45 protein-coding genes (2 of these 45 running past the window's edge) are annotated in these 57671 nt (G+C 72.9%); 25 read left to right on the top strand and 20 right to left on the bottom strand.

What is annotated here, in order from left to right; all coding sequences use genetic code 11:
• On the top strand, window positions 1-1391 hold the 3' end of the coding sequence (locus ACF1A1_RS32440; RefSeq protein ID WP_392004608.1) for an amino acid adenylation domain-containing protein. The gene continues 12868 nt to the left of window position 1, outside the view; the window shows 1391 of its 14259 coding nt (coding positions 12869-14259); the start codon falls outside the window, past its left edge; it ends in the stop codon at window positions 1389-1391.
• Window positions 1388-1597: an MbtH family protein gene (locus ACF1A1_RS32435; RefSeq protein WP_392004606.1), complete on the top strand. Its 210-nt coding sequence runs from the start codon at window positions 1388-1390 to the stop codon at window positions 1595-1597. The genes ACF1A1_RS32440 and ACF1A1_RS32435 overlap by 4 nt, the downstream gene beginning before the upstream one ends.
• A gap of 67 nt (window positions 1598-1664) precedes the next feature.
• Here the strand turns inward: ACF1A1_RS32435 and ACF1A1_RS32430 are convergent, their stop codons facing one another.
• On the bottom strand, window positions 1665-2939 hold the full coding sequence (locus ACF1A1_RS32430; protein WP_392004604.1) for a cytochrome P450: 1275 nt from the start codon (window positions 2937-2939) through the stop codon (window positions 1665-1667).
• A gap of 383 nt (window positions 2940-3322) precedes the next feature.
• On the opposite strand from ACF1A1_RS32430, the gene ACF1A1_RS32425 reads away from it, so the two are divergent.
• The 13 genes from ACF1A1_RS32425 (at window position 3323) to ACF1A1_RS32365 (ending at window position 19644) form a co-directional block, all read left to right on the top strand.
• Window positions 3323-4000, top strand: a complete 678-nt coding sequence (locus tag ACF1A1_RS32425) for an ArsR/SmtB family transcription factor (RefSeq protein WP_392004602.1) — start codon at window positions 3323-3325, stop codon at window positions 3998-4000.
• A complete protein-coding gene (locus ACF1A1_RS32420; RefSeq protein WP_392004599.1) occupies window positions 3997-4350 on the top strand; it encodes a hypothetical protein in 354 nt (117 codons plus the stop codon). The genes ACF1A1_RS32425 and ACF1A1_RS32420 overlap by 4 nt, the downstream gene beginning before the upstream one ends.
• Complete coding sequence (locus ACF1A1_RS32415) at window positions 4347-5624, top strand: MFS transporter (RefSeq protein ID WP_392004597.1); 1278 nt, start codon at window positions 4347-4349, stop codon at window positions 5622-5624. The genes ACF1A1_RS32420 and ACF1A1_RS32415 overlap by 4 nt, the downstream gene beginning before the upstream one ends.
• Window positions 5621-5959: a sulfurtransferase TusA family protein gene (locus tag ACF1A1_RS32410; protein WP_392004595.1), complete on the top strand. Its 339-nt coding sequence runs from the start codon at window positions 5621-5623 to the stop codon at window positions 5957-5959. Before ACF1A1_RS32415 ends, ACF1A1_RS32410 begins: the two co-directional genes overlap by 4 nt.
• Window positions 5960-6477: 518 nt before the next feature.
• The gene (locus ACF1A1_RS32405; RefSeq protein WP_392004593.1) at window positions 6478-7677 is read left to right on the top strand and encodes a glutamate--cysteine ligase; all 1200 of its coding nucleotides are present in this window, start codon (window positions 6478-6480) and stop codon (window positions 7675-7677) included.
• Window positions 7678-7936: 259 nt separating this feature from the next.
• Complete coding sequence (locus tag ACF1A1_RS32400) at window positions 7937-9718, top strand: N-acetylglutaminylglutamine amidotransferase (RefSeq protein ID WP_392004591.1); 1782 nt, start codon at window positions 7937-7939, stop codon at window positions 9716-9718.
• Complete coding sequence (locus ACF1A1_RS32395; RefSeq protein ID WP_392004589.1) at window positions 9715-11952, top strand: S9 family peptidase; 2238 nt, start codon at window positions 9715-9717, stop codon at window positions 11950-11952. Before ACF1A1_RS32400 ends, ACF1A1_RS32395 begins: the two co-directional genes overlap by 4 nt.
• A gap of 221 nt (window positions 11953-12173) precedes the next feature.
• Entirely contained in the window at window positions 12174-13877 is a 1704-nt protein-coding gene (locus tag ACF1A1_RS32390) for a RecQ family ATP-dependent DNA helicase (RefSeq protein WP_392004587.1), read from the top strand.
• Window positions 13878-13947: 70 nt separating this feature from the next.
• Complete coding sequence (locus ACF1A1_RS32385; RefSeq protein WP_392004585.1) at window positions 13948-14190, top strand: hypothetical protein; 243 nt, start codon at window positions 13948-13950, stop codon at window positions 14188-14190.
• Window positions 14191-14360: 170 nt separating this feature from the next.
• Window positions 14361-15071: a hypothetical protein gene (locus ACF1A1_RS32380; protein ID WP_392004583.1), complete on the top strand. Its 711-nt coding sequence runs from the start codon at window positions 14361-14363 to the stop codon at window positions 15069-15071.
• Between the two features lie 3 nt (window positions 15072-15074).
• The gene (locus tag ACF1A1_RS32375) at window positions 15075-15491 is read left to right on the top strand and encodes a phage holin family protein (RefSeq protein ID WP_392004581.1); all 417 of its coding nucleotides are present in this window, start codon (window positions 15075-15077) and stop codon (window positions 15489-15491) included.
• Entirely contained in the window at window positions 15467-16177 is a 711-nt protein-coding gene (locus tag ACF1A1_RS32370) for a DUF3618 domain-containing protein (protein WP_392004579.1), read from the top strand. Before ACF1A1_RS32375 ends, ACF1A1_RS32370 begins: the two co-directional genes overlap by 25 nt.
• A 638-nt stretch (window positions 16178-16815) precedes the next feature.
• Window positions 16816-19644 carry a BTAD domain-containing putative transcriptional regulator gene (locus ACF1A1_RS32365; protein ID WP_392004577.1) on the top strand — a complete coding sequence of 943 codons (2829 nt, stop codon included), beginning with the start codon at window positions 16816-16818 and terminating at the stop codon, window positions 19642-19644.
• A gap of 202 nt (window positions 19645-19846) precedes the next feature.
• Here the strand turns inward: ACF1A1_RS32365 and ACF1A1_RS32360 are convergent, their stop codons facing one another.
• The 3 genes from ACF1A1_RS32360 to ACF1A1_RS32350 form a co-directional block, all read right to left on the bottom strand.
• Window positions 19847-21121, bottom strand: coding sequence for a PP2C family protein-serine/threonine phosphatase (locus ACF1A1_RS32360; RefSeq protein WP_392004575.1), 1275 nt, complete (start codon window positions 21119-21121; stop codon window positions 19847-19849).
• A 99-nt stretch (window positions 21122-21220) separates the two neighbouring features.
• On the bottom strand, window positions 21221-21982 hold the full coding sequence (locus ACF1A1_RS32355; protein ID WP_392004573.1) for an IclR family transcriptional regulator: 762 nt from the start codon (window positions 21980-21982) through the stop codon (window positions 21221-21223).
• A 60-nt stretch (window positions 21983-22042) separates the two neighbouring features.
• Window positions 22043-24118 (bottom strand): SpoIIE family protein phosphatase, encoded by a 2076-nt coding sequence (locus ACF1A1_RS32350; protein WP_392004571.1) that lies wholly within the window; start codon window positions 24116-24118, stop codon window positions 22043-22045.
• A gap of 213 nt (window positions 24119-24331) precedes the next feature.
• Between ACF1A1_RS32350 and ACF1A1_RS32345 the strand changes: the two genes are divergently transcribed.
• Window positions 24332-26794, top strand: a complete 2463-nt coding sequence (locus ACF1A1_RS32345; RefSeq protein ID WP_392004570.1) for a SpoIIE family protein phosphatase — start codon at window positions 24332-24334, stop codon at window positions 26792-26794.
• Between the two features lie 61 nt (window positions 26795-26855).
• Here the strand turns inward: ACF1A1_RS32345 and ACF1A1_RS32340 are convergent, their stop codons facing one another.
• On the bottom strand, window positions 26856-27341 hold the full coding sequence (locus tag ACF1A1_RS32340) for an SRPBCC domain-containing protein (RefSeq protein WP_392004568.1): 486 nt from the start codon (window positions 27339-27341) through the stop codon (window positions 26856-26858).
• Complete coding sequence (locus ACF1A1_RS32335; RefSeq protein ID WP_392004566.1) at window positions 27338-27712, bottom strand: ArsR/SmtB family transcription factor; 375 nt, start codon at window positions 27710-27712, stop codon at window positions 27338-27340. Before ACF1A1_RS32335 ends, ACF1A1_RS32340 begins: the two co-directional genes overlap by 4 nt.
• A 167-nt stretch (window positions 27713-27879) precedes the next feature.
• Between ACF1A1_RS32335 and ACF1A1_RS32330 the strand changes: the two genes are divergently transcribed.
• The 3 genes from ACF1A1_RS32330 (at window position 27880) to ACF1A1_RS32320 (ending at window position 28935) form a co-directional block, all read left to right on the top strand.
• Window positions 27880-28323, top strand: coding sequence for an SPW repeat protein (locus tag ACF1A1_RS32330; RefSeq protein ID WP_392004738.1), 444 nt, complete (start codon window positions 27880-27882; stop codon window positions 28321-28323).
• Window positions 28324-28494: 171 nt separating this feature from the next.
• Entirely contained in the window at window positions 28495-28743 is a 249-nt protein-coding gene (locus tag ACF1A1_RS32325) for a hypothetical protein (RefSeq protein WP_392004564.1), read from the top strand.
• A gap of 30 nt (window positions 28744-28773) precedes the next feature.
• The gene (locus tag ACF1A1_RS32320) at window positions 28774-28935 is read left to right on the top strand and encodes a hypothetical protein (RefSeq protein ID WP_392004562.1); all 162 of its coding nucleotides are present in this window, start codon (window positions 28774-28776) and stop codon (window positions 28933-28935) included.
• Window positions 28936-29107: 172 nt separating this feature from the next.
• Here ACF1A1_RS32320 and ACF1A1_RS32315 read toward each other — a convergent pair whose 3' ends face one another.
• The 7 genes from ACF1A1_RS32315 to ACF1A1_RS32285 all read right to left on the bottom strand — a co-directional run bounded on the left by ACF1A1_RS32315 (window position 29108) and on the right by ACF1A1_RS32285 (window position 35765).
• A complete protein-coding gene (locus ACF1A1_RS32315) occupies window positions 29108-29482 on the bottom strand; it encodes a hypothetical protein (protein ID WP_392004560.1) in 375 nt (124 codons plus the stop codon).
• The gene (gene ctaD / locus ACF1A1_RS32310; RefSeq protein WP_392004558.1) at window positions 29479-31191 is read right to left on the bottom strand and encodes a cytochrome c oxidase subunit I; all 1713 of its coding nucleotides are present in this window, start codon (window positions 31189-31191) and stop codon (window positions 29479-29481) included. Before ctaD ends, ACF1A1_RS32315 begins: the two co-directional genes overlap by 4 nt.
• Window positions 31192-31447: 256 nt before the next feature.
• A complete protein-coding gene (locus ACF1A1_RS32305; RefSeq protein ID WP_392004557.1) occupies window positions 31448-32251 on the bottom strand; it encodes a phosphodiesterase in 804 nt (267 codons plus the stop codon).
• Between the two features lie 15 nt (window positions 32252-32266).
• Window positions 32267-32677, bottom strand: coding sequence for a hypothetical protein (locus ACF1A1_RS32300; RefSeq protein ID WP_392004555.1), 411 nt, complete (start codon window positions 32675-32677; stop codon window positions 32267-32269).
• 151 nt (window positions 32678-32828) lie between these two features.
• Window positions 32829-34307 (bottom strand): glutamate--cysteine ligase, encoded by a 1479-nt coding sequence (locus ACF1A1_RS32295; protein ID WP_392004553.1) that lies wholly within the window; start codon window positions 34305-34307, stop codon window positions 32829-32831.
• Window positions 34308-34442: 135 nt separating this feature from the next.
• The gene (locus ACF1A1_RS32290) at window positions 34443-34697 is read right to left on the bottom strand and encodes an EF-hand domain-containing protein (RefSeq protein WP_392004551.1); all 255 of its coding nucleotides are present in this window, start codon (window positions 34695-34697) and stop codon (window positions 34443-34445) included.
• Between the two features lie 252 nt (window positions 34698-34949).
• The gene (locus ACF1A1_RS32285) at window positions 34950-35765 is read right to left on the bottom strand and encodes an SAM-dependent methyltransferase (RefSeq protein WP_392004549.1); all 816 of its coding nucleotides are present in this window, start codon (window positions 35763-35765) and stop codon (window positions 34950-34952) included.
• 224 nt (window positions 35766-35989) lie between these two features.
• Here ACF1A1_RS32285 and ACF1A1_RS32280 point away from each other — a divergent pair, with 224 nt between their 5' ends.
• A complete protein-coding gene (locus tag ACF1A1_RS32280; protein ID WP_392004547.1) occupies window positions 35990-36349 on the top strand; it encodes an SCO4225 family membrane protein in 360 nt (119 codons plus the stop codon).
• Window positions 36350-36379: 30 nt separating this feature from the next.
• Here the strand turns inward: ACF1A1_RS32280 and ACF1A1_RS32275 are convergent, their stop codons facing one another.
• From ACF1A1_RS32275 to ACF1A1_RS32255, 5 genes are all read right to left on the bottom strand, one after another.
• Window positions 36380-37267 (bottom strand): oxygenase MpaB family protein, encoded by an 888-nt coding sequence (locus tag ACF1A1_RS32275; RefSeq protein ID WP_392004545.1) that lies wholly within the window; start codon window positions 37265-37267, stop codon window positions 36380-36382.
• A 98-nt stretch (window positions 37268-37365) separates the two neighbouring features.
• Complete coding sequence (locus tag ACF1A1_RS32270) at window positions 37366-39015, bottom strand: NAD-dependent malic enzyme (RefSeq protein ID WP_392004544.1); 1650 nt, start codon at window positions 39013-39015, stop codon at window positions 37366-37368.
• 136 nt (window positions 39016-39151) lie between these two features.
• Window positions 39152-40648: a family 43 glycosylhydrolase gene (locus ACF1A1_RS32265; protein WP_392004543.1), complete on the bottom strand. Its 1497-nt coding sequence runs from the start codon at window positions 40646-40648 to the stop codon at window positions 39152-39154.
• A 25-nt stretch (window positions 40649-40673) separates the two neighbouring features.
• Window positions 40674-43964, bottom strand: coding sequence for a discoidin domain-containing protein (locus tag ACF1A1_RS32260; protein ID WP_392004542.1), 3291 nt, complete (start codon window positions 43962-43964; stop codon window positions 40674-40676).
• Window positions 43965-44126: 162 nt separating this feature from the next.
• Entirely contained in the window at window positions 44127-45155 is a 1029-nt protein-coding gene (locus tag ACF1A1_RS32255) for a LacI family DNA-binding transcriptional regulator (protein ID WP_392004541.1), read from the bottom strand.
• Window positions 45156-45404: 249 nt separating this feature from the next.
• On the opposite strand from ACF1A1_RS32255, the gene ACF1A1_RS32250 reads away from it, so the two are divergent.
• From ACF1A1_RS32250 to ACF1A1_RS32230, 5 genes are all read left to right on the top strand, one after another.
• Entirely contained in the window at window positions 45405-46718 is a 1314-nt protein-coding gene (locus ACF1A1_RS32250) for an ABC transporter substrate-binding protein (protein ID WP_392004540.1), read from the top strand.
• A 45-nt stretch (window positions 46719-46763) separates the two neighbouring features.
• Window positions 46764-47726, top strand: a complete 963-nt coding sequence (locus ACF1A1_RS32245) for a carbohydrate ABC transporter permease (protein WP_392004539.1) — start codon at window positions 46764-46766, stop codon at window positions 47724-47726.
• A gap of 29 nt (window positions 47727-47755) precedes the next feature.
• A complete protein-coding gene (locus ACF1A1_RS32240) occupies window positions 47756-48577 on the top strand; it encodes a carbohydrate ABC transporter permease (protein WP_392004736.1) in 822 nt (273 codons plus the stop codon).
• A 58-nt stretch (window positions 48578-48635) separates the two neighbouring features.
• Window positions 48636-50600, top strand: a complete 1965-nt coding sequence (locus tag ACF1A1_RS32235) for a glycoside hydrolase family 127 protein (protein ID WP_392004538.1) — start codon at window positions 48636-48638, stop codon at window positions 50598-50600.
• 322 nt (window positions 50601-50922) lie between these two features.
• A complete protein-coding gene (locus ACF1A1_RS32230) occupies window positions 50923-53067 on the top strand; it encodes a glycoside hydrolase family 127 protein (RefSeq protein WP_392004537.1) in 2145 nt (714 codons plus the stop codon).
• A gap of 60 nt (window positions 53068-53127) precedes the next feature.
• On the opposite strand, the gene ACF1A1_RS32225 is transcribed toward ACF1A1_RS32230, so the two are convergent.
• Entirely contained in the window at window positions 53128-56328 is a 3201-nt protein-coding gene (locus ACF1A1_RS32225) for a glycoside hydrolase (RefSeq protein ID WP_392004536.1), read from the bottom strand.
• A gap of 555 nt (window positions 56329-56883) precedes the next feature.
• Window positions 56884-57671 carry the 3' portion of a Tat pathway signal sequence domain protein gene (locus ACF1A1_RS32220; protein ID WP_392004535.1) on the bottom strand. It continues 604 nt past the right edge of the window, so 788 of the gene's 1392 nt are visible here — the last part of the coding sequence; the start codon falls outside the window, past its right edge — the gene reads right to left on this strand; its stop codon occupies window positions 56884-56886.

Here is a 57671-nt window from a genome sequence, read left to right as displayed (position 1 = left end):
CGGCCGCCCGGCCCGCGCTGCGCCCGGCCGGCGGAGACGGCGCGGAGGACGCCCCGCGGCACCTCGCACCGGTCCAGCGGTGGCAGTGGGACGCGTACCGGCGCGGCCCCGGTTTCGACCACGCGTTGGCGCTGCGGTCGCCGGGCGGGCTGGACGCCGACGCGCTCGCGCTCGCCCTGGCCGATGTGGCGGCCCGGCACGAGCCGCTGCGCACGGCGTTCACCGAGCGGGACGGCACGGTGTACCGGCGGGTCGCCGAGCCCCCGGCCCTGGCCGTGGAGCGGTGCGCGGACCTGGACGCCCGGCTGGCCGAACTCGCGGCCCAGGCACCGGACGCGGCGCAGGAACCGCCGGTGCGGGCCCGGCTGCTCACCGGCCCGGACGGCAGCCAGGCGGTCCTGCTGACCCTGCACTACCTCACGGTGGACGAATGGTCGGTGGTGCCCCTGTTCCGCGACCTCACCACCGCGTACGCGGCCCGTACGCGGGGCCGGGCACCGGTGTGGGAGCCGCTGCCGGTGACGTACACCGACTACGCGCACTGGGCCCGTGAGGTGCTCGGCGACCTGTCCGACCCGGACAGCCGGGGCGGACAGCAGCTCGCCCACTGGCGGCGGACGCTCGAGGGCGTCCCTCGGGAGCTGGCGCTGCCCGCGGACCGGCCGCGCTCCGCCACGCCCGGCGGGCCGGGCCCGGCCGCCGGCCACGTCGGCTTCGTGCTCGACGAGGACCTGCACGCGGCCGTGGACCGGCTCGCCCGTGACACCGGCACCAGCATGTTCATGGTGCTGCACTCCGCCCTGGCGGCCCTGCTCACCGCCCACGGCGCGGGCACCGACCTGCCCATCGGCACGATGGTCGCCGGCCGCACCGACGACCAGCTCGCCGACCTGGTCGGCTGCTTCTTCAACACCGTCGTGCTCCGCACCGACACGACCGGCGACCCCACCTTCACGGAACTCCTGACCCGCGTACGGGAGACGACGCTCAGCGCCCTGGACCGGCAGGACGTCCCGTTCGACGAGGTCGTCCGCGTGACCGGTCTGCCCCCGCGGGGACCGCAGGTCATGGTGATCCACCACGAGCAGGCGGACCTCGAACGGCTGGAGGGCGGCATGGGCTCGCTCCAGGCCGTGCCGACCGGCACGACCCGCGCGGAGCTGACCCTGAGCTTCCACGAGCCGCGTGGCGACGGCCCGGTGCACTGCGCGCTGATCCACTCGACCGGCCTGCTCGGCACCGCCAAGGCACGGCGGCTCGCCGAGGAACTCGTGACGCTGCTGCGCCACGCGGCGGCGGATCCGGAGCAGCCGCTCTCGGAGTTGTCCACCGCCACGTCCACCGCAACGTCCACCACGTCCACCACGTCCACCAGGAGGGACAACGCATGACGACCAACCCGTTCGAGGACCCGCAGGGCCGCTTCCTGGTGCTGGTCAACGACGAGAACCAGCACTCCCTCTGGCCGTCCTTCGCCGAGGTTCCGGCCGGGTGGCGGACCGTCTTCGGCGAGGACACCCGCGAAGCCTGCCTCGACTACGTGGAGTCCCACTGGACCGACCTGCGCCCGGCCGGGCTCCTCGCGGAGCGGGGCTGACCGGGCGCCGGGGCGGTCACCCCGTACCCGACGTCCCCGGGTCTCCTCGGGGCCGCCGCCGCGGTCGTCAGGTCCGGGGCCCCCAGGGCTGCTCCACCGCCACCTGGAGGGGTGCCCGGAAGGACAGCAGACCGAGCATCGGCGCGTCCCCCGCCGTGGCCGACGGCCGGATCGCGGGCAGGTGGCGGGCCGCCGCCCTCAGGGCCACGGCCGCCTCCGTACGGGCCAGGGACGCGCCGGGGCAGCGGTGCCGGCCCGCGCCGAAGGCCAGGTGCCGGCGGACGTTGGCCCGGTGCGGGCACATGTCCTGCGGCGCGGTGAAGACCTCGGGGTCCGACCCGCTGCCCATCAGCATCAGGAGCAGCTGCGCGCCCCGGGGCAGGTCCACCCCGCCCAGTTCGACCGGGCGTGCGGTGACCCTGCGCCAGGTGGTCACCGGCGGCTCGCGCCGCAGGACCTCCTCCACCCATGCCTCGGCCGTCCCCGGCTCGTCCGCGACGCGGGTCCACAGGCCGGGCTCGGCCAGGGCCCGGCGCAGCACCGTGGCGATGAGCTGCCCGGTGGTGGACTGTCCGGCGATGAGGACGAAGAAGCACGCGCCGACCGCGGTCTCCACGTCGAGCGGCTCGCCGTCGGGCCGGCGGTGCGCGGCCAGCGCCGCGACGAAGGAACCGGGGGGCGCCGCGCCGTCGGTCACGGTGTGGGTCAGCCACTGGTGGAACTCGGCCACGAGCGTGGCCAGTTCGAGCTGGCGCTCCGGGGTGGGCCGGCCCCAGAACAGCTCCAGCGAGGCGTCGCTCCAGCGGATCAGTGTGGCGGGGGAGACGCCGTCGACGCCCAGGAGCTCCATCAGCACCCGGCAGGGCAGTATCTGGGCGAAGGACGAGTAGAGGTCGCAGTCACCCGAGGCGTCGAGCCGTTCCCGTGCCGCGGCGAGCAGTTCACCGGCGACGCGCTCGATCACCGGTACGGCGGCCGCGACGCGCTGTGCGTGGAAGAACCGGGTGACCACGCGGCGCAGTCCGGGGTGACCGGCGGTGGCGTTGTTGGCCAGCGCGGGTGCGAGTCTGAAGCCCGCCCGGGCGAGCACCCGCAGCGCGGAGACCGGCAGCGGGGTGACGGCGTGCTGGGCGTTGTCGGGACGGAAGGCGTCCGGGTCGAGCAGCACCCGGCTCACGTCCCGGTGGCGGCTGACCAGCCAGAGCCCGGTGCCGGGATCGTGACGCACCGGCGCCTGTGCGCGCAGCGCGTCCAGCCAGGGGTACGGGTCGCGGACGAAGCCGTCGCCGAACAGGTCGAGCAGCCCGAGCGGTGGGGATGCGTCCAGAGCCGGGGAAGTCACGGCCGGACGCTAACACGCGGTCCGTACGGCCCCCGCCCGCATGTGCGCGGCATCACTCGCTCACGCGACGGCGGCCCGGCGCTGCGCTGCTGAAGAGGGAGGTGTGCCCCTCGAGGGATCGACCTCGCCCGTCCTCCAGGCGTGGGATGTTCCCTGATCCAGCGGGCCACGAGAGCCCGCAGGCGGCGGTGGCCGCGGCCGGTGTCCACGGCCGTCGCCCGGGTCGGCACTGTCGCCCGGCCCCCCCCGTCGACCGGCGCGATCGGACGGTCGCCGACGAAGCCCACGGCAGCCCTCCGGGATCCGGTACGAGCGCGGCGGGGGGCGTGTGGTCCTGAGAACCCCCTTCCTCTACGATATTCCATGGAATTATGGAGGATGGCATGCAGGAGACCCCCGCCCCACGGTCGAAGACGCGGCTGTACGACGCGTTCGCCGCCAGCGGCAAGGCGCTGGCCAGCGGAAAGCGTCTGGAACTGCTGGACCTGCTCGCCCAGGGCGAGCGGACCGTCGACGCCCTGGCCAAGGCTGCCGGGCTGAACCTGACCACCGCGTCGGCGCATCTGCAGACGCTCAAGCAGGCCGGATTCGTCGCCACCCGCCGTGAGGGTGTGCGCATCCACTACCGGCTCGCCGGTGACGACGTCGCCCAGCTGTTCGCGCTGCTGCGCAAGGTCGCCGAGAACCACCAGGCGGCCGTGCCCGCCGCCCGCGACGCCCACCTCGGCGAGGACGGTGGGGCGGAAGTCACCCGCGAGGAACTGCGGGCCCGGATCGAGGCCGGCGACGTCGTCGTGCTCGATGTGCGGCCGGTGGAGGAGTACCTCGCCGGTCACATCCCGGGCGCGAGGTCCATCCCCGTCGAGGAACTGACCGACCGGATCAGCGAGCTGCCCCCGGACGCCGAGATCGTCGTGTATTGCCGGGGTGAGTACTGCGTCCTGGCCTATGACGCGGTACGCCTGCTCACCGACCGCGGACGGCGCGCGATCCGGCTGAACGACGGCATGCTCGAGTGGCGCCTGTCGCAGCTGCCCGTCGACGCGGCGGAGCCGGCGTGACCGGCCCGACCGGCGCGCCCCGGGCCGGCCGGCGGGCCGACGCACTCCCGCCGCACCCCGGGTGGGCGGACGAGCCGGACCACCGGGACCGCGACGCCGCCACCTCCGTCGACCCGCGGGCCGGCGACGCGATGGCGTCGTGTCCGGCCGGCCTCTCCGGGAGCCCCGCCGGCAACCGCCCCCACGGCGCCGGACCCCGCCCGTCCGTCGGTCCCGCGAAGGCCGACGACCCCGTCGCCGGCCTCACCCCGGCCCTCGACGTCGCCCGCCCCTGCCCCACTCGACGGCCCGAGCCGGCCCGAGCCACGCCCCGGCCACCCGGCCGCCTGACGCGAGAGAGCACATCGTGACGAGCACCGCCCCGGCAGAGACCGCCGGCACCTCCCCCGCGCCCGAGGTTCAGCGACGCACCCTCCGCGTCCTGGTCACCTCCCAGGTCCTCAGCGGCGCCGGGCTCGCCGCCGGCATCACCGTCGGCGCGCTGCTCGCCCAGGACATGCTCGGCTCGACCGACCTCGCGGGCCTTCCCACCGCCCTGTTCACCGCCGGATCGGCACTCGCCGCCGTCGCCGTCGGCCGCCTCTCCCAGGCCCGAGGCCGCCGCCCCGGCCTCGCCGCCGGATACCTCGCCGGCGCCGTCGGCAGCGCCGGTGTCATCGCCGCCGCGGTCGCCGACCACCCCGTCCTGCTCTTCATCGCCCTGTTCGTCTACGGCGCCGGCACCGCCACCAACCTCCAGGCCCGGTACGCCGGGGCCGACCTCGCCGCCCCCGCCCACCGCGCCCGCGCCGTCTCGACCGTGCTGGTCGCCACCACCCTCGGCGGCGTCGTCGGCCCCAACCTCGCCGCCCCCACCGGCACCCTCGCCGAGAGCCTCGGCATCCCGGGCCTGGCCGGACCCTTCCTCCTCGCCGGCGCCGCCTACGCGCTCGCCGCGCTCGTCCTGACCGTCTGGCTGCGCCCCGACCCCCTGCTGCTCGCCCGCGACATCGACCTCCAGCAGCGGCAGTCGGCCGCCGCCGCGGCCAAGACCGCGGGCGGCGCCGCCCCCGCCCCGGCCCCCGCCGGTCGGCGCGGTACCGGACTGATACCGGGCGCCCTCACCATGATCCTCAGCCAGCTCGTCATGGTCGCCGTCATGACCATGACCCCGGTGCACATGCACGACCACGGCCACGGCACCGCCGCATCCGGCCTCGTCATCGCGCTCCACGTCGGCGCCATGTACCTGCCCTCGCCGCTGACGGGCCGGCTCGTCGACCGCCATGGTGGCACCCGCGTCGCCGCCGCCTCCGGCGTCACCCTCCTGGCCGCCGGGATCGTCGCCGCCGTCGCGCCCGGTGACTCCGTCGCCGTACTCGCCCTCGCGCTCGTCCTGCTCGGACTGGGGTGGAACTTCGGCCTCGTGTCCGGTACCGCGATGATCACCGACGCCGTGCCCCTGGCCACCCGGGCCAGGACCCAGGGGATGGTCGATGTCTCGATCGCCGTCGCCGGTGCCACCGGTGGCCTGGCCTCCGGGATGGTGGTGGCCGCCGCGAGCTACCCGGTCCTCGCCCTGGCGGGCGGCATCCTCTCCCTGGCCGTCCTTCCCGCCATCGCCGCCACCGCGAGCCGGCGGTGAACAGCGAGCCGGCGGTGAACAGCGAGCCGGCGGTGAACCGCGACGCCGCCGCCGCGGAAGCCGACCTCACCGTCGACGGAACCGGCCTTCTCTGCGTCGCCCTCCTCCTGCGCCTGCGCGCGGAGACCGACGGCAGCGAGCCGGGCACCGTCGTCCACGTCATCGCCACCGATCCTGCCGCCCCGCTCGACCTGCCCGCCTGGTGTCACCTGACCGGACACACGTACCTCGGCCGCCTCCCCGGTGACGACGAGCGGCCGGTGTACGCCCTGCGCCTGACGGCCGACGCCCGCCCCACCCGGGCCGACGCGCCCTGGCACAGGGCGCGGCGATGACCGATCCGCGGCAGGCGGCCGGGTTCCTGGCCGCGGACGGGCGTGGACGCGCTCGCCGTCGCCCTCGGCAGCCTCCACGGCCTCACCGGGCGGGCTGCCTGCTGGAGGTCGTCATGGCCCGGTGGGAGACTCCGGCGGAGCCGGAAGCGTCCTCGAACCCGCTCCTCCTCGACACGGAACGGTCGGCCGCCTTCCCCGAGGCCGTACCGGTCCGGCGCGTCCCGCACCGCGCCGGCGTCGTGGAGAGCACCGGCCCGCCCGCATTGCTGCCGGTTGGTGCACGGAGCTGCCGACGCGGGCCCTGACCGGCCTGGCGGGCGGCTCGCCGTCGCCTCCGGCCGGATACGGACCGTCATCGCCGCTCACTTGAGGCGTCCACTCCTCGGAAGAGCGCCACGTGCTTATTCGTGGGTCATCTGGGAACTCCGAGGAGGACAGCCAGCCGCCCTCTGCCTCCGGCGGGGTCGGGTTCCGGATCGGGGCAGCGAAGCGTCCGCCCGTCACCTCTAGGAGTGGTCGTGACCGTTCGTATCGGAGTGGAGGAAGAGTTCCACCTCGTGGAGGTGGAGACCGGCTTGCTGGTGCCACGCGCCGACACGGTGCTGCGGGGGCTGCCCGGACGGACCTTCACGACCGAGTTGCAGCAGGCGACCGTGGAGTCGAACAGCGGCGTGCACGCGTCACTGGACGGCCTGTACAGAGATCTGATCGGCACCAGGCGGCAACTGGACACCGCCGCCTCCGCACACGGGCTGGCAGTCGTCGCCGCGGGCACGGTGCCGCTGGCCCGCACGGAGGCCATCCATCCCACCGACGGTCTCCGCTACCGCCACATGGTCGACGAGTACCGGATGGTCGCCGACGAGCAGCTCATCTGCGGAGCCCACGTCCACGTGGACATCCCCGACCGCGACACGGCCGTACGGATCATGTGCGAGGTGTCGCCCTGGCTGCACGCCCTTCTCGCCCTGTCGGCGAGTTCCCCGTTCTGGCTGGGCACCGACACCGGCTACGCGAGCTGGCGGACCATGGTGTGGCAGCGCTGGCCCACCGCCGGGCCGGTCGGCTGCTTCGCCGACGCCGCCGAGTACGACGCGGCCGTGCAGGGCCTCATCGACTCGGGCGTCATCAGCGACGCCGGGATGATCTACTACGACATCCGGCCCTCGGCGCACCAGCAGACCCTCGAGCTGCGCATCTGCGACTCCTGCCCGCGCGCGGAAACGGTGGTGCTCATCGCGGGACTCTTCCGCGCCCTTGTGACCGACGCCCGCCGACGGCTGGAAGGCCCCGGGCTTCCCGTCTGCGAGGGACGGCACGAGTGGCTGCGCGCCGCCGCCTGGCGGGCCGCCAGGTCAGGCCTCGAAGGAGCCCTGGTCGACCCGGACACCCGCCGTGAGGCGTCCGCGGCACACGTCGTCCGCGCCCTGCTGGACCGGGTGCGCCCGGTGCTCGAGGACTACGGAGACTGGCAGACCGTCCAGGCGCTCGCCGAGAAGGCCCTCGCCGACGGCAGTGCCGCCCACCGGATGCGCCGCACGGCCGAGGCCGAGGACCTGCTGGCCTGCACCGATCTGGTGATCGCCGAGACGCGCGGCGACAGCGGCAGACGGCGCCGGCCCCATCCGGCCCCGGCCACGCCCGTCCCCTCCGGCGAGCTGGGCCTGAAGGACCCCGACCCCTTCAGTGCCCGGCCGGCGAGGATCCCCGGCCGTTGAGGCGGACGCGCACCATGCACGACTCCGGCCGGGCGCACCACGCCCGCTTCCCCGTCCCCGAGGGGACGCGCCCCGGCGCACCCCGCGGCCGGCGACCCTCGGCGCCCTTCCTGTCACCCGACGAGCCACTCCCGTGCTCGCCCCTGCATCCAAGGAGACGTACCACCATGTCGACCAGGTCCGACCAGGCTCCGACGGGAAGCTCCGCGCACTGCGGACCTCCCCGGACCGCTGACGTGCACCGGGGAGGTGGTGCGTGATGTGCGGCCTGAGCGGGGAGATGCGCTTCGACGGCGGGCGGCCCGATCTCGCGGCCGTGGAGCGCATGAGTGACCGGCTCGCCGCCCGCGGCCCCGACGGCGAGGGGACCTGGTCCCAGGGTGCTGTGGCGCTGGGGCACCGACGACTGAAGATCATCGACCTGTCCGAGTCCGGGGCACAGCCGATGACCGATGCCCGGCAGGGGATCACCGGTGTCTTCAACGGTTGCGTCTACAACTACAAGGAGCTCCGTGAGGAGCTGCGGGCCCTGGGCCACCGCTTCGAGTCGACCTCCGACACCGAGGTCATCCTCAAGGCGTACCAGCAGTGGGGCACCGCCTGCGTCGATCACTTCTACGGCATGTTCGCCTTCGCCCTCGTCGAGCACCGGACCGGCCGTCTGGTCCTGGGCCGCGACCGGCTCGGCATCAAGCCGCTGTACCTGGCGCAGACCCCCGGGCGACTGCGGTTCGCCTCCTCGCTGCCGGCCCTGCTGGCGGGCGGCGACATCGACACCTCGCTCGATCCGGCCGCCGTCCACCAGTACCTCAGCTGGCACGCGACCGTGGCGGCACCCCGCACCGTCCTGTCCGGGGTGCGCAAACTCCCGCCGGCCACCGTGCGGGTCGTCGAACCGGACGGCAGCCATCGGGAGCACCGCTACTGGCAGCCGTCCTACACGCGACGCCCCGAGTACGCGGGCATGGGGCCGAGCGAATGGCGTGACGCGGTGCTCGAGGCGCTGCGCACCGCCGTACGCCGGCGGATGGTCGCCGATGTGCCCGTCGGCGTCCTGCTCTCCGGCGGCCTGGACTCCAGCCTGATCGTGGCGCTGCTGGCCGACGAGGGACAGCGGGACCTGGCGACGTTCAGCGTGGGCTTCACGGCGGAAGGCGGCGACAAGGGAGACGAGTTCGCCTACTCCGACCTGATAGCCAGGGAGTTCGCCACCGACCACCACCAGCTGATGGTTCCCTCCGAGCGGGTGTCGACGGCGTTGGACGGAGCCGTCGCGGCGATGAGCGAGCCGATGATCAGCCATGACGTGGTCGCGTTCCACCTGCTGGCCGAGCAGGTGGCGAAGGAGGTGAAGGTCGTCCAGAGCGGGCAGGGCGCCGACGAGGTCTTCGCCGGCTACCACTGGTATCCGCGACTCGCCTCGGTCAGCCGTGCGGAGGCACCCGGCAGGTACGCCGAGACGTACTTCGACCGGCCGCACGCCGACCTCGCCGACATGGTGCAGCCGCACATGCTGCCGCCGGACGACGTCTCCGGCCGCTTCGTCCGGGAGCACATGGCGGTGCCGGGGGCCGAGACCGCCCTCGACGCGGCCCTGCGTCTGGACACGCACGTCATGCTCGTCGACGATCCGGTGAAACGGGTCGACAACATGACCATGGACTGGGGCCTGGAGGCCCGCGTGCCCTTCCTGGACCACGAGCTGGTGGAGCTGGCGGCCGCCTGTCCGCCGGACCTGAAGCTGGCCGACGGGGGCAAGGGCGTCCTGAAGGAGGCGGGCCGCAAACTGCTGCCCCCCGAGGTGGTCGACCGTCCCAAGGGTTACTTCCCGGTCCCGGCGATCACCCACATGGCCGGGCCCGTCCTGGAACGGGTGCGCGAAGCACTCCATGCCCCCGAGGCGAGGCGGCGCGGCCTCTTCAAGGACTCGTACCTGGCCGAGCTGCTGGCGGCCCCCGACGAACACCGCACCAAGCGCGGCGCGAACGCGCTGTGGCAGGCGGCATTGCTGGAGATATGGCTTCAGACACACGGAATATGACCGACGAGCGCGCCCCGTACGGCACGGACGCGGACGGCATGCGCGCGGCCGCTCTCGACCGGCCCTCCGTTCCCCACCCGGCGCGGAGCCCGAGCCAGGCTCCACCGGGCCCGGACGGCCGGACCACCGCCTTCGCCGCCCCTGCCCGGGTCCCGCTGCCGGACGCCTCCGCACCACGCGACGTCCCGACGCGCCTCACCGCCCACGGGTGCTGGTATCCGTCGGCCGACCCCGCCGGAGCGCAGGTGGCCTTCATCTGCGACCGCGGCGGCGTGCCCCAGTTGTGGACGGGGCCCGTCGACGGCGGCGAGGTACGTCTGCTCGACTCGGAACCGGACCCCGTCCGCGAGGTGTCCTGGTCGCCCGACGGCCGCTGGATCGCCTACACCACGGCTCCCGGCGGCGGCGAGCACACACGGGTGCTGTGCGTACGCCCCGACGGCAGCGACCGCCACATCCTGGCCGGAGCCGAGCCGGACACCTCGGCCTACCTGGGCTGCTGGGCGCACGACGGAACGGCCGTCGCGGTCACCGTCGCCGTCCCGACCGCCCACCCCGCGCCCCCGGACGCCGCGGCCGACGTCCCGGCCGAACCCGGCGGGTACGTCGGCCACCTGCCGGCCGGCTGGTCCGGCCGCGACGGCGATGCCGTACTCCTCGGCGCGACACCGCTCGCCGGCACCGGAGCCGGGACGCCGTCTCCCCCGGTGACCGCCGACGCCACCGGCGCCCCCGGCCTCCGGGACGAGCGGACCGGCCCGGCGGCCGGCTTCGGCGACGGACTGTCCGCCTACCTGATCGACCCCGACGGCGTGGCCGCCCCCGTCCTCCTCGCCACCGAGACGGACGCCGCGACGCTGCGCGTGTGCGACCTCAGCCGCGACGGCGGCCTGGCGCTCCTGCGCCGTGGACCCCGCGGCCGGCGCGAGGCGGTGGTGATCCGCACCACCGACCTCGCCACGACCCAGGTGGTGGCGGTGGCGGACGGCGACCCGTGGATCGGCAGGTTCTCGCCCCGGGCGGACACCCTCTGGCTGCGCAGCGACCTCGGCCGGGAGTTCGCGGCGCTGCTCGCCGCCGACCTCGACCCCGAGGGGCGGCCCCGCGGCTGGTCCGTCGCGGCGGAGCGGGAGGGCAGCGGCCTGGAACTGCTGACATTCGCCCTCGACGGCCGTGCCGCCGTCCTGGCCTGGAACGTCCGGGGCGCGAGCGAGCTGGAAGTCGTCGACACGTTCCCGCCCGGCCGGGCCGGGCCGCTCACCGGGCCGCCACGGCCCGTGCCCCTGCCCCACGAAGTGGTCAGCCGGATCGTGCCGGCGGGTACCGGGCGGCTTGCCCTGGCCCTGTCCGGTTCGCAGCGCCGCCCCGGCGTGTGGTGGCTCCCCGGGGGCGTGTCCCTGCTCCGCACCCCGTGGTCCTCCCGGGACGAGGACGCCGTTCCCCCGGGCCGCCCGCCCGTACGGCCGTTCCCGCTGAGCCCGACCGCACGGGACGGACTGCCCCTGCACGGCTGGTACTACCGCGCGCCGGGGAGGGGAGCGGGTGAACCGGCGCCCTGCGTGATCCATCTGCACGGTGGCCCCGAGGAACAGGAACGCCCGGTCTTCAGCCCGCTCTACCACGAGATCCTGGGGCGAGGACTGGACGTCTTCGCCCCCGACGTCCGTGGTTCCTCCGGCCACGGACGGTCGTTCGTCGACGCCGACCTGGGCACGGGCCGGTTCGCCGCCCTCGACGACGTGGCCGACTGCGCCGCCCACGCGGTGGTGGCCGGTCCGGCCGATCCGTCACGGCTCGCCGTCATGGGCCGCTCGTACGGCGGCTACCTCACGTTCGCCTCCCTGGTCTGGCATCCCGATCTGTTCCGCACCGGGGTGGCGGTCTGCGGCATGTCCGACTTCGCGACGTTCTTCGAGGGCACCGAACCGTGGATCGCGCAGTCGGCGGCCCACAAGTACGGCCATCCGGAACGCGACCGCGAACTGCTGCACTCCCTGTCGCCCATGAGCCGTGTCGACGCGCTGCGCGTCCCGGTCCTCGCCGTCCACGGGGAACACGACACCAACGTCCCGCCGCGGGAGTCGGAACAGTTCGTACGGGCGGCACGCGAACGCGGCGGCGTCGCCGAACTGCTCACGCTGCACAACGAGGGACACGACTTCCTGCGCGCCGACAACCGGCGCCTGTTCCGCCGCGCCGCCGCGGACTGGCTGCAACGGCATCTGACCGGCTGACCGGCTGAGCGACTGACCGAGTGACCGGCGGAGCGACTCGCCGGCTGAGCGACCGACCGAGTGACCGGCCGACCGGTCATCGGCTCGGAGGCCGCGACCCGCCCCCTTCGTGAGATTCGCAAGGATGTGACCGTCCGGTACGCGTCCGGCCGCGCGGGTACCCAGGTGGTGCCGAGGTGCGACTCCCGATCGTGTCCGGACACAGCAGCGAGGAGCCGGCCATGGGACGGAAGGGGCCGCGGACGGAGCGGGACCGGGCCAGTCGCCTGCGCGAGATCGCCGCCGAGGTGTTCGGCTGGGAGACCCTCCTGCCCGAGCAGCTCACCGCCATGGAATGGGTGCTGGACGGCGAGGACGCCCTCGTCGTCATGCCGACCGGGTCCGGCAAGTCCGCCGTCTACCAGGTCCCCGCACTGATGCTGCCCGGACCGGGCGTGGTCGTGTCGCCGCTGCTGGCCCTTCAGCGGGACCAGATCGCCGGCCTGCCGGACGGGGACCGCGCCGTCAGCGCCGTCGCCGTCAACTCCGACCTCAACGCGGCGCAGACGAAGGCCGCCTGGGAGGCGGTGCGCCGCGGCGAGGCCCGCCTGCTGTACCTGTCGCCGGAGCAACTCGCCAAGGACGACGTGGTGGAGCGGCTGGCCGAGGTGCGTCCGGCCCTCTTCGTGGTGGACGAGGCCCAGTGCGTGTCCTCCTGGGGCCACGACTTCCGCCCCGACTACCTGCGCCTGGAACACGCGGTACGTCACGTGGGCAGACCCCCGGTCCTGGCCCTGACCGCGACCGCCGCTCCGCCGGTGCGCCGAGAGATCGCCGAGCGGCTGGGCATGAGCCGGCCGCGGCTGATGGTCACCGGATTCGACCGGCCGAACATCAGGCTGGAGGCCCGCCGCTTCCTGGACGAGGACGACCGGCGTCGAGCCGTGGTCGAGAGGGCCGCCGCCGAGCCCAAGCCCGGCATCGTCTACGCCGCGACGCGCAAGGACAGCGAGTACTACGCCGGTGAGCTGGCCTCCCTGGGACTGTCGGCCGAGGGCTACCACGCCGGACTGCGCGCCGCCGAACGGGCCCGGATCCACGACGCCTTCCTCTCGGGCGCGGCGGACGTCGTGGTGGCGACCTCGGCGTTCGGCATGGGCATCGACAAGGAGGACGTACGGTTCGTCCTGCACGCGTCGCTGCCGGGTTCCCTGGACGCCTACTACCAGGAGATCGGCCGTTGCGGCAGGGACGGACGCCCCGCCCTCGCCGTACTGCACCACCGGTCCGAGGACACGGGGATGCAGACCTACTTCGCCGGCCGCACCCCGAGTCGCGAGGTCCTCTCGGACGTGGCCGACGCCGTCCATGATCACCGCGAGGACCCCGCCGACCTGGACGGACTGCGCCAGGACACGGGCCTGTCCAGGAACCGGGTCACCGCCGCGGTGAACCTGCTGGAGGAAGCCGACGCGGTCGGCACGGGGGAGGAGGGCGAGGTACGGCCCGCCCCCGGCGTGTCCGCCGACGCGGCGGCCGAGCGGGCCGCCGAGGTCGCGCAGGCGCATCGCCGGACCGAGCGGTCGCGGGTCGGGATGGCCCGGGCGTATGCCGAGGCGACCGGCTGCCGGCGCCGTTTCCTGCTCGGCTACTTCGGTGAGGACTACGAGGCGCCGTGCGGGAACTGCGACGGCTGCGCCGAGGAGGGCGCCGGGAACGGGCGGGGGGAGCGGCCCGCCCACCCCGCGGCGGCCTCCTACCCCGTCGGAACCGAGGTCCGGCACGAGCGGTGGGGCGAGGGCACGGTGCTGAGCGAGGACCAGGACCGCATCACCGTGCTGTTCGACCGGGCCGGCTACCGCACGCTGGCGCTGGAGGCGGTGGCCGGGCGCGACGACCTGCTCACGGTGGTGCGCGGGCCGGGCGACGACCGGTCGGCCCCGTGAGGCGCGACCGTTTCCGGGCTCAGCCGTGAGGGAACCCGGCGAAGCCCCGATACCGACGGGAGGCGCGGACATGACCGGCCAGAAGGACCACCGCGGGGACCGCTACGACCGGGCACGCAGCCCCGACGAGCCCGGAGCGCACTCGGGCGCGGAGAGCCGGGCTCGCAAGCGGTCCGTACCGGGTACGGCGAGCGCCGAGGAGGGCTACCAGCCCGAGCGCGGCACGAGGGCGGGCAAGCCCCTGGAGGGTGTCGAGACCGAGGACGCCCGGCAGGAGCCGGAGGGCGAGGGCGGGCAATCCACCGGCCACTAGGCCGAGTTCCGCCTGATCGGCCCGCCCGCCGCCCTTTCCTCTTCCTCGCGTCCCGGGTGTCACGAGCCTGCGAAGATTTCGTACCGTTCATGTGTGAATGCCGACAAAACAGACACTCGGCACAAGACGGACTAGTAAGTGCATGGCCGTCTGCCAAGGAGGAGTGGCTGATGAGTGAGGCAGTTCAGGGCAACACGACGAGGTTGCAGCAGACCGGCGAGGCGGCCAGGACCGAGGCGTCGGCCACGGCCGATCAGGCCCGGCAGGCCGCGGGCCAGGTGGCTGGTACCGCCGCGGATCAGGCGAAGGCCGTCGCCGGCGAGGTACGGCAGCAGGCCGGGGCGGTCGCCCACGACCTGCGGAGCCGCGCGAGGAACGAGGTCGAGGAGCAGGCCAGACGGGCCGCCGGAGCGCTGCACCACTGGGCCGACGACCTGGCCGGGATGGCGGAGAACGCCCAGAGCGACTCTCCCGCCCGCAGCCTCGCGGGACAGGCGGCCCACGGCGGGCACCGGGCGGCCGACTACCTGGAGAAGCACGGAGTCGGGGGCGTCCTCTCCGATGTCCAGGACTTCGCCCGCCGTCGCCCCGGAATGTTCCTCGGCGGCGCGATGGTGGCCGGGCTGGCCGTCGGTCGCCTGGTGAAGGTGGCGGCCAAGGCCGACGGGTCTTCCGCGGGAGGACCGCAGCAGATACCCACCGGAGCGCAGGCGGCGCTGGACGAGCGGGAGACCCCGGCGACCCTCCCGTCCGGTCCTCCGCCGGGCGTCGTGCGGGAGCCGCCACCGCCACCGGCGGTGCCCCCCGCCCCGCCGGAGGTTCCGCCCACCGCCGGCATGCCGCCGGGCGGTGCCCCGGGTCGTCCGTACCCGGAGGTGTGAGAGATGACCTCGGTCCCGTCGAACCCGGTGGGGTCGCGCGGTGGGGACAGCTCGGTGGGCGAACTGCTGTCCGCCGTCACCTCGGACGTCCAGACCCTGTTCCGTCAGGAGGTCGAACTGGCCAAGACGGAGGTCAGGCAGGAGGCGACCAAGGCGGGCAAGGCAGCCGGCATGTACGGAGGCGCGGGGTTCGCCGGCTACATGGTGCTCCTCTTCCTGTCGCTGGCCGCCGTGCTGGGCCTGTCCAACGTGATGGACGGGGGCTGGGCGGCCCTGATCGTCTCCGCCGTGTGGGCCGTGGTGGCAGCCGTGCTGTACCAGCGGGGCCGCACCCGGATGCGCACCGTGGCACCGAAGCCCGAGCACACAGTCGAAACCATGAAGGAGAATGCGCAATGGGCACGTCACCCGACCAGATGAGGGCGGAGATCGGCGCCACTCGGGACCGGCTGTCCGTGGACGTGGACCGGCTCGTGGACCGGGCCAGCCCCAGACGTGTGGTGCGCCGCCGCACCCGGCGGATGCGCGGCGCCGTCTCGGGCATGCGTGAGCGGGTCATGGGTTCCGCCTCGCAGACCGCCCACGGGGCCAGGAGCACTGCCCAGTCGGCGGCCGGGTCGCTTCAGGAGGGCACCCAGCAGGCCGCCGACACGGCGCGCGAGGTGGCCGGCCAGGCCGCCGACACGGCGCGCGAAGTGGCCGGCCAGGCCGGGGAAGCGGTGCGGCAGGCGCCCGACCAGGCGATGCGTCAGGCACAGGGCAGTCCGCTGGCCGCCGGGCTGGTCGCCTTCGGCGTCGGCGTGCTGGTCTCCTCGATGCTGCCCACGTCCGAGGTCGAGCAGGAGAAGGCCACCGACCTGATGGAACGCGGCGGCGAGGCGCTGGAGCCGGTGAAGCAGGCCGCCCTCGACTCCGCGCAGAACCTGAAGGAAGGCGCCAAGGAGGCCGCGCAGAGCGCGGCGCAGGAGGTGAAGGACACCACCGCGGAAGCTGCCCGCACCACTCAGGACGAGGCCCGCGACCAGGCCACCCGCGTGACCGACCAGGCACGCGACGCGGGCAGGCAGGTCGCCGACGAGGCCCGGCAACAGCCCGGACCGGCCTGAGTTCCGCGCAGACCCTGGGCCGGGCGGCACGCTTCCCCCGCCCACCGCCGGCACGACCCCGCAGACGCGCCCCACTGGCGAAACCCTCGCGTTTCGCCAGTGGGGCGCCCAGCTCTCGCACTGAAACCGTTTCGTTTCCGTCGTCCGTCAATGTGGTGCCCTCAACTGGAGTGCGTCCCATGGCCCAGACGGCCACCTCGCCGGACCCGGCGTCGCTGCGGAAGAACACCGGCGCCCGGGCCGACGGAGCCGGGTCCCCGTCACCGGTGGTGGATTCTCGCCATGATCGGGATCGCCCGGTTGTGCCGTCGTCGACACCGCCCGCGCGGAGCCGGGGGCGGTCGCGTGCTCCCCGCCGCCGGCTCCGCGCCCCCCGCCCCCCCGTGACCGTGCTGCGTCCCCCGGCACAGCACGTGAGGCATACGACGGCTCCACCGCCCGCCCGACCCGGCACGCCGTATCGCGCGTGCCCCGCGGGTGGCCGTGGGCGCAGGAGGGGCCGGACGTGCAGGTGCCCGGCCCCGCTGCCTCGCGTTCGACTCTGCGCGGGTGGCCGGGGACGAACCTTGGGTCGACCTTGAATCGCCTGGTGGTCGCGGTGGCCACGTGACTAACGTGACCGGGGAGGAGGGGACGGGATGGCGGTGGAGTTCGGCCTGCTCGGCACGATCGAGGCGCGTATCGAGGACTGTCCGGCGGACCTCGGGCACATGCGGCAGAGGTGCGTACTGGCCGCGCTGCTCGTGGACGTCAACCGGGCGGTTCCGGTGGACCTGCTCATCGATCGCGTGTGGGGCGACCGTGCGCCGCAACGCGTCAGGGGAACGCTGTACGGATATCTGTCCCGGCTGCGCCGGGCTCTGGCGACGGCCCCGGAGGTGGCCATCGCGCGGCGCCCCGGAGGCTACGTGCTGGAAGCGACGCCGCTGTCCGTGGACCTCCACCTGTTCCGCGACCTGGTCGCGCGCGCCCGCACGACCGGTGACACGCAGGCGGAGCCACTGATGCGGCAGGCTCTCGGACTGTGGCGGGGCGAACCGTTCACCGCCGTCGACGTCCCGTGGTTCTGCGACCTGCGCCAGGCTCTGGAGCGCGAGCGGTTCGCGGCGGAACTGGACTACGCCGACATCCGATTACGCACCGGGCGGCACGGTGAACTCCTGCCCGAACTCACCGTGCGCGCACACGAGCACCCGCTGGACGAACGACTGGCCGGTCAGCTCATGCTCGCCCTGTACCGCACCGGGCGCGCCGCCGACGCCCTCGACTGCTACCAGGACATCCGCCGACGGCTGGCGCAGGAGCTGGGCGCCGACCCGGGACCGCGTCTGCGCGGCCTGCACCAGCGGATCCTGTCCAACGACCCGGCGCTGTCCCTCCCCGAAGCGTCCCCCCAGAGCCCTCCGGCGGGCGCGGCCCCGCCGTTCGTACCCCGTCAACTGCCCGCTCCGCCCGCGCACTTCGTCGGCCGCGACGCGGAACTCGCCGTCCTGGACAAGATGCTCGCGTCCCAGGCGGAGCCACGCACCACCATGCCGCTGTCGGTGATCTGCGGTACGGGCGGCGTCGGCAAGACCTGGCTCGCGCTGCGCTGGGCCCACAGCCGGCGGCAGCACTTCCCCGACGGGCAGCTCTTCGCGGACCTCCGTGGGTTCACGCCCTCGGGGGAGCCGGCCGACCCCTTCATGGTGATCCGCGGATTCCTCGACACCCTCGGCGTCGACCCCGGACGGATACCGGCCGCGTCCGACGCCCAGGCAGCCCTGTACCGCAGCCTCCTGGCGGACCGGCGCATGCTCGTCGTCCTGGACAACACCCGTGACACCGAGCAGATCCTGCCCTTGCTGCCGGGCACGCCCACCTGCACCGTCGTGATCACCAGCCGCGGCCAGCTCACCGGGCTGACCGCCTCGCACCAGGTCACCCACCTGACGGTCAACGGGTTCGACCCCACCACGGCACGCGAGCTGCTGGCCGGCCGGCTGGGCGCCGAACGAGTCGCCGCGGAACCCGACGCCGCGACCGCCCTGGTGGACCAGTGCGCCGGGCTGCCCCTCGCCCTGAGCGTCCTGGCCGCGCGCATTACCACCAATCCGGTCTGCACGCTGACCGCCCTGACCGAGGAACTGCGCGAGAGCAGCACCCGCCTCGATGCCCTGGGCACCGGGGAGAGCGCCACCGACGTGCGCACCGTCCTGGCCTCCTCCTACCGCGCCCTCGATCCGGAGACCGCCCGGGTGTTCCGCCGGCTCGTGCAGGCCCCCGGCCCCGACATCGCCCGCCCGGCCGCCGTCAGCCTCACCGGCCTGCCCCCGGCGGCGACGCGCACGGCGCTGCACCGGCTGCGGGCCGCCCACCTCCTTCAGGAGCACGCCCCGGGCCGGTTCGGCTGCCACGACCTGCTGCGCACGTACGCCCTCGAGGTCGCCGACTCCGTGGACCGCGAGGAGGGCCGGGCGGCCCGCGTGCGGATCCTCGACCACTATCTGCACACCGCCTGGTCGGCCGACCGGCTGCTGCACCCGCACCGGGATCCCGTCCGCCTGTCACCGGCCGTCGACGGCGTGCGCCCGGAGGACCTCACCACCCACGAGCAGGCGATGGAGTGGTTCACCCGGGAGCACCCGGCGCTCGTCGCCGCCGTGCACCAGGCCGCGCGTCACGGCCACGACACCCACGCCTGCCAACTGGCCTGGGCGCTGACGACCTTCCTGACCCGTCGCGGGATGTGGAGCGACGTCGCGGCCGTCCACACCACGGCGCTGGCGGCCGCGGTCCGGCTCGGCGACGCGGCTTCCCAGGCCGAGTCCCATCGCGCACTGGCCTGGGAACGCACCGAGGCGGGCGACCACGACACGGCGCACCGCCGGCTGACCCGGGCGCTGTCCCTGGCCCAGGACAGCGGTCAGGGTCTGTCCGAGGCCCACACCCACCTGGCCCTCGGCTGGCTGCACGAGCACACCGGCGACCGGCCGGCGGCGCTGCACCATGACCAGCAGGCAGTTCACCTGTTCACACGACTGGGCCACCGGGCGGGACTGGCACGCGCCCTCAACGCCGTGGCGTGGGACCACGTGCAGCAGGGCGACCACCGGGAGGCCGTGGCCCACTGCGAACAGGCCATGGCCATCCAGAGGGAACTCGGCGACCTGCGTGGAGAGTCCGACACCCTGGACACCCTCGGCTCCGCCTACCAGCAGCTCGGGGAGCACTCCCGGGCCCTCGCGTGCCACCGGCGCGGCCTGGAACTCCACCGCGCCCTGGGCCACCGCTTCAACGAGGCGGAAGCCCTGGTGCACCTCGGCGAGGTCCACCGGGCCATGGGCGACCGGCACGCCGCGAGACGGGTCCTGGAACAGGCCCTCGACGTGTACCGGGACATCGAGGTCCACCCGTCGCGCGTGGAGCAGACCCGCGCGCTGCTCGACGCGCTCGGCCCGGGCGGCGGCGAAGCCACACGGGGGTGACCCAGGCCGGGGCGCCGGGCGCGCCGGCGTCACCAGGCGGCTCCTGCCCGGTGCGGAACGGGGCCGGGTCCCTCCCAGAACAGGCTGTCACCTCGAACCGGCACCTCGAACCGGCCGTCACTGCGAGCAGCCCGTCACTGCGAGCAGGCCGTCCCCCCGAGCAGCCCGGCATTCCGAGCAGCCCGGCACCCCGCGAGAGCCGTCATACGTCGGACTGCGCGGTCCCGCTCCTCGGTCCATGCCGGGCCGGCTCCGCCCGGAGGGGCTGGTCCGCCGGGTGGGGGACCGACACGCCGGGGCCGATGGTCCGCGGCCGGCCGGGGCCGTTCGTGGCGGCGGGGGCGCCCGGTATGCGGAGGAGCAGGAGCGCCGCGTCGTCGTGCAGCCGGCCGCCCACATGCGCCAGGAGTTCGTCGTGGAGCGCGGTCACGGTCTGCCCCGGCTCGTCGGAGATGTGCCGCGCCAGCCCCTCGGCGAGCGGGTAGAACTCCCGCTCGTGGTCGCGCGCCTCGGTGACCCCGTCGGTGTAGAGCAGCAGTTGGTCCCCGTCCGCGAAGGGCAGCACCTGGAGGCTGGGGGTCTCACCGGTGAGCGCACGCAGCCCGAGGGGCGGGGTCGGACGGGTGGGCTCGACCGCACTGACGACGGAGTCGCGGACCAGCAGCGGCGGCGCGTGGCCGCAGTTGACCACCTCCAGCTGCCCGGCCCGGGGATACCCGGCGACCACGGCGGTGACGAAGTCGTCGCTGCGCAGGTTGCGCGCCAGGCTCCGCTCGATCCGGCTGACGACGGCGAGGAGGTCGGGCTCGTCGTAGGCGGCCTCGCGGAAGACACCGAGCACCAGAGCGGCGGTGCCCACGGCCGGCAGCCCCTTGCCGCGCACGTCGCCGACGATCATCCTGACCCCGTGCGGCGTGGGAACGAGCGCGTAGAGGTCACCGCCGATCCGGGCCTCCGCCGCGGCGGCGCTGTAGCGGACGGCCACCTGGAACGGGCCGACCGTCGCCGGTACCGGCTGGAGCAGCGCGTGCTGCGCGGTCTCGGCGACGGAGCGGACGGCCGCGAGGACCCGCTCGCGTCGCCCGCGCGACGCGCTGGCCAGGACGCTCGCCAGGGTGACGGCCATCAGGGCCACCACCACGACCGCCAGCTCGCGGGCCGGAGCGCCGCCGCGGATGTCGAGTGTCGCGCCCAGCGCGGCGGCGAGCAGGCCCACGCAGAGGACTCCGCGCGGCCCGTTGGTGGTGGCGGCGAGCGCGGGCCCCACGGCGAGCAGCGGCACCCAGGTCATCCCGTGTCCGCCGACGAGGTCGGCGAGCACGATGGCGGACACGATCAGTGCGGGCAGTACGGGTGTACCGGCGGCCAGTTGGGGGACGGCGCGCCTGTGTCGGTCCGGCGGCGCCGACCTGTCTGCTCGCTTCCCGAACGGCCGCCTGGGCCAGTGGTCGCCACCGTGGTCTCGGGCCTGGCTCATGTCTCGTCCGCTGTCCTCACCTGTGCGCGTGTTTGATCAGTAAATGTCCGGCTTTATCCAGGAAATAGGTTCGGCTCGGACAGGACAAGGAGAGGATTTTCATATAGTGAGCGAAAGGCCCCTGGTCACGCGGCCGGCGGTCGGGATCAGGCGCCTCCTGATCTCCTCCAGCCGGGAGAGCCGGTCGGCGGGCAGCGAGACGCCGAGCGACCCGAGCGTGTTCCCGCTGTACACGGGCACCGCGACGCAGACCGTGCCGAGGGAGTACTCCTCCAGGTCCGTGACGGCCGGGGCCAGCGGCGAGGAGTCGAGCCGGCGCAGCAGTTCCGGGGGATGGGTGATCGTCCTGGGGGTGAGGTCGGCGAGCGGATGCCGGGACAGGTAGTCCTTGCGGGCGTCGTCGTCGAGTTCCCGCAGTACGGACTTGCCCAGTGCGGTGGCGTGCCCGGCGTCCTCGAAGCCCACCCAGAGGTCGGCCCGGGGAGCGCGCGGGCCGTCGACGATCTCCGCGACCCGGATCTCGCCCTCCTCGTAGAAGGTGAGGTAGGCGGCGGTCTTGAGCTCGTCGCGCAGCGCGGCGAGCGTCGGACGGACACGGCTGAGCAGCGCCTGCTCGCGGCCGGCGGTGTGCAGCGTCTGCATCTTGTCGCCCAGGACGAAGCCGCCGTCGTCGAGCTTCCGGGCGTATCCGTCATGGACCAGGGTCCGCAGCAGGTGGTAGGCCGTGGCCAGGGGCAGCCCCGTCTCACGCGCCAGTTGTTTGGCCGGCACGCCGTTCTCGTGCGCGCCCATCGCCTCCAGCAGGCGGAAGGCCCGCTGCACGGACGTGATGAGCGTGGGGCCGTCGCGAGCACCACTCATACGACCAGCGTGCGCCGGGCGCACCGCGCAGGCAACAGGGGGGCCGCCCGTTCGCGGCCCCTACTGGGCCCGGGCGACCAGCAGGGCGACGTCGTCATGGTCGTCGGGGTGGCGCAGGCCGTACAGCAGGAGGTCGCAGATGTCCTCGAGGGACCGGTGCGGTTCGTCGAGGAAGCCGAGGAGGACGCTCAGGCGGTCGTCGATGGAGTGGTGCCGGGTCTCGACCAGGCCGTCGGTGTAGAGGACCAGCAGGTCGCCGGGGCCGAGCTCGGCCATGGTGGTCTCGAAGGGGACGCCGCCGACGCCGAGCGGGGCGGCGGGGGGCAGGTCGAGCAGCGTGGGGGCCCGGCCGGGGCGGGACAGCGCGGGCGGCATGTGTCCCGCGTTGGCGATCCGGCACTGCCTGGTGTGCGGGTCGTACACGGCGTACAGGCAGGTGACGATGTAGTGCTCCAGATCGCAGGTGATCTTGTCCAGGTGCTGGAGCACGCTGCCGGGGGCGAGGTCGAGGTCGGCGTAGGCACAGGTGGCGGTGCGCAGCCGGCCCATGGTGGCGGCGGCGTCGATGCCGTTGCCCATGACGTCGCCGACGACCAGGGCGGTCTTGTCGTCGTCCAGGGGTATGACGTCGTACCAGTCGCCGCCGACCTCGCTGGTGGCCTGCGCGGGCTGGTAGCGGGAGGCGACCTCCAGACCGGTGTGGTGGGGGGAGTGGTCGGGCAGCAGGCTGCGCTGGAGGGTGAGGGCGGTGTTGCGCACGCTCTGGAACCAGCGGGCGTTGTCGATCGCCACGGCGGCACGGCTGGCCAGCTCCGCGGCCAGGATGACGTCGTCCTCGTCGAACGGCAGCGGGTTGCGGGTGCGTTTGAGGTCGAGGGCGCCGAGCACCTCGCCGTGGGCGATCAGCGGCACGGCGAGGTACGAGTGGACACCGGCGCGGGCCAGCAGCGCGGTGGCCTCGGCGTCACGGGCGATGCGGGGCAGGTCGCGGTCGCCGACATGGCGCACCAGGATCGGCCGGCCGGTGTGCACGCACAGCGTGACCAGGCGGTCGCCGTCGTAGGCGAAGAGGTCACCGGGAGGGTCGGCGGCGCTCAGGGCCACGGTGGGATGGGCCGCTTTGAGGGCGAGGGAGCGGAAGAACTCCGGGCCGCTGTCCGCTCGGCGTGCGCGGCGGCAGGCCAGGGCCGAGTCGAGGACGTCCACGGCGACCACGTCGGCGAGTTCCGGGATGGCGATGTCGGCCAGCTCGTGGGCGGTCTGCTCCACCTCGAGGGTCGTGCCGACGCGGGTGGAGGCGTCGGCGATGAGCGCCAGGCGTCGCCGCGCCCGGTCGGCCTCGGCGGCCGCGCGGTGCCGCTCGGTGACGTCGACGACCGAGGTGGCCGCACCCAGGACCCGCCCGCCGGGGTCCTCCAGCCGGTAGAAGGACAGGGACCAGGCGTGCTCGTGGTCGGGGTCGGCCGGGGGACGGCCCACGTGGTACTGGTCGAGCAGTGGCGTGCCGGTGGTCAGGACCTGGCGCAGCGCGGACTCGACGGTGTCGACGTCGGGGAACGGCAGGGTCTCGCGCAGATGGCGGCCGACGTGGTCCTCGGCGGGGATGCCGTCGATGCGTTCCAGCGCCGGATTGACGAGGAGGTAGCGCAGATCGTGGTCCAGCAGGGCGAGACCGATCGGGGACTGGCTGATCAGCCGCTCGCACAGGGACAGGTCGGTCTCGACGCGCTGGAGCAGGGTGTGGTCGGCCGCTATGCCCAGGGCGTAGACGTCTCCGAGATCGTCCAGCAGCCGCATGGTGCGGAACTCCATCAGGCGGCTGCTGCCGTCCTTGTGCCGGACGGGGAAGGCACCGGCCCAGCTCCGGCCGGTCTCCAGCACGTCCGCGAACAGACTCACCACGGCCTGGAGGTGCTCGGCGTGGATGAGCACACGCGCCGCGTACTTGCCGAGGGCTTCCTCCGCGGTGTAGCCGAACAGCTCCTCGGCCTGCGGGGTCCAGAACACGATGCGCCCGTCGGCGTCCACGACCACGGCGGCCACGCTCAGCACGTCCAGCAGGCCGGTCGGCCGGGGCGGCTCGGAGCCGTACCCGTCACCGTGGGGGACATCGGGCCGGAAGGATTCCGCCGTCATCGCAGGGCCTCCTCCACCGTTGCCAGGCCGCGCCGGCGTGCGTCGGCGCGGCCGCACGCCGGGGCCTCCGAGTACCCGCCCTTCCCCGTTTTCCCCGGGCCCGTGCCCGACCGGCCCGGTGCGACGCACCGGCACTCCCCGCCACCAGCCGACCGGGACCGTGCAGATCGGGCGGGCAAGCAGGAACATGGTCGTGTAGAGGATGGGACCCCCATGGATGCTGCGCGAAAAGGTTCCGGTGCGCCCGCGTCGGCAGGACCGCGCGATCTCCTCGACGCGTCCACCGACGCGGCCGCGGTGGTGGACGCGGACGGTGTCGTGCTCGGCTGGACCCGGGCCGCCGAGGAACTCCTCGGCCACCCGGCGTCGGAGGTCGTCGGCGGCTCAGCCGCCGATCTGCTCGCGATGCCCGGGGACCCGGCCCGGGTGGCCGGCGTGGCGCAGCGGTGCCGTGCCGGAATGGGGTGGAGCGGTCTCATCCCCGTACGGCACCGCGACGGCCGCCGGATCGACGTCGACCTGCGGGTCTCCGCGTCCTTCCGGATCGGCGCGGACGAGTGCTTCCTGATCTCGGCGCGGGAGCGGAGGCCGCAGTGGACGGTCGGTCAGTCCGTCCTCGACGGGTTCCTGACGCGCTCGCCGGTCGGCATGGCGGTGATGGACCTGGACCTGCGCTACGTATGGCTGAACGACACGCTGGAACGGTTCGGCGGTGTGCCCCGTGAGCAGCGACTGGGACGCCGGCTGAGCGAGCTGTTGCCCGGCCTGCAGGCGGAGACCATCGAAGGGCTGATGCGCAAGGTCCTGGAGACCGGGGTCCCGGTCACCGACTACGAGTACGTCGGATGGAGTTGGGCCGATCCTCACCGCCAACACGCCTACTCCACCTCCTTCTTCCCCCTGGTGGACGCCGACAACTGCGTCACCGGGGTCTGCTACATGGTCTCGGACGTCACCGAGCGGTGGAACGCCCGCCGGCTGCTGTCGCTGGTCAACGAAGCGGGGGCCAGCATCGGCAGGACCCTCGACGTGATGCGCACGGCCCAGGAACTCGCCGACTTCGCCGTTCCCCGCTTCGCGGACTTCGTCGTCGTCGACCTCCTGGAGCCCGTGCTCAGCACCGAGGGACACGGAGCGTGGCTGAGCGACGCGGGACCGGCACCCGCCAAGCCGGCGATGCGCCGCGCCGGAATGAGGTCGGTGCGGGACGGCTGCCCGGAGGCCGTGGCGCGGATCGGGGACAGGGTGGACTTCCTCCCCCCGCCGCACGACATGAACCTGCTCATCGACGGCGACCCGATCCTCATCCCGGTCCTCGACCCGTCCGACGACCTGTGGACCGCCGAACAGCCCGCGAGAGCGGAGAGCATGCGGGAGTACGGACTGCACTCCCTCATCTCCGTGCCGATGCGGGCGCGCCACACCGCCCTCGGTCTCACCACGTTCCTGCGGTCGCTCAATCCCGTGCCGTTCCAGCCGGACGACGTCCTGCTGGCCCAGGAGCTGGTGGCACGGGCGGCGCTGTGCGTGGACAACGCCCGCCGGTACACCCGGGAGCACACGGCGGCGGTCACCCTGCAGCGCAGTCTGCTGCCCCACGCCCTGACGGGCGGAACGGCGCTGGAGGTGGCCTCCTCCTATCTGCCGGCGGACCCGTCCGGCGGGGTCGGCGGCGACTGGTTCGACGTGATCCCCCTGTCGGGCGCCCGCGTGGGCCTGGTGGTCGGCGACGTGGTCGGTCACGGCATCGCGGCGGCGGCGACCATGGGCCGGCTGCGCACCGCGGTGCAGACCCTCGCCGACATGGAGCTGCCCCCCGACGAACTGCTGGCCCACCTCGACGACCTCGTGCTGCGGCTGAGCGAGGAGAGGACCGGCGACGAGGCGGCCGGCGGGGGCACGACCGGCTTCCTCGGAGCGACCTGCCTGTACGCCGTCTACGACCCGGTCACCCGGCGCTGCACGATGGCCAGGGCCGGACACCCGCCCCCCGTCGTCGTCGCACCCGACGGGCGCGTCTCCTTCCCGGAACCGCCCGCCGGGCCTCCGCTCGGGCTGGGCGGAATGGCGTTCGAGGCCACCGAGATCGAGCTCGCCGAGAACAGCCTGTTCGGTCTCTACACCGACGGCCTCATCGAAGGAGCCGACCGCGACATGGAGTCGGGCATGGCCCGGCTCGGCGAGGTGCTGGCCCGGCCGGGCACCGACCTCGAAACCCTGTGCACGTCCGCGGTGCGGCAACTCGTGCCCGCCCCCCAGCCCGACGACATCGCCCTGCTCCTGGCGCGCACCCACGCGCTGGGCGCCGACCACGTCGCCTCCTGGGACGTGCCCGTGGACCCGGCCGCCGTCGCCGACGTCCGGGCCCGGGCGACGCACCAGGTGGAGGTGTGGGGGTGCGGGGAACTGGCCATGACCACCGAGCTCATCGTGAGCGAACTGGTCACCAACGCGATCCGCTACGCCGAACCGCCCATACGCCTGCGGCTGCTCCGCGACGCCCGCCTGACCTGCGAGGTCGCCGACGCCAGCAGCACGGCGCCCCGGCTGAGACACGCCCGGAGCACGGACGAAGGGGGCCGTGGCCTCTTTCTGGTGGCCCAGCTCGCCCACCGGTGGGGCGCCCGCTACACGGCCGGCGGAAAGATCATCTGGGCCGAGCAGGAGATCCCGTGACGGGGCGGACGTCACCGCGTGTGACGCGTCGGGCGGGCCGCCGTCGCGCCGCCCGGTCCGTTCAGTCGGCGAGAAGGTCGTCCATCTGGCCGACCGCCTGCTTGAGGCCCTCCTCCATGCCCATGGTCACCAGCTGTTCCATCTGCTCCCGGGTGGCGAAGGCGGACCGGATCTCCATGCGGGTGCCGTCTCCCCGCCGGGTCAGCCGTACGCTCACGGTGGTGGTCGGCATGGTGGGGCTCGGGGTTCCCTCCTCGTCGGCGAAGCCGTCGGTGAACTCCAGGGACGTGGGCGGGGCGACCGACGTGACGCGCCACCAGCCGCGGTGTTTGTCGCCCTCGGGGCCCGTCATGAAGTAGGTGACCTCGCCGCCCGGGGTCAGGTCGTGGTGCTCGACGGTCGCCGGGTAGGTCGGCGGTCCCCACCAGCGCTCCAGCCGACGGGGGTCCGCCCACAGCTGCCACACCTTCTCGGCCGGGGCCGCGAAGTCGGCGGTCAGGGTGAGGGTGAGGCTGTCGAAGTCCTTGTCCACGCTGGTCACACTCATCTGTCCGGTCCTTCTCTCGGGTCGTGCTCTTCGGTGAGGGGGTCCTGGTCGAGCAGGGCGGACATCCGCTCCACCCTGCCGCGCCACAGGGTTTCGAGTTCGTCGAGCGCCTGCCGTGCCCGCGCCACGGCCTCGGGTTCGGTGAGGACGAGCTGCTCCCGTCCGCGGCGCTGCTTGCTGACCAGTCCGGCCCGCTGAAGCACCGTCACGTGCTTCTGCACCGCGGCGAAGCTCATCGGGTAGGCGGCGGCCAGCTCGGACACCGACAGGTCGCCGTCGACGCAGCGGCGCAGTATGTCCCGGCGCGTCGTGTCCGCGAGGGCGTGGAAGAGCCGGTCCAGGCTTCCGTCGGTACCTTCATCTACAACCATTTGGTTGTATGTTAGCCGGTCGTGCGTCCCGTGTGAACCGCCGGCGCTGCCGTGTGGCCGGATCGTGTTCGATCGTCGGCCGACCGGGGTACCCGTGGCGTCCACAGAGCAAAACCAGCCGGATCTTCCCGGAGGTGATGGGAGTGACAACCTCTCCCAGGTCGTCGATGGAGACCCATCCCGACATCGTCGAAATGCGCGCCCGTCATGAGATGGCGGAGCATGTCACCAGTACTCCCAGGGCTCAGGCCGTCGAGACCCTGGCCTTCCTGACCGGCGTGTACCTGGCGGCGTCCCCGTGGATCGCGGGGTTCAGCAACCTGACCACCCTGGCCGTCAACAACCTGATCGTCGGCATCGCCTACGCCCTGCTGATGAGTGGCGGGTTCGGCCGTGCCTACGAGCGCACGCACAGCATGGCGTGGGCAGCCTGCGCGCTCGCCGCGTGGACCATCTTCGCGCCCTGGGTGGTCGCGGGTGACGTCAGTACCACCAGGTCGGTCGTGAACAACATCATCGTCGGAATCATCGGCCTCCTGCTCGGTCTGGCCGCCAGCGCCGCCATGCAGGCGAGGGCATCGACGAGGTCCGACCGCCGCGTGACCCCGTAGGGGTGGACGTCCCGGGTCGGCTCCGGTCGGCCCGAGACGCCCCCCGCTCATGCGCTCGACCTCTCCCGGCAGCCCGGACCGGCCGTCCCGGTCCGGGCTCGCTCACGCCGTGACGGCGGATCGCGGGCCGGGCCAGTGCATGGCGCCGGCCCACCGGGTAACTCGCACACCATGGCGAAACATGACAAAACCCCCGAGTCCGATCCACGGACGGCGGAGGAGGAGCGGGCCGCGGCGCAGCCGTTCAGCTATCCCTACCCGGAGCGGCGCTCCAACGTTCGCGCGACCCGGCACATCTCCCGCGAGGAGGCGGACGCCGACAGCGTTCCGGGCGTGCCCGGCGGTTACGGAACCACCGGCGGCGGCCAACCCGGCCGCACCGGCAGCGGTGCCGACGAAGCCGACCCCGACCAGCACTGAGAGCCCCGGACGGGAGCGAGAGGAGCCATCATGACCGTGCCCGAGGAGAACCGGCCCAAGACGGAGACGACCGACGAGGTCCTCACCGACCGGGAGGCCACCGAGGACACCCCGCCCGGAGGGACGGGACGAACCGTCCGCGAGGCGATGGAGGAGGCCGGAGTGCGTCCCGAGGACTTCGAGGAGCAGTGACGTCCCGCCGCTGTCGGCGAACCGCCACCCCGCAGGGGCCCCGGACAGAACCGGGGCCCCTGCGGCACACCCGGACTGTGCTCGCGCGGGGGCCACGGCCTAGGGGCTGTCGTCAAACTCCAGACGCCGTGGGGCCGCCCTCCGGGCGACGACGGGAGTTTGACGACAGCTCCTAGCGGGGGAGCAGCCACGCCAGCGTGGTCACCGCCGAGGCGCAGGCGACGACGGCGGCGGCACAGGCGGCGTGGCGTTTGAGCAGGTCGTGACGGAGAGCCGCGTACCGGTCCTCGTACTCCTGCCGGAGCTGGGCGGCCCGTTCCACGGTGTCCAGCAGCATCCGCCGGGTCAGCTCGAGGCGCTGGTGGAGGTAGTGGCGGGTGACGTCCTCGGCCTGGGCGGTGGTCAGCCAGGGCATCCGGGCGCAGAGGTCCTCGGCTTCGCGTCGCGCCCGGTCCTGGTGCGTGCGGGCGAGCAGATAGCCCTCGACCGCGTTGGCCAGCAGGCCGTTGCGGTCGTCGTCCGGTGTGTGCTGCCCGCCGTGGGTCACCGCGGCTCGCCCCAGTGGCTCTCGGCGTCCACGGCGTCGCGCCGGCCGGCGTGCTCCCGGTGTTCCAGTTCCGCCAGTTCCGGGTGGTGGAGATCGAAGGCGGGGGATTCGGAGCGGATGCGCGGCAGGGTGACGAAGTTGTGGCGGGGCGGCGGGCACGAGGTGGCCCACTCCAGGGAGCGGCCGTAACCCCAGGGGTCGTCGACCTCGACCCGCTTGCCCGCCTTGGCGGTCTTCCAGACGTTGTAGAGGAACGGCAGGGTGGACAGGCCGAGGAGGAAGGAGCCGATGGAGGAGATCGTGTTGAGGGCGGTGAAGCCGTCGGCGGCCAGGTAGTCGACATAGCGGCGGGGCATTCCCTCGGCGCCGAGCCAGTGCTGCACGAGGAAGGTGGTGTGGAAGCCGACGAACAGGGTCCAGAAGTGGATCTTCTCCAGGCGGTGGTCGAGCATGGTGCCAGTCATCTTCGGCCACCAGAAGCTGAATCCGCCGAACATCGCGAAGACGATCGTGCCGAAGAGCACGTAGTGGAAGTGCGCGATGACGAAGTAGCTGTCGGTGACGTGGAAGTCCATCGGCGGGGAGGCGAGCAGGACGCCGGTGAGGCCGCCGAAGAGGAACGTGACGAGGAAGCCGACCGCCCACAGCATCGGTGGCTCGAAGGACAGCGAGCCCTTCCACATCGTGCCGATCCAGTTGAAGAACTTCACGCCGGTCGGCACGGCGATCAGGAAGCTCATGAAGGAGAAGAACGGCAGGAGCACGGCCCCGGTGGCGAACATGTGGTGGGCCCACACGGTCACGGACAGGCCGGTGATGGCGATCGTGGCGCCGACCAGGCCCATGTAGCCGAAGATCGGCTTGCGGGAGAAGACCGGAAGGATCTCGGTGACCACGCCGAAGAACGGCAGGGCGAGGATGTACACCTCCGGGTGGCCGAAGAACCAGAACAGGTGCTGCCAGAGGATCGCTCCGCCGTTCTCCGGGTCGAAGATGTGCGCGCCGAACTTCCGGTCCGCCTCCAGGGCGAAGAGGGCGGCGGCCAGGACGGGGAAGGCGAGCAGGACCAGCACCGAGGTGAGCAGCACGTTCCAGGTGAAGATCGGCATGCGGAACATGGTCATGCCGGGGGCGCGCATGCAGATGATGGTCGTGACGAAGTTGACCGCACCGAGGATCGTGCCGAACCCGGCCAGTGCCAGGCCCATGATCCACAGGTCACCGCCCAGCTGAGTGGTGCGCTCGCCGCCGCTGAGGGGCGTGTAGGCGGTCCAGCCGAAGTCGGCGGCGCCCTCGGGCACCATCAGACTGCTGACCACGATGAGGCCGCCGAAGAGGAACAGCCAGTACGAGAACATGTTCAGCCGGGGGAAGGCCACGTCCGGGGAGCCGATCTGCAACGGCATGATCGCGTTGGCGAACCCGGCGAACGTTGGCGTCGCGAACAGCAGCAGCATGATCGTGCCGTGCATCGTGAACGACTGGTTGTACTGCTCGTTCGACAGCAGCTGAAGTCCCGGCCGGGCCAGCTCGGCCCGGATCACCATCGCCAGCACTCCGCCGATCAGGAAGAAGCCGAACGAGGTGATCAGGTAGAGGTGGCCGATCTTCTTGTGGTCGGTCGTGGTCAGCCAGGAGACGATCACCTGACCTCTGCCGCGGCGCTCGGCCGCCGGGACAGGAGCAACGGGCTCGGTATGGGTCGCCATCAGTTTCCTCGATCGGCAGGGTGGTGCCCGTTCGGCAAAAGGCAGTCGGAGACCTGGCGCCTTGCGTACTCGGGCGGTCATGTGCGGAGTGTGTGACCAGCCCACCGGAAAGCACTCCTGCGCCTACGGCACCACGCCTGGTCGCGGCCGTTTCTCAGTCGGATGACCGACGGGAACCCGCCGCGGATGGACGTTCGGCGGCGGCGAGGGACGCCCGACGAGCGCGGGCGGAGCCGTCCCGCCCGCCCGGGCGGCGTCAGTCGGCCCGGCGCCGTGCCCGGCGACCCGCCCGGGAGCCCCGGTAGGCCGCGCGGCGGGTCGTGGCCAGGGCGGGACCCGGGGCGAATCCCGGAGCGCTGTGCCGGTAGATGTCGAAGTCGGGGGTCTCCTCCGGCAGGGCGGGCAGCGGACCGCGCACCGTCAGCACGGCGAACGCACGCCACGCCCCGTCGGCGGTCCCGACGCACAGGTCGAAGACAAGCGGCCCGCCGGCCAGGGCCGCGCGCAGACTCCTCGGGTCGCCGTGCACCGGTGCCTGTCCGGTACGGCGCGGAAGGGCGGCGAGCACCCGGTCGCGTCCGCCGACCCGGTAGGAGAGCAGGCTCGAGTAAGGGCCGTCCAGCGCGTCGGCGCGCGGCAACGGCAGACGCCGGGTGACACGGCCCCGGCCGCTGCTCGTGAGAAGCAGGTCGAGGGGTTGACCGGGCGCGGCCGCCTGCTCCATCCGCACGGCCAGCCCGAGGCCGTCGGGCAGGCGCCGGGGCAGGCCCGCCGCTCTGGAGAGGCGAACCGTGGCGGCGTACTGCCTCGGTGCGTCCAGCCACCGCACCCCCCACGGTGCGCCCGCGTCGCCCAGGACCTCCACCTCGGCCGTGCACAGCAGCCCCCGCGGATGCAGCGCCGGGGCCCCGCGCAGACGTGCGACCAGACGGAACCCGGCCTCGACCACGGTGACCGGCCACGATCCCGGCAGCCTCCACGGCCGCCGGCCTCCGGCCGGCCGGACGCCGTCACGCGGCGAGGGCGCACCGTTCACCCGCCGGACCAGCAGCCTTCCCACGCCTCCCTCACCACCTCATCCCCGTCCCCACCATGTCCGGGTGCCCTTCGCGCTCCTGATGGATCCGGCCCGCACCCAGGCCGCTATCCACCCCGCCTGCATCGCCGCATCGAGGAGGTACGTCGGACGGATCCGCCCCCTGGGCACGTAGACCAGGTCGACGGCCAACAGCGTCAGGGCGGTGCCGAGACCGACACGGCGGGCGTGGGCCGAGCCCCGGGGGTCCGGAGCCGCCGCGAGCTGGGCGACACCGGCGGAGGCGAGCAGGCCGCCCGTCGTCATCTGCAGCCACACATCGGTCTTCGGGCCGAAGACCCACTCGAAGCTGCGCAGGTGCACCAGCGGCCACAGCCCGCCCACGACGTTGAAGGCGCCTTGGGCGACCGCGACCGCGTCCGCCGTGTCCGGTGTTCTCGTCTTTCCCATGAACCCCGTCCCTCCGTGCGGCCTGCCGGGTACCCCCGGCCGGGTGTTCTCACCCGCGCACCCGGCCACGGCGTCCCGGGCGGCGGACCGTGAAATCGTGCGCGCGAACCGGCGGCGGTCCGGCGTCGACCGCCCCCGCGGAGGAACCCCGTCAGTCGACCGGCCAGGTGTGGACCGGGGCGTTGAGGTGCATGTAGTCGATGTACTGCTGGGTCATCCGCCGCAGCGCCTCATGGCGCCCGGAGCGGGTGGCGGCGGCGAGGTGATGGAACATCTCCTTCTGCCAGACGGCGCCGTTGCGGCCGGTGACGCACCGCTGCTCGATGATCCCGAGCAGCGGCTCCCGCCAGGCCGCGTCCATGCCGGAGTGCTCCAGTCCCCGGTGCGCCAGCGGCAGCAGTCGGCGCAGCACGAGTTCGGGCACCGGGACCTCACCCATCCCGGGCCAGTACAGCCCTGCCTCGATGCCCTGCCGCGCCGCCGTGTGCAGGTTGTCCGCCGCGGCCGAGAAGGACATCCGGGACCACACCGGTCGTTCCTCCTCCACCAGGGCGCGGGTGAGCCCGTAGTAGAAGGCGCCGTTGGCGAGGGTGTCGGCGACGGTCGGGCCGGCGGGCAGCACACGGTTCTCCACCCGCAGGTGCGGTGTGTCGTGGGCGACGGCGTAGACCGGGCGGTTCCAGCGGTAGATGGTGCCGTTGTGCAGGGTCAGCTCGCCCAGTTCGGGGACGTCGCCCCGGTCCAGCGTCTGCGCCGGGTCCTGCTCGTCGCACAGCGGCAGGAGCGCCGGGAAGTAGCGCAGGTTCTCCTCGAAGAGGTCGAAGACGCTGTTGATCCACCGTTCCCCGAACCACACCCGGGGCCGGACCCCCTGGACCTTGATCTCCTGCGGGCGGGTGTCGGTCGCCTGCTCGAACAGCGGGACACGGGTCTCGTGCCACAGTTCCTTGCCGAACAGGAAGGGCGCGTTGGCCGCCAGGGCGACCTGGACCCCGGCGATCGCCTGGGCCGCGTTCCAGTAGGCGGGGAACTCCTCCGGCGAGACCTGGAGGTGGAACTGGGTGCTGGTGCACGCGGCTTCCGGAGTGATCGTGTCCGCGTACGTCCGCAGCCGGTCCACGCCGTCCACCTCGATCAGCAGGTCCTCGCCGCGGGCCGCGAAGACCTGGTCGTTGAGCAGCCGGTAGCGGGGGTTCTCCGACAGCGTCGCCTCACCGACGTCCTCCTGCCGCAGGGTGGGAAGGATGCCGATCATGATGAGATGCGCGCCGACCGACCGGGCGCGTGCGTCGGCGTGGTTCAGCGCGGCGCGGATCTCGGACTCCCACGCGTCGGGGCCGCCCTCGGTGAGCCGGCGGGGCGGAACGTTGATCTCGAGGTTGAACCGGCCCAGCTCGGTGGACCAGGCGGGGTCCGCGATCGCCTCGAGGACGTCGGTGTTGCGCATCGCCGGCTCGGCCCGGTCGTCGACCAGGTTCAGCTCGATCTCCAGCCCCACCTGCGGGCGCTCCGACTCGAACCGTGACTCGCGCAGCATCTGGGCGAACGCGTCGAGGCACTCCTGCATTTTCATGCGGTACCGGCGGCGGTCCTCACGGGTGAAGACCAGCGCCGGGACGTCGCGTCCCATCGGCCCTCCCGGTTCCCCTCCTCGGACACCTCCACTCCAGCGTCGCACCACCGGGCGGCCCCGACCACGCGGGACCGTGGCCCGCCCCGGTCGGCGCAGGCGCCGGGTGGCTGTGCCGGGGCGGCCGGTCCCGGGTCAGCGCCAGCCGAAACGGCGGTCCACCACCGCCGTGAACTCCTCCAGGGTCAGTACCGCGTCCCCGTTCTGGTCGGCGGCGTCGAACAGCGCGGAGGAGGCGTCGGCGTCCCCCACTGCCCACAGCGGCAGGTCACCCGAGGCGGCCAGCGTCGGGCCCTTGGTCCGCAGGGCGGTGATCACCTCTTCGCGGGTCAGCGTCCCGTCCTGGTCGAGATCGAGCGCCTCGAACAGCTTCCGGGCCTTGTCGCTCATCTTGTCGCCCCCGTTCCCTTCGTCGGCGGGCGGGCCGGCCGGCCCGCCTCGCTCCCAGTCGGAAAAACGCCTCCGCTCCCGCCCGGGTTCCCCGCCTCGGGCCCGGCTGTCGGCCGACTTCCGCAGCCGTCGCAGCCCGCAGCCTTCACCGTACAAAGCCTTCACCGTACGGAGCCCCGGGGCCGGGGTCCGAGGCTGCCCCGCGGCGCGGCCGCCGGACAGCCTCGGACCCCGTCCACGACGTGCGCCGCCTCACGGCTTGCGCGCGAGACCACCGTGCTCGGCGACGGGTTCCGCGGCCGGGGAGCCGGGGTCCGGGCGCCAGTGGGGGACGGACACGACGCCGGGCTCCAGGAGGTCCAGGCCGTCGAAGTACGCCGTGATCTGGTCGACGGTGCGCAGGATGTACGGGACGGCGCCGCTGTCGTTGTAGGCGTCCTGGGCCTGTTCGAAGACCGGGTCGATGCCCAGCGAGCCGTCGTTGACGGCGAGGTAGCTGCCGGACGGCAGCGCGTCCATCAGGCGGGTGACGATGGAGCGCGCCTGCTCGTAGTCGGCGACATGGCCCAGGATGTTGCTCAGGATCAGGGCGGTGGGGCGGGTGAAGTCCAGCGTCTCGGCCGCGGCCGCCAGGATGCGCTCCGTGTCGTGCACGTCGGCGTCGACGTAGGCGGTCGCCCCCTCCGGAGTGGAGTAGAGCAGGGCGCGGGCGTGCGCCAGGACCATCGGGTCGTTGTCGACGTAGACGATCCGGGCCTCGGGGGCGATCCGTTGGGCGACCTCGTGGGTGTTGTCGGCGGTCGGCAGGCCGGTGCCGACGTCCAGGAACTGGCGGATCCCCGCCTCGGTGACCAGGTGGGTGATGGTGCGGCGCAGGAAGGCGCGGCTGCTGCGGGCGATGGTGACGATGCCGGGGAAGACGGCGGTGTAGGCGTCGCCGGCCTCCTCGTCGACGGGGTAGTTGTCCTTGCCGCCGAGCCAGTAGTTCCAGATGCGGGCCGAGTGCGGCACCGAGGTGTCGATCTTCTGATGCGCCGCTGGTCCGGGCGTCGTCGCGGAGTCGGTCATGCGATTTTCCGTCTTTCAGCCGAGGCGTGGAATGTCCAACGCACAACGTACGTCCCAACGACCCCGTTCCGCACACCAGTTCATGTCTTCGGTGGGTTCGGACGGCGTTTTCCCGGACCACAGGGGCCGATGCTCAGGCGCGAATGAGTTGGCGTACTCACGAAACGGCGCCCCCGTCGGCCGATTCTTGAGTCCTGCCCGAACATCTCGCATGGGGGAACACGATGAACGCTCGACGACTGCCCGGCCCGGCCCGACTGGCCTTCGCCAACCCCGCCTCACTCGTCTACCTGGCACTGGTGGCGACGGCCACCGCCTTCCTCGCCTGGGACCAGCTCTTCGTCACCCACGAGGACGCCTCCTTCGCCGGTGTCTACCTGCTCGTCCTCGCCTCGCCCACGTTCTTCCTGCTGGACGGCGCCGGCCGGGCCCTGCTGGGGAGCGGTGCCGACGCGCCCGGATGGTTCGTCCTCACCGCTCTCGTCCTCTCCGTGCTGGTGCAGTCGGCCCTCATCGGCGCACTGCACCGGCGGCTGCGCCGCTCGCCCGGCGGCGAGCACGGGAAGCGGCTGCAGGGGGCCTGACCCGGCCGTGCCCGTCGACCGCGGGGCGGCTCAGGCCGGCGGCATGACCGGCGCGCGCCGGGCCGGTGCCATCGCCCACCGGATCGCCGCGGTCACCGCCGAGCCGAGCGGCCGCACGCACAGGCCGTCGACCACCGGGAGCCGGGGGAGGCGCAGCTCGTCGGCGGCCCAGCCGGGCAGCAGCGAGACGGCGTTCGCGGCGAGCAGTCCGTAGGGGAGGCGGGCGACGAACGGCACGGGCGGGCTCAGCAACAGGAAGCGCGTGGTGTCCAGCGCCTGCGCGGTGGCCCTCAGCTCCGGGCGGTACGACGTCAGCCGCGCCGCGAGCTCGTCCCTGCTGCGCGGCGGATCCGCGATGCCGAGCGCGACGGCGACCCTGGCCGTGTCCGCGACGTATTCGTCGCACTCGTCGTCCGACAGGGGGTGCAGGCCGTAGCGCTGGTGGGCGCGGAGAAAGCTGTCGACCTCGGCGACGTGGACCCAGCACAGCAGGTGCGGGTCCGAGGCACGGTAGGGCTCGCCGTCCGCGGTCACGCCGCGGATGCCCGCGTGGACCGCGCGGACCTGGTCACAGGCCTGCCGCGCGTGCTCGGCGGTGCCGTACGTCGTCGTGGCCAGGAAGGTGCTCGTGCGCTGGAGCCGGCCCCAGGGGTCGCCGCGGTAGCCCGAGTGGGCCGCGACGGCCGCCATGGCGAGCGGGTGCAGCGACTGGAGCAGCAGGGCGGACAGCCCGCCGATGAACATCGAGGCGTCGCCGTGCACCCGGCGGATGGGACGCTCCGGCCCGAACCAGCGGGGCCCGGGGGTGCCGTGGATACGGGCCCGGTTACGGGGACCGTCCGGGCCTGCGACACGGGCGAAGAGACCGTTGCCCAGCCGTTCCCTGGGGCCGGCCGGCCCCGGTCCGGTCATCCTCATGGCTGCCGTGGCCTCCTCCCGGCCCGAAAGGCCCGTGGCCGAACGCGAGGATCCGTCCGTTCCTTTGTACCTCTCGTCCGTACCTCTCGTCCCGGCGGTCAGGCGTACACCGGCTCCCACATGGCGTCCTGGACCTGCTGGACGACGTCGTCCAGCGCGGTGCGCGCCACCCCGTCCGCCGCGGCCCGGCGGGCGACCGCCGCCGCGACCGTCGCCGACGACGCGCGCAGGTTCTCCACCTGCGGCAACAGCGCGGCGCCCGGTCCGGAGAGGTCGGCCAGCTCCGCCACGGCCTCGGCCGCGGCCTGGAGCATGCCGTCCGTGATCCGGGACGCCCGTGCCACGACGGCACCCAGCCCCAGCCCGGGATAGACGAGAGCGTTGTTGGCCTGCCCGATGACGTACGTGGTGCCGTCCAGCTCCACCGGCGGCAGCGGGACGCCGGCCGCGACGAGGGCCCTGCCGCCGGTCCAGCGCAGGACCTGCTCGGGCTGCGCCTCCATCTTCTCGGTCGGGTTGGACAGCGGCAGCACGACCGGCCGCTCCACGTGCGCGGCCATGGACCGCACCACGTCCTCCGTGAAGGCTCCCCGTACGGTGGACGTCCCGACCAGCACCGTCGGACGGACCCGGTCCACGACCTCCCGCAGCCCCACCGGCTCACCGTCCCGGCCGGGCCACTCGTCGTCCGGGCGGGCGTACGGCCGCTGGTAGTCCCGCAGCCCGTCGGTGGACCGCAGGAGCAGGCCCTGCCGGTCGACGCACCAGACGCGCGCCGTGGCCTCCTCGCCCTCCAGCCCGTCGCGGACCATCGCGTCGCGCAGCTGGTCGGCGATGCCCACCCCGGCGGTGCCCGCACCGAACACCACCACCCGCTGCTCGCGCAGCGGGGTGCCCGAGACGCGCGCCGCGTTCAGCACGCAGGCCAGGGTGATGGCCCCGGTGCCCTGCATGTCGTCGTTGAACGTGCAGACCTTCTCGCCGTACGTCTCCAGCAGCCGGCGGCCGTTGCCGGGACCGAAGTCCTCCCAGTGCAGGAGCGCGCGCGGGAACAGCTCCCGTACGGCGTCCACGTACGCGGCGACGAACGCGTCGTAGTCCTCGCCGCGCACCCGGCTGTGCCGGTTCCCCACGTACAGCGGGTCGTTGAGCAGCGCCTGGTTGTCGGTGCCGACGTCGAGCACGACCGGGATCGTCCGGCCGGGATCGATGCCGGCGGCGGCCGTGTACACGGCCAGCTTGCCGACCGAGATCTGCATGCCTCCCACGCCCCAGTCCCCGATGCCGAGGATCTGCTCGGCGTCGGTGGCCACCACCAGGTCGACGTCGTCCGGGCCGAGGCCCAGTGCCTCGAACGCGGCCCGCACGTCCTGCGGGTGGTCCACCGACAGGAACACCCCGCGGGGGCGGCGGAACTCGTGGCTGTACCGCTGGATCGCCTCGCCCACCGTCGGGTCGTACACGATGGGCAGCAGTTCGGTCAGGTGGTCGGCGAGGAGCCGGTGGTACAGCACCTCGTTGCGGTCGTGCAGTTGCTCCAGGTAGACGTTTTTCGCCAGGTCGCCGCTCTGGGCCGCCAGCTGTTCCCAGGCCCTGCGGGACTGCTGTTCGAGGGAGAGCTCACCGGGTGGCAGCATGCCCACCAGGCCGTGTTCACGCCGTTCCTCCTGCGTGAAGGCCACCCCCTTGGTGCGCAGCGCGTCGGTCAGCAGGGCGCGGCCGTGGGACCCGTCGCGGGGCGAGGGCATGCGGTCTCCCTCCGTGGGGTGTCGCTTCCGTCCCCGGTTTCCCGCGGCCCCGGTTCACAAACAGCGCCGTTCCCCGCCGGAGCGCGGTGGCGGCGGGCGGTACGCGTCAGCGGGGCACCGCTGACGACGGGTGGTGCTACTCGCCCGAGGGTGAGGTCAGCGGGACGCCCAGGGCCACCGGTGTGCCGAAGTCCGGCGTGCCGTCGGCGTTCCAGGTGAACTTCTGCGCCCGGGTGCTGCGGTTCATGTCGCAGCCGCCGCTCGCGGAGTCGTTGGCGTGGTAGACCATCCAGTCCTCGGTCCCGTCGGGCGACGTGAAGAAGCCGTTGTGGCCGGGGCCGTACACGCCGTTGGCGTTGGACCGCTGGAAGACCGGGTTCGGGGACTTGACCCAGGAGGAGGAGTTCAGCGGGTCGCCGCCGTTGTAGGTGAGCATCCCCAGCTTGTAGTCGGGTGTGGAGCAGTGGCTGGCGGAGTAGACGATGAACGTTCTGCCGCCCCGCTGGAGGACCTCGGCGCCCTCGTTGACCGCGCCGCCGACCGTCTCCCAGCTGTAGGTCGGGGTGGACAGCACCCGGCGGGTGCCGGCGGCGGTCCACGGGTTCGACAGCGGCCGGATGAACATCGGCTGGGAGCCGTTGTAGTAGGTGCCGAGGAGGTAGAGACGGCCGTTGAGTCGCAGGATGCCCGGGTCGAGCTCCCAGGTGTTGTCCTGGACCGGGTCGAGCAGGTCGGCCTTGAAGGTGTAGGGCCCCATCGGGTCGAGGCCGGCGCTCTCCAGCACGTGGATCCGCTGGGTGTTCAGGTCGTACGGCTCCCGCCCGGCCGTGTAGTAGAAGTACCACCGTTTCCCGTTGGGGCCGTCGAGCAGGTGGAACTCCGGTGCCCACATCGTGCCCGCGCCGTTGGGCCGGGTCAGGCGGAAGACGACCTGGTCGGTGGCCGTGGCGAGGCCCGCCAGCGTGGCGGCCTTGCGCATGGTGATCGTCGAGTTCCAGGTCGTGGTGGCGAGGTAGTAGTACCCGTCGTGGTAGGTGAGCCAGGGGTCGGGCCCGTGCTGGGAGAGCGGGTTGGTGAACGTGCCCGGACCCGTACCGCCGCCGGTGGAGCCGGGCAGCCGCCACACCCTGCCGTTGGCGGTGGAGCACGGCAGTTGCACCAGGTCGGTGGGGGAGGCCGACGAACCGCCGCTCGGTGTGACGCACTTGCCGGAGCCGGCGGAGACCAGCTGGAAGGTCTTGTCGGTTCCGGTGACCGATACCCGGGTGAGGCGCCACTGCTGGTTGGTTCCGCCGTGGCAGGGCCACTGGATGATCGCGGCGTCGTCCGCCGTGGACGCGCCGTGGACGTCGACGCACTGGCCGGACCGGGTGGTGATCGTGTAGGTGTCGCCCGCCCCCGGGACCGGGGTGAACACGAGGTTCTGGTGCGCGCCGCCATCGCACGTGGAGGCGCGCAGCCGTGTCCCGTTGGCCGGCGAACCGTCGGGGAGATCCACGCAGTTCCCGCCGTTCTGGTTCACCCCCGTCGACGTGAACGCGACGGCGGCGGCAGCGGGCGGCGGTGCCACCAGGAAGGCGACCGCCAGTGTGAGCAGGGCGGTGAGCACGGACAGGGATCTGGATCTGGTCACGGGTGCACTTCCTTCATCGGGGCGGTCAGGGCCCGTACACCTTCGCTTCGAGGAGTCCGACGGAGTTCGTGCCGTTCCCGGTGAGCAGCACGCGCAGGCGCGTGGTGTTCACCGCGGTGAACGTGACCGAGTTGTACTGGTTCTTCGCCAGCGCGTAGGCGCTCGCTCCGGGCACGTCGACGTAGGCGCTGCCGTCCCAGTACTGGAGCTTCCAGGCGGCGGGCATGTCGATGCCCTGGTCGTCGTCGAAGAAGTACACCTCGGCCCTGGTGAGGGTCTTCGCCGAGGGCCAGGTCAGCTCGGCCCACTGCCGGCCCGTCTCGGGCCATGTCCCCCAGCGCGGGTTCACGGTGTCGTGGGACGACGGCGGGTCGATCCCGTCGTTGACCGCGGTGACGCTCTCCCAGGGCGAGGTGTACGACGCGGACGCCGTGGCGGACGTCGCCAGGTTGGCCGGCGGCTGGACGCCGCCCCGGTTGAACACCTTGACCTCGGTGAGTCCCGTCCTGGCCCCCGAGGCGTTGGTGGCCAGGACCCGTATGCGCTGGGCGCCGAGCGGTGGGAACCGCACCAGGTTGTAGTTGGCCCGCGGTGCCGCCGGGGTCCTGGTCTGGCCGGGCACGTTCACCCACGAACCGCCGTCGAAGTACTGGAGGGTGTACGCGGACGGCGCCCGGTAGGTCGTACTGGCCGGGCGGCTGTCCTTGAAGTACAGGCGCACCTCGTCGAAGGTCCGGGCGGTGCCGAAGTTCAGCTCGTACCAGTCCTGGGTGTTGGCGGAGCCGCCGGCGCCCCAGAACGGCTCGTTGGTGGGGTACCCGTCGACCGCGCCGGCGACGGAGCTGCCCGGCCCGGTGTGGGAGGCGGACGCGGTGGCCCCGGCGGCGAGGTTGGTGAGGTTCGCCGTGAGGTCGACGCCGGCCTTGGCGAGCATGTCGACCATGCGGGGGCTGTTCTGCACGACCTGGTTCGGGGCCTTGAGGCCGGGGACGGCGGTGCGGTGGGTGACCGTGCCGCTGGTGGTGACGTCGCCGGTGGCCGGATCCCAGGTGAAGGGCACCAACGAGCCGACGGTGGCGGCCCGGTCGCCGTTGACGTAGATCGAGTAGCCCTCCGGGATGCCGGGGTAGCGCACCACGCCGTCGGCCGGGTCGTCCCAGACGATGGACAGGTCGGCGCCCCGGTAGCGGAGGTTGTTGACGGTGAAGTGGCTCCAGCCGATGTCGATGGGGGAGAGCTCGACCTTGGCGTCGTTGCGGGGCCGCAGTCCGGCGACGTCCTCGATCACCGTCCAGTTGCTGCTGCCCAGGACGTTGTGGTGGATCCAGGAGCGGTAGCCGATGGCGCTGCCGTTCCAGTCGGCCCAGAACTCGTTGGCGTCGGGCCACTGGGTGTTGCCGCCGATGTACTGCGCCCAGGTGTTCCAGTAGAGGAGCTTCTTGTAGTCGGTCGCGCTCATCCACGAGGTGGGGTAGTCGCGCAGCACCGAGGAGTAGAGCCGGAACTGGACGGTGGAGTTGATGGTGGAGAAGTTGTTGGAGCCCGGGTTCCCGGCGTCGGCCGCCGCCTTCTTGTCGGCCTGGTTGGCCGTGTAGAAGGGGAAGACCGGGTACTGGGCCGGGTCGTCGTACAGGCGCAGGGCCTGCTTGTAGGTCGCGGTGTCGGGGACGGCGCCGACCGAGAAGGGGTAGTAGTTGTTGATCTCCTTCCAGGGCACCCACTCGTCGGTCGACTTCAGCCGGTGCTCGAACAGCTGCCGGCCGGGATTCCACAGCACCTTGACGATGGCGTCCTTGATCTGTGTGGCGAGCGTGCGCATCTCGGCGGCCTTGGCCGTGTTGCCGATCGCCTCGTAGGCCTGCGCGGCGGCGAGCGCGCCGCTGTACTGGTAGGCGGACTCGGCGCGGTCCATGCTCCCGGGCTTCCAGTGGAAGGAGACCGCGTCGGCGTCGTTGCCCGTCAGGGCGCCCCAGTCGTACTCGATGAGCTTGTTGTTGTCGCGGTCGTAGTGGGCGAGCTGGCCCTTGACGTCGCCCTCCGCGTAGTGGGCCAGGTTCGCGGCGATCGCCGGCTGGCCGCCGTGGATCTGGTAGCTCTTCCACGCCGCCTCGGCGATGTACTGGGTGTAGCTGCTGGACCAGTTCTCCGGGTCGCCCGGGTTGTCCAGGAAGCGGCCGCCCTTGGAGGTCTGGCCGACGCTCAGCCAGTCGCCGTAGGCGTAGGCCGGGTCGCGCAGGTACTTGAGGTCGTCGATGTGCATGGGCTGGGTGAGGGCGATGGCGTTGTTGTAGCCGAGGACGCCTTCGGTGGAGGTGGGGAACTGGAAGGTCTGGCCGGGGATGTCGGCGTCGAGGTGGTTGAAGCGCATCAGCCACCAGCGGTAGTAGAGGTTCTTCTTGATCGCGGGCTCGGGCACGTCGATGTAGGGCACGTTCCGCGCCCACCACAGGTTGTAGGCCTTGACGTGGGTGGCGAAGGCGGTCGCGTTCGTATGGGCCGCGTAGGCGTGGTACTCGGTGAGCGACTCCGGGATCTCGTCGGTGACGAAGCCCATCACCACCTTGGCGGTCGCCGTGGCTCCGGCCGCGATCGTCACGGACCGGTTGAGGCCGCCGCCGACGGCGCTGAAACCGTCGCCGGTGAGGCGCGGACGCAGGGTGGTGAGGTTGTTGTAGGCGTTGACCTGCCCGGTCAGCTCACTGCCGGTGCCCGTGGTGGCGTACGGCGACGTGGCGCGCAACTGGAGCGTGGTGGCGCTCGTGCCGTCGTTCCGGATCGACAGGTTGGTCACGGCGACGTTGTTGTCGGTGATGAACTTCGTCTGGCTCACCGTGACCGAGCCACTGGTGTGCACGCTCTTCCAGTGGCTGGGTGCCTGCCAGCGCCGGGAGACCTGTTCGGTGAAGGTGCCCGGAGTGATCGCGACGGTGTAGGCGCTGTTGTCGTTGATGCTCTCCCAGTAGGCGACCTTGCCGCCGAACCCCAGCCGGGCGGGGTCGTGTTCCTTCATGAAGACCGCGCGGCCACGGCTCATCAGCCAGGGGCCGGCCGGGTCGTCGCCGGAGCGGGCCAGCAGGCGGTCCGTCCAGAAGTCGGTCCCTGAGCTCTCGGCGTCGTAGATCGCCCGCATCATGTCGCCCGGTGTGTGGGCGACGGGCGGGGCCGGGATCGCCGGGCCGCTGAAGGAGGGGAACCCGATGGTCTGCGCCGCGGCGGCCGGGATCGCGGGGACGACGGAACAGACGCTGAGCACCAGTGCGACGAGGAGGCACCTCGTGCGCCGGCGTCGTGCCAGGAGGACGTGCGGTCTTCTCATCCAAGGCTCCCTGTCCCGTTGACGACAAGCGTTCGCTCGCGAAGGCACCGGCGTTCGTGACCCGAGGAGTGCGGAAACGACCTGAAAGGTTTTCGCAACGTAGGAGCGAGCTGACGCAGTGTCAAGACAGCGGCGTGGGACCCGACGGGAGCAACGCGCCGTTCAGGACAGGGGTGCCGTCGATCCCCTGATCACGACGCGGCAGGGCAGGGTCTCGACCCCCGAGCGGTGCGCTCCGGCGATCGCGCCGAACAAGGCCTGCGCGGCAGCGCGCCCCACCTGTTCCAGGTTCATGTCCACGCTCGTCAGCGGCGGCCGGGAGGCGGTGGTCAGGACCCGCCAGTTGTCGAAGCCCATCACCGCCACGTCCTCCGGCACCCGCAGGCCCCGCTCGCGCAGGACGTCCATGACGCCCCGGGCGATCTGGTCGCTGCCGCACAGCACGGCGTCGACGTCCCCGTGCCGGTCGAGCAGCAGCGCGGTGGCCGCCCGCCCCCACCCCTCCGACCACGCCCCGAACCGCGGTTCGCCGACCAGGGCGAGACCGGCGTCGGCGAGCGCGGCACGGGCGCCCGCGGCCCGGTCCCGCGCCGCCAGGTACCCGGGGTCGCCGGTGATGTGCGCGATCCGGGTCCGGCCGCAGGCCAGCAGGTGCTCCACCGCGATCCGGCCGGCGTCGACGTTGTCGGGGACGATCGACAGATCCTCCGGATCGTCCGACGGCGCGTACGCGTAGACGACGGGTACGGGCAGCTCACGACCGAGGGACGGACGCGGATCGGTCCGGCTGCCCACCACGATGAGGCCGTCGACCCGGCGCCCGAGCAGCGCGCGGACATGGTGCTGCTCGCGGATCGCGTCCCCGCGGGCGTCACAGAGGAAGACCGCGACCTCGCCCGCGCCGAAGGCGTCCTCCGCGCCCATCAGGATCGGGATGCCGAACCGGCCCTCCAGGTCGCTCGTGAGCAGTCCGACGGTGCCGGTCCGCCCGGCGAGCAGGCCGCGGGCCAGCTGGTTGGGCCGGAAGGACAGCCGCTCGGCCGCTTCGATCACCCGTAGGCGGGTCTCCTCGCGCACCTGGCTGCGCCCGTTGAGAGCCTTGGACGCGGTGGCGATGGACACGCCCGCCAGCCGGGCGACGTCGCCCAGCGTGGCGGGATGCGAACGAGCGGGTCCGGCGGCCTGTGCCATGGGTGTTCTCCTGTCTCGCGTCGCGTGCCGAGCCCGTCGAGGGTGGCACGGCACGCGTAAAACCGTACGCGACACATTTCGGTCGAGGTGGGTCACGAGGGTTTCCCCGGGTTTCGGTGACACGGTGAAAGCCCTTGCCCGCAAGGGGATTGACGGGCCATCAGTCGCGTCCTAGCTTTCAGAAAGCCTTTTCGGTTCATTTCTGCCCCGGAGCACGTCACAGCCGTTCGTCGCACAAGGGGGATCGCCATGGGGAGCACGGCCGGACCGCGTGGACGCGTACGCCGCCTCGTCACCGGAGCCGTCGCGGTGCTCGCCGCCGCGAGCCTGGTCACGGCATGCGGGTCGGGAGAGGGCGGCTCCGGCGGGGGAGGGGACGGGACGGCGGACGTCACAGGCGTCGACGACGGCACCACGCTGACGATGTGGACGCGGGCGGCCACCCGGCCGCAGAGCGAGGCTCTGGTCGAGGCGTACAACGCGAGCCACGAGAACAGGATCGAACTCACCGTCGTCCCCACCGACGACTACCAGGCCAAGGTCGGCGCGGCCGCCGGATCCCGGGACCTGCCCGACCTCTTCGCCTCCGACGTGGTGTTCGTCCCGAACTACACCTCCAGCGGCCTCTTCGCCGACCTCACCGAACGCGTCGACGCCCTTCCCTTCGCCGACGAACTGGCCCAGTCGCACATCAAGGCGGGCACGTACGAGGGCAGGAAGTACGTCGTGCCGCACACCCTCGACCTGTCGGTGCTCTTCTACAACAAGGAGCTCTACCGGCGGGCGAAGCTCGACCCCGCGAAGCCGCCCGCCACCCTCGCCGAGTGGGACCGGCAGGCGCGGGCCGTGGACGCGCTCGGCGGCGGCGTCGACGGCACCTTCTTCGGCGGCAACTGCGGTGGCTGCGGCGTCTTCACCTGGTGGCCGTCCATCTGGGCGGCCGACGAGGACGTGCTGAACGAGGAGGGCACCGAGGCGCGTCTCTCCTCCGACACCGCGAAGAAGGTCTACGAGACCTACCGCGGATGGGTTCGGGACGGCATCGTGGCCCCCGGCGCGCGCGACGAGACGGGCACGACCTGGACCGGGGTCTTCCCGAAGGGGAAGGTCGGCGTGATGCCCATGCCGTCCACCACCCTGGGCCTGATGCCCGACGACCTCGACCTCGGGGTCGCGCCCATCCCGGGACCCGACGGCGGCAGGTCCACCTTCGTCGGCGGTGACGCCATCGGCATCTCCGCCACCAGCAAGCAGGCCGACCAGGCCTGGAACTTCCTCGCCTGGTCGCTCGGCGACGAGGCGCAGGTCGACGTCGTCGCCGCGCACAAGGACGTGGTGGCACGCACCGACCTCGCGTCCAACAAGCACTCCGCCGCGGACCCGCGCCTGGTCACGATCAACGAGCTCGTGGCACACGGCCGCACCCCGTACGCACTGAAGTTCGGCCAGACCTTCAACGACCCCAACGGGCCCTGGCTGACCCTGATGCGCGACGCCGTCTTCGGCGACGGGGCGTCCCTGGAGAAGAACAACCAGGCGGTCAGCGCCTCGCTGGCCGACTGAGCGGCACCCCTGCGCAGCGACCCCGTCACCCGGCGAAGGAGAGCCATGCAGGTGAAGGCAGCCGAACCGGCGGCGGCCGGACCCCGGACCCGGCCGGAGAGCCGCGTCCGCCCGCCCCGCGCCACCGCACCCCGCCGGCACTCCCGCACGATCCAGGGGCTCGGCTACGCGGCCCCCACGGCCGTGTTCGTCGCGGTCTTCTTCCTGCTGCCCCTGCTGCTCGTGGGGCAGATGTCGCTCAGCGACTGGCCGCTGCTCGCGGGAGACCGCGGCGGCAACGCCCCCGAGAACTTCACCGACGTCACCGACAGCCCCCTGTTCTGGCCGGCCGTCCGCTTCACCCTCCTCTACACCGTGCTCGTCACCGTCGTCCTCCTCGGGCTGGCGCTGCTGCTCGCCCTGCTGGTGCAGGAGTCCCGCCCCGGCGCCGGCTTCTTCCGCACGGTGTACTTCCTGCCCGGCGCCCTGGGACTGGCCTCGGCCTCCCTGCTGTTCTGGGGCCTGTACAGCCCCACCACCGGCCCCCTCGGCCGCACCCTGGAAGAACTGGGACTCGTCGACGACCCGGTGTCCTTCCTCGGCACGCCGACCTCCGCGCTGCTGTCGACGGTGTTCCTCGTCGTCTGGAAGTTCGCCGGCTTCTACATGCTGATCCTGCTCGTGGGCCTCCAGCGCATCCCCCACGAGGTGTACGAAGCGGCCCGCATGGACGGCGCGAGCCGCGGCCAGATCTTCCGCCGCATCACGCTCCCGCTGCTGCGTCCGTCGCTCGCCCTGTCCCTGCTGCTGTGCGTGACCGGATCGCTGCTCGCGTTCGACCAGTTCTTCGTCCTCACCAAGGGCGGACCGGACAACAGCACCGTCACCGTCGTGCAGCTGGTCTACCGCGAGGCGTTCCAGCGGCTGAACCTCGGCACCGCCGCGGCCCTGTCGATCCTCGTGCTGGCCGCGCTGCTCCTGCTCAACGCCGTCCAGTTCCGCGGTCTGCGCCGCGCCGACGCCTCATGACCACCCCCTCCTGGAGAAGGGACACCACGGTGCTCACCCGCGCCCTCGGCCGGACGCCGTACTACGTCGTCGCCGCAGGTCTGGCCGTCATCTTCCTCTTCCCGCTGCTGTGGAACGCCTGGGCCTCCGTCAGCGCGCAGCCCGGCACCGCGCAGGAGTCCGGCTACGGCCTCGGCAACTACCGCACCCTGCTCGACTACGACGCCGGCCTGTGGCGGTACCTCCTCAACAGCACCGTCGTCTCGGCGCTCACCGTCGCCCTGACCCTCGGGGTGTCGCTGCTCGGCGGCTACGCCTTCGCCCGCTTCGACTTCCCCGGCAAGGACCTGCTGTTCCTGTTGACCCTGGCCATCCTCATGGTCCCGTACGCCACGCTCCTCATCCCGCTCTACGTGCTGCTCGGCAGGCTCCACCTGCAGAACTCGCTGATCGGACTGAGCCTGGTGCTGGCCCTGTTCCAACTGCCGTTCGCCACCTTCATGATGCGGATCTCCTTCGAGGCGGTCCCGCGCGAACTGGAGGAGTCGGCGCTCGTCGACGGCTGCGGCACGGCGGGCGCGCTGCGCCGGGTCCTCCTCCCGGCGGTGCGGCCCGGGCTGATCACCGTGGGGCTCTTCGCCTTCCTCGCGGCCTGGAACGACTTCATCGCGCCGCTGATCCTCATCTCGGACAGCGAGAAGGCGCCCCTGCCGCTCGCCGTCGCCAACCTGCGGCAGCAGAGCATGGGCGCCGTCGACTACGGCGCCACCGAGGCGGGCGTGGTGGTGCTCGCCGTGCCCTGCCTCCTGCTCTTCCTGCTCCTGCAACGGCACTACGTACGGGGCTTCATGTCGGGCGCGCTCAAGGGCTGACGCCGGCGGCCCACGACCTGGACAGGCAACCGAAAGGACGAACCGAAGGCATGAAGTGGTGAAGGAGAACACGCCGGGGGCGGGGTCCCCCGTTCTGCCGGTGGCGCCGACCCGGGGACGGCTGCGGCCGCTCGGTCTCGACGAGGTCAGGATCACCGGGGGTTTCTGGGCCGGGCGCCGCGCGGTCAACGCGACCGCCACACTCGGCCACTGCCGCGACTGGATGGAACGCGTCGGCTGGATCGGCAACTTCCGCGCCGCCGCCGAGGGCCGCGTCCACCACGACCGGCGTGGCCGCGAGTTCGCCGACTCCGACGTCTACAAGCTGCTCGAAGCCATGGCCTGGGAGGCCGGGCACGGCGGCGACCCCGCGCTCGACGCGGAGATCACCGCGCTCTCCGACACCATCGCCGCCGCCCAGGAACCGGACGGCTACCTGAACACCGCCTTCGGCCGCCCCGGTCGGCCGCCCCGCTACAGCGACCTCGCATGGGGCCACGAACTGTACTGCGCCGGGCACCTGATCCAGGCCGGCGTGGCCCGGACCCGGGCCCGCGGCGAGGGCGAACTGGCCAAGACCGCCCGGCGGGCCGCCGACCACGTGTGCGCCACCTTCGGCCCGGGCGGCATCGAGGGCGTCTGCGGACACCCGGAGATCGAGACGGCCCTGGTCGAACTGGCCAGGGCGACGGGCGAGCAGCGCTACCTCGACCAGGCCGCCCTCTTCGTCGACCGCCGCGGTCACGGCACGCTCCCCGACATCGAGTTCGGCCGCGCCTACTACCAGGACGACCTGCCCGTCCGGGACGCCACGGTGCTGCGCGGGCACGCCGTGCGCGCCCTCTACCTCGCGGCCGGCGCCGTGGACGTGGCCGTGGAGACCGGCGACGAGGACCTGCTCGCCGCGGTCGTACGGCAGTGGGAGGCCACGGTCGCCCGGCGGACCCATCTGACCGGCGGCATGGGCTCGCACCACCGGGACGAGTCCTTCGGCGACGACTTCGTGCTGCCGCCGGACCGCGCCTACTCGGAGACCTGCGCCGGCGTCGCCTCCGTGATGCTCGGCTGGCGGCTGCTCCTCGCCACCGGCGAGCCGCGCTTCGCCGACCTCGCGGAGCGGACCCTGTTCAACGTGGTCGCCGCCTCCCCGTCCGAGGACGGCCGGGCCTTCTTCTACGCCAACACCCTGCACCGGCGCCGCCGGGGCACCGTACCCCCCGCGGACGCCGAGAGCCCGCGCGCCGAGTCCGGCCTGCGCGCACCCTGGTTCGCGGTGTCCTGCTGCCCCACCAACGTGGCCCGGACCCTGGCGCTGCTGCCCGCCTACCTGGCGACGGCGGACGACCACGGCGTCCAACTGCACCAGTACGCCGACGCGGAGATCGCCACCCACCTCACCGGCGGACACGGGGTCGCGCTGCGGGTCCGCACCGACTACCCGTCGGGCGGGAGCGTGACCGTGCGCGTCGGACGGTCCCCCGACCACCCCTGGACCCTGTCGCTGCGCGTCCCCGCGTGGACGGAAGGCGCCACCGCGTGGCTGGTCGACCCGGACGGCGGACGGCGCGCCGTCGCGCCGGGCACGGCCGCGCTCACCCGCCTCTTCCGGCCCGGTGACGAGATACGGCTCGAACTGCCCGTCGCCCCGCGCTGGATCGCGCCCGACCCGCGCGTCGACGCGGTGCGCGGCACGGTGGCCGTGCAGCGCGGGCCGCTGGTGTACTGCGCCGAGTCCGTGGACCTGCCGGGCGGACACGAGGTCGACGCCGTCCGGGTCGATCCGTCCGTCGAGCCGGAGGACGGGCCGGACGACACCGTGGTCGCGCCCGGCGAACTCGCCGGACCCGGTGGACCGCCCGACGCCGTGTGGCCGTACCGGCCGCTCGACCGGGTCGCCGCTCCCGCCGCCGAGCGCACCGGCGTCGTCCTGGTCCCCTACCACTCCTGGGCGAACCGCGGGCCCTCGACGATGCGGGTGTGGCTGCCGACGGCCGAGCCGCGGACCACGCCCCCCGGGAGGTAGCCGTGCGGGGACCGCGAAGGCGGACTCACACAAGCCCGGCCGGGGCGCCGGCCCCGGGACTGCCCGGCTCGCCTGCCACCGCTGACAACCCGGGCACCCACGTCCTCGAACCCACCGCCGGCCGGGACCGGCCGGTCCGCGTGGACGGCCCGGACCGCCGCCTGCCCGACAAGGTGACCCCGGCCCTCCTGGTCCTCGACGTGAGGGGAACCGTCGCGGGCACCTCCCACCGCGCCACGGCCACCGTCACCGCCCCCTCCTGGCCACCGGGCCACCCGCCCACCGCCCATGCCCGCCGACCACCCACGATCGGAGTCCGAGCATGTCCCGACCCCCCACACGTCGCCGTGTGCTGACGCTCGCCGCCGGAGCCGCCCTCACGAGCGGGACGGCCCCGGCGGCGCGGGCCGCCGCCACCAAAGCGGCGCCCGCGCGGGCCGCCGGCGCCCCGTCACCCGTACCGTCCTCCTGGGCGGTGCACCCCTTCCGGCTCGACCAGGTGACCCTCGGCGACGGCGTCTTCCGCCGCAAGCGCGACCTGATGCTCGACTACGCCCGCTCCTACCCGGCCGACCGCATCCTGGCCGTCTTCCGGGCCAACGCCGGGCTCGACACCCGTGGCGCCCGGCCGCCCGGTGGCTGGGAGACCGCCGACGGCAACCTGCGCGGCCACTACGGCGGCCACTTCCTCACGCTCGTCGCCCAGGCGTACGCCGACACACGGGAAGCCGCGCTCAAGTCCAAGCTCGACCACCTGGTGGGCGCGCTCGCCGAGTGCCAGCGGGCCCTGGCCGAGCACGGCACGCCCAGGCCCAGCCATCCCGGATATCTGGCCGCCTACCCGGAGACGCAGTTCGTCCTGCTGGAGAGCTACACGACCTACCCCGCCATCTGGGCGCCCTACTACACCTGCCACAAGATCATGCGCGGCCTCCTGGACGCGTACACCCTGGCGGGGAACGCCCAGGCACTGACCGTCGCCTCGTCGATGGGCGACTGGGTGCACAGCCGGCTCGGCCACCTCCCGAAGGCCCAGCTGGAGCGGATGTGGTCGATCTACATCGCCGGTGAGTACGGCGGGATGAACGAGGTGATGGCGGACCTGTACGCCCTCACCGGCAGGCGGGAACATCTCGTCGCCGCCCGCTGCTTCGACAACACCGCGCTGCTGGACGCCTGCGCCGAGAACCGGGACGTCCTCGACGGCCGGCACGCCAACCAGCACATACCGCAGTTCACCGGCTATCTGCGGGTGTACGACCACACGGGGGAGGAGCGGTACGCCGCCGCGGCCCGCGCGTTCTGGGGCATGGTCGCGGGTCCCCGGACGTACAGCCTGGGCGGCACGGGCCAGGGGGAGATGTTCCGGGCCCGGGGCGCCGTCGCGGCCACCCTGGACGACAGGAACGCCGAGACCTGCGCTACGTACAACATGCTGAAGCTGAGCCGGCAGTTGTTCTTCCGCGAGCCGGACGCCGCCTACATGGACCACTACGAGCGGGGTCTGACCAACCACATCCTCGCCTCCCGCCGGGACGCCCCCGGCACGAGCGGCCCCGAGGTGACCTACTTCGTCGGCATGGGCCCGGGCGTCGTGCGGGAGTACGGCAACACCGGCACCTGCTGCGGTGGCACCGGCATGGAGAACCACACCAAGTACCAGGACTCGGTCTACTTCCGCTCCGCCGACGGCAACGCGCTCTACGTCAACCTCTACCTCGCCTCGACCCTGCGGTGGGCGGAGCGGGGCTTCGTCATCGAGCAGACGAGCACGTTCCCGGCCGAGGGCGTGCGCGCCCTGACGTTCCGCGAGGGCAGCGGCAGGCTCGACCTCAAGCTCCGTATCCCGTCCTGGGCCACGGCAGGTGTGACCGTCACGGTCAACGGGGTCCGTCAGCCGGTCGAGGCCGTGCCGGGCAGCTATCTCACCCTCGCCAGGAGATGGCGCGGCGGCGACCGGGTCGAGATCTCCACGCCGTACCGTCTCCGGGTCGAGAGGGCGCCGGACGATCCGTCCGTCCAGTCGGTGTTCCACGGGCCCGTGCTGCTGGTCGCCCAGAGCCCTGAGCAGGGGTTCCGCGCGTTCTCCTTCTACAGGGACTTCACGCTCCGGGGCGACCTCGCCGACTCGATCCGCCCGGAGGGCCGGCCGCTGCACTTCACCACGCACGGACTGACCCTCGCGCCGTTCTTCGTCGCGGACGACACCCGCTACCACGCCTACTTCCGGCGCTTTGAGCCCGTCGTGGTGTTCGGCGGGTCCGACTCGGGCGTACCCAACCGGACCCGTGGTGACGGGCTGACCTTCCTGGACGTCCTCTGGGAACAGGCGCCCTTCCCCTCCGCGGGCCGTTTCGTGGAGGCGGTGCGCGTCCTCGCGGGCACCTGGCTGTCCGCGGGGTTGTTCACGGCGGCCGAGCGGGACGCCGTCGTCGCCGCGGCGGTCCGGGCGGACCTGAGGAGCTGAGGGCCGGGAGGAGGGGAGGCGCGGTCGTGCCCTCCCTTCCTCCCCTCCCGGCCCGGGGCGTCAGCGCCGTACGAGTTCGATCCGGTACGTGGTCGTCCGCGTCCCGTCCTCGCCGGTCACCGAGACGACGGCCAGGGTCCGTCCGGCCTCGCGGATCCGTTCGACGGTGACGGTCGCATAGGGGTCGCGTGCCGTCGCCGTGACCACGGCCCGGGCCGGATCGGCGGTGACGACACGGTAGTGGGCCGTGCCGGGGTCGAAGGACGCGACCGGAACCCCCGCGACCTCGATCGACGCCCCGGCCGCGTCCGAGGAGACCCCGGGGGCCCTGGCGTACGCCGCGATCTCGCTCAGGGTGAGGTAGCCGCCCGGGCGGGCGGTCATGACCAGGCGCACCCCGGTCGCCGGTCCCGCCTCCAGCGGCACCTCGACCACCGGCGTGCCCTCGGTCCCGACCGCGATGTCGCCGCTCGCGTCGACCCACGCGCCGTCGGCGGCACCGCGCACCTGCGCCTTCAGCGTCGCGGGGAAGGAGGCGCTGCTCCCGTCCCGGTAGAAGTAGGCCACGAGCCGGTCGAGGTCGCGTGCCGTCGGCCAGGTGTAGGTGACCGTGTCGGAGGGGTTCTTGGTGTTCCCCGGCTTCCAGTTGGACCAGGCCTTCTCGGACGTGTCGCCGTTGCGCAGGCGCTCGGCGGAGTAGCCGCTCTCGGTGAACGTGGCCGCGACCGAGACGTCGGCGTCCGGCGCGATGTCGGTCTCCACCGGCTCGGTCACCTGCACGCGTGCGGTCGCGTCGACCGTGCTGCCGTCGACGACCCGTGCGACGCCCCGCAGCGTCACGACGCCGGTCGCGTCGAACGCCCCGTCGGGTGCCGGGTCCCAGGTCACCGGCAGGTCGGTCCTGCCGCCGTGCGCGCCGACGCCGACGACCGTGGCCGGCAGCCGGGGGCGTCCGCCGACGTAGGTCTTGGCGCGGCCGGGCAGGGTCGAGCCGATGGTGTCGACCGTGACGGCCGCCGTGGCACGGATCTCCCGGCCGAGCGGATCGGTCGCCCGGCCCGTGACGCGTACCGTCCCGGGGTCGCGCCACGCCCGGTCCGGCGGGAGGCTCCACACCACGGGGAGGGAACCGCGCGCGCCGTCCCGGTACACCGGCGTCACCGTCGCCGGGAGCCGCGGGGCGAGACCGGGCACGGTGAACGCCTTGGCCGGTTCGGAGCGCAGCACCGTCTCGTCGGTCACGGTCCAGCGCTGGTTCGTCGCCGAGGTCGGGGTGTAGGTGGAGACCCTGGCGCCGTCCGCGGAGGACTGCCCGGTGACGTCGAGGAGGCGGCCGGTGGCGGCGTTGACGAAGGTCCAGGTGCCGTCTCCGGTCGTCGACAGGATCCACTGGGCCGCCGCTCCGGGCTCGCCGTCCGCGGGGTCCTCGAGGACGGCCTGGCCGTCGCGCACCGCGAGCCGCTCGCCGGTCGTGGCGCCGAGGACGGCGTACCGCTCACGGTTGCCGGAGCCGGAGGTCAACTTCCGTACGGACCACAGCTGTTCGGCGTCGGCGGTGTCGGTGGTGCGGATGACGACACCGCCGCCGTCGTCCGACGGGGCGAGCGACTTCCCGCTCTGCGCGCCCTGGAGCCGGTAGACGTGGCCGGGCTGCACGAGCGCGGCGTCCTTCGCCACGCCGCTGACGCCCTCGACCAGGAAGGTGGTGACCGACCTGGCGGGGACGGTCAGCGTGGCCGACCGGTCGGTGACCCGGACCGGCGTGCCCCGGACGAGGGCACCGTCCGCACTGGTCACCACGGGGGTGACCGACGCCCGTGGCGCGATCTTGCCGAACCGGGAGAGATCGAGGGTCACGGAGCGCGCGGACGTGCCGCTGTTCACGTGCACCACGCTCGCCGCCCGGCCGGACCCGCGCACCGCGGCGACGCTGGAGGGGTCGTCGACCTTCACGAAGTGGTCGCCGGGCCGGATGTAGTGGGTGAAGTTCCGGATGGTGTGGAACTTCGAGTTGGCGCGGACCGGACAGGTCTCCAGGGTGTCCTCGGCCGTGCAGTCGAAGGGCACGTGGATGCTGCCCCAGTTCTTGCCCGCGGCGGCCTGCGGGATCGCGTCCTCGACCGGCTGCCAGAACACCCAGGCGGCGGGCTCCAGTTCGCGCATGTCGTCGACCATCCGGGTGGCGATGCCGAGCCCCGGATCCATGCCGGTGAAGTCGGTGCCCGTGCCCCAGGTGCCCTCGACCTCGCTCATCCACAGCTTCTTGTCCGCGCCCTTGGCGATGTCCCGGGCGCTGGTGCGCATGCCGGTGCCGTAGGTGTGCACGTTGAGCTGGTCGACGGCGGCTCGCGCGGCGGCGTCGTAGGCGTTCCAGTTCTGGGTGAAGATGCCGGGGTTCGTCTCGTCCATCGCCGAGATCTCGGCGTCGGTCCCTGCCCCGTCGAGCGCCTTGTCGAGGGCGAGGATCACCTTCTGCTGGAGGGCCGGCCCGGCGTGGGCGCCTTCCTGGCGGCCGCCCGTGGGCTGACCGTCGGCCCCCAACTGGGTGCCCCAGTAGGAGGTGTTGGGTTCGTTGAGCGGGTCGAGGGTGTCGAAGTCGATGCCGTGCTCCCGCTCCAGACGTTCGGTCACCCGCACGAGGTAGGTGGCGAAGTCGTCGACGCGGTCGGCGCGGATCTGGTCGGCGCCGGCGTCGAACCCTCCGGAGACGTAACCGCTGACCGTCTGGAACCAGGGCGGGGAGTTGCTGAACGCCTCCCAGCGGGTGACCTTGTCCTTGACCTGGTCCACCCACCAGCGCTGGCCCGCGTCGGCGTCCCAGTTCCAGTGGTCCGGGTTGTTCGGATCCCACCAGTCCATGTCCTCCCGGGTGGTCCCCTCGGGAGCCTTCCAGAAGCCCTCCATGGTCGCGCCGGTCTTCATGTAGTCCTTGCGGACGTCGGGAGCGTTGCCGCCGCCGATGTTGTAGCGCGCGATGTTGAGGCGGAGCCCGTCCTCACCGAACAGCATGTCGACGAGCCGTCTTCGGACGGCGTCCGGATAGCCGCCCGTGGCGTTGGCGAACCAGACGAGACTCGTCCCCCACCCCTCGAACTCCTGCTGCCGGTAGGACGGGTCGATCCGCACGGTGACCGCGCTCTGCGCCGAGGAGTCGGCGGCGGCGGGGGCGGGGGCGGTGACGAGACCGGCGCCGAGCACCAGGGGGACGGTCGGCGTCACCACCCGGGCGAGGCGCTGTCGACGGGACACGGAACTGCCCACGGAACTCCCTTCCATGACACGGAGAGGAACAGAACCGACCACAATCGATCGGCCCCACCGCATGCTTGACGACGGAAATGAACACGTCAAGACAGCGTGCGGAGCCCGGGCCGGTGACCGCGTGGCCGGTGGCCTCTCACTCGCCGCCCGGCGCCCGGTGCTGGTGCCGGGGTCATGGACGGACGGCCTCTTCGTTGACCGGAGGGGAGCGGAGGGGAGTGGGGGAGGGGCGGCGGGGAGCGGAGGGGGGCAGCGGCGCGTCGCACCGCACGGCCGGCCTCCCCGACGACCGGCGCGCGACGGCGGGCGGCCGCAGCCGTGGGGGAGTTGCTGGGAGCGGCGGTCCGCTCGGCGGCCTCCAGGGGCAGGTGTGCCGGGACTCCGGCCGTGCGGTGAACCTGCCGTGCGCGCCGTCGAGGACGGCCATGAACGGAGGCGAGCCACAGAGACGGCTTCCCCCGGGAGGGCGGCCGCCGGCGGAGGCCGGGCGGCGCCGTCGAACGGCCCGCCCTGCCCGCGCATGGGCCGGGCGCCCCTTCCGGCGCCGCGGTCCGCTCAGGCTCCCAGAGGGTTGGCCCGTGCCGCCGCCAGCAGGTACCAGGCGGTGGCCCCGGTGTGCCGGTAGGGGTAGTAGCCGAACCCGAAGCCGGTGTCGAGGGGGCTGCTCGCCGAGACGACTCCGGAGCGCGCGGGGAGCGCCCGGGCGCCGATGGTCTGGTCGCCGCCGAGCAGGTCCTGGGCCCGCTCCACGGAGGCGAGCAGCCGCCGGGCACGGGTCTCGTCCCCGGGGGCGTGCCGGTGGCGCAGGGCGAGCGCGAGGTGGGCCGTTCCCTCGAACCACACGCCGTTGCGGTCGGGCCTGGGCTGGCCCGCGGCGATCGGGGCGTCCTCGTTCGCCAGGAGACTGGCGGAGCTGAAGGTGACCCCCTCGTACGTCTGGCCCGCGGGCACCGTGCTGTTGCGCCGGTCGGCCGTGTCCAGGACGGCCAGTTCCGCCGCGGCCCAGTCCAGGGAGCGGGCGTGGGCGGGGGAGGAGAGGGCGAGGTGGGTCCAGGTCTGGGTGTCCTCGGGCACCGGGGACTTGTTGATCGTCACGCCGTCGTCGGTGCCGGTGTAGAAGAAGCCGCCGGACGGTTCCCACATCTTTGTGACGAAGGCCGCCGCCCGGGCGCGGCGCTCGAGCCAGACCGGGTCGCCGGTGAGCCGGGCGAGGCGCCCGAAGAGGCCGATCAGGTCGGTGTTGTGCTCGGTCGAGGTGAAGGGCAGTTTCCGGTCGGCGCCGTCGACGCCGAACTTGTAGCCGCCGAGGGGTTCGTCGGTGCGGCCCACGCGCTCGATCCACT

The organism is Streptomyces sp. NPDC014995, from assembly GCF_043080745.1.
GTDB lineage: Bacteria > Actinomycetota > Actinomycetes > Streptomycetales > Streptomycetaceae > Streptomyces.
Note: the sequence above shows the minus strand (reverse complement) of the source record. Positions and strands in the feature narration are given on the sequence as shown.

Excerpts from the sequence above, each read along its gene's own strand:
- ACF1A1_RS32390 (WP_392004587.1), top strand. The coding sequence starts at position 12,174 with ATGGGACGGAAGGGGCCGCGGACGGAGCGGGACCGGGCCAGTCGCCTG.
- ACF1A1_RS32300 (WP_392004555.1), bottom strand. The coding sequence starts at position 32,677 with ATGGGAAAGACGAGAACACCGGACACGGCGGACGCGGTCGCGGTCGCC.
- ACF1A1_RS32375 (WP_392004581.1), top strand. The coding sequence starts at position 15,075 with ATGACCTCGGTCCCGTCGAACCCGGTGGGGTCGCGCGGTGGGGACAGC.
- ACF1A1_RS32260 (WP_392004542.1), bottom strand. The coding sequence starts at position 43,964 with ATGAGAAGACCGCACGTCCTCCTGGCACGACGCCGGCGCACGAGGTGC.
- ACF1A1_RS32385 (WP_392004585.1), top strand. The coding sequence starts at position 13,948 with ATGACCGGCCAGAAGGACCACCGCGGGGACCGCTACGACCGGGCACGC.
- ACF1A1_RS32435 (WP_392004606.1), top strand. The coding sequence starts at position 1,388 with ATGACGACCAACCCGTTCGAGGACCCGCAGGGCCGCTTCCTGGTGCTG.
- ACF1A1_RS32230 (WP_392004537.1), top strand. The coding sequence starts at position 50,923 with ATGTCCCGACCCCCCACACGTCGCCGTGTGCTGACGCTCGCCGCCGGA.
- ACF1A1_RS32360 (WP_392004575.1), bottom strand. The coding sequence starts at position 21,121 with ATGAGCCAGGCCCGAGACCACGGTGGCGACCACTGGCCCAGGCGGCCG.
- ACF1A1_RS32255 (WP_392004541.1), bottom strand. The coding sequence starts at position 45,155 with ATGGCACAGGCCGCCGGACCCGCTCGTTCGCATCCCGCCACGCTGGGC.
- ACF1A1_RS32330 (WP_392004738.1), top strand. The coding sequence starts at position 27,880 with ATGGAGACCCATCCCGACATCGTCGAAATGCGCGCCCGTCATGAGATG.
- ACF1A1_RS32350 (WP_392004571.1), bottom strand. The coding sequence starts at position 24,118 with ATGACGGCGGAATCCTTCCGGCCCGATGTCCCCCACGGTGACGGGTAC.
- ACF1A1_RS32320 (WP_392004562.1), top strand. The coding sequence starts at position 28,774 with ATGACCGTGCCCGAGGAGAACCGGCCCAAGACGGAGACGACCGACGAG.
- ACF1A1_RS32285 (WP_392004549.1), bottom strand. The coding sequence starts at position 35,765 with ATGACCGACTCCGCGACGACGCCCGGACCAGCGGCGCATCAGAAGATC.
- ctaD (WP_392004558.1), bottom strand. The coding sequence starts at position 31,191 with ATGGCGACCCATACCGAGCCCGTTGCTCCTGTCCCGGCGGCCGAGCGC.
- ACF1A1_RS32290 (WP_392004551.1), bottom strand. The coding sequence starts at position 34,697 with ATGAGCGACAAGGCCCGGAAGCTGTTCGAGGCGCTCGATCTCGACCAG.
- ACF1A1_RS32295 (WP_392004553.1), bottom strand. The coding sequence starts at position 34,307 with ATGGGACGCGACGTCCCGGCGCTGGTCTTCACCCGTGAGGACCGCCGC.
- ACF1A1_RS32250 (WP_392004540.1), top strand. The coding sequence starts at position 45,405 with ATGGGGAGCACGGCCGGACCGCGTGGACGCGTACGCCGCCTCGTCACC.
- ACF1A1_RS32345 (WP_392004570.1), top strand. The coding sequence starts at position 24,332 with ATGGATGCTGCGCGAAAAGGTTCCGGTGCGCCCGCGTCGGCAGGACCG.
- ACF1A1_RS32355 (WP_392004573.1), bottom strand. The coding sequence starts at position 21,982 with ATGAGTGGTGCTCGCGACGGCCCCACGCTCATCACGTCCGTGCAGCGG.
- ACF1A1_RS32395 (WP_392004589.1), top strand. The coding sequence starts at position 9,715 with ATGACCGACGAGCGCGCCCCGTACGGCACGGACGCGGACGGCATGCGC.
- ACF1A1_RS32270 (WP_392004544.1), bottom strand. The coding sequence starts at position 39,015 with ATGCCCTCGCCCCGCGACGGGTCCCACGGCCGCGCCCTGCTGACCGAC.
- ACF1A1_RS32380 (WP_392004583.1), top strand. The coding sequence starts at position 14,361 with ATGAGTGAGGCAGTTCAGGGCAACACGACGAGGTTGCAGCAGACCGGC.
- ACF1A1_RS32275 (WP_392004545.1), bottom strand. The coding sequence starts at position 37,267 with ATGAGGATGACCGGACCGGGGCCGGCCGGCCCCAGGGAACGGCTGGGC.
- ACF1A1_RS32425 (WP_392004602.1), top strand. The coding sequence starts at position 3,323 with ATGCAGGAGACCCCCGCCCCACGGTCGAAGACGCGGCTGTACGACGCG.
- ACF1A1_RS32400 (WP_392004591.1), top strand. The coding sequence starts at position 7,937 with ATGTGCGGCCTGAGCGGGGAGATGCGCTTCGACGGCGGGCGGCCCGAT.
- ACF1A1_RS32365 (WP_392004577.1), top strand. The coding sequence starts at position 16,816 with ATGGCGGTGGAGTTCGGCCTGCTCGGCACGATCGAGGCGCGTATCGAG.
- ACF1A1_RS32245 (WP_392004539.1), top strand. The coding sequence starts at position 46,764 with ATGCAGGTGAAGGCAGCCGAACCGGCGGCGGCCGGACCCCGGACCCGG.
- ACF1A1_RS32325 (WP_392004564.1), top strand. The coding sequence starts at position 28,495 with ATGGCGAAACATGACAAAACCCCCGAGTCCGATCCACGGACGGCGGAG.
- ACF1A1_RS32280 (WP_392004547.1), top strand. The coding sequence starts at position 35,990 with ATGAACGCTCGACGACTGCCCGGCCCGGCCCGACTGGCCTTCGCCAAC.
- ACF1A1_RS32340 (WP_392004568.1), bottom strand. The coding sequence starts at position 27,341 with ATGAGTGTGACCAGCGTGGACAAGGACTTCGACAGCCTCACCCTCACC.
- ACF1A1_RS32370 (WP_392004579.1), top strand. The coding sequence starts at position 15,467 with ATGGGCACGTCACCCGACCAGATGAGGGCGGAGATCGGCGCCACTCGG.
- ACF1A1_RS32335 (WP_392004566.1), bottom strand. The coding sequence starts at position 27,712 with ATGGTTGTAGATGAAGGTACCGACGGAAGCCTGGACCGGCTCTTCCAC.